This window comes from Xenorhabdus japonica, assembly GCF_900115195.1.
GTDB classification, from domain to species: domain Bacteria; phylum Pseudomonadota; class Gammaproteobacteria; order Enterobacterales; family Enterobacteriaceae; genus Xenorhabdus; species Xenorhabdus japonica.
In genome coordinates, this window is the sequence record NZ_FOVO01000008.1 from 57,672 (window position 1) to 104,751 (window position 47,080).

Genomic DNA, 47,080 nt, shown 5'->3' on the forward strand with positions numbered 1-47,080 from the left:
ATCGACTTTTTCTTTTAGGCGTTGTTGCCTTTTTTGATACTGGCTGTTATCTCTGGTCATTATTTGGCAGGCCCCGCTTTGCGCCCGGGTTGGGCATCAAAACTGATACCGGAATCATTTCGGCTGTCATCTCCCATTACATAAAGATAGACAGGCATAATATCCGCTGGTGTTTTTAACTTGGCAGAGTTTTCATCAGGAAAGGCATTCGCCCGCATATTGGTGCGTGTTCCGCCGGGGTTGATACAGTTAATGCGCAGAGATGTGTTTTGATATTCTTGCGCCAAAACTTGCATTAAGCCTTCTGTGGCAAACTTGGATATAGCATAGGCTCCCCAGCTACTTCTGCCTTCACGGCCGACACTGGAGCTGGTAAATACCAAAGAACTGCTGGTGGATTTCAATAAAAGAGGTATTAACGCCTGAGTCAGCATAAAAGTGGCGTTGACATTCACTTGCATCACTTCATGCCAAAGTTGGACAGGCTGTTCTACGATAGGGGCAACAACGCCAAGAAGCCCCGCGTTATGCAAAACACCATCCAAATGTGAATAACGCTGTGCTAGGTTGTTGGCGAAAGTTTGACATTCTTCTGCGGTCACAGTCAGCAGATCCATTGTATAAATATCAGCAGGAAAACCGCCAGCGTTTTCAATTTGTTGCTTCACTGCTTCCAGTTTCGAAGTCGTACGTCCCAACAAAATAACCTGTGCGCCGTGACGGGCATAAGTCAGTGCGGCCTCACGCCCAATTCCATCGCCAGCACCGGTGACTAAAATAATTTTTTGTTGCAGCAGATCGTTATTGGCTTGGTAATTAAACATCGGACAATCTTCCTGTATTGCTTGTGAATCTATGACTTGCCATTTCAGAATGGCACATGCGGGTTATCATAAGAACAAAACTTAAGGTTCCCGTCAAATTTGTGCTTATGGCTATAGCAGTATTAAACAAACTATTAGAGTAAGACTTTCGATTTTTAGTTAGAATGAAACATATTGTTCATCATAAGTTAATGAAAGGTGGAGCTGTGGAATATTTGTCTCTATACGGATTGTTCTTAGCTAAAGTACTTACGGTGGTTTTAGCAATTGCCGTTCTGGCGGTAGTTTGTATCGGCTTAAGTATGCGTAAAACAATGCACAAAGGGGAATTGAAACTGACTAATCTTAGTGAGTTATACAAGGAAAGGCAGCGTCAAATGCAGCGGGCTCGAATGAGCGATGCAGAACAGAAAATCTGGCAAAAGGCATTAAAAAAGCAGCAAAAGAGTGATGCCAAACAGAAAAAAATGGAAGCCAAAACCGGCCATAAAGGTTTACAGAAGCCGAATCTTTATGTTTTGGATTTTAAAGGCAGTATGGATGCTCACGAGGTGAATTCCCTCCGCGAAGAGATCAGTGCAATACTGGCAGTAGCAGACAAAAATGATGAAGTATTAATGCGTCTGGAAAGCCCTGGTGGTGTGGTTCATGGATATGGGCTGGCAGCATCTCAACTGGCTCGTTTGCGACAGAAAGGGGTACGTCTGACGGTTGCCGTGGATAAAGTTGCTGCAAGTGGTGGTTATATGATGGCTTGTGTCGCTGATCATATCATTGCCGCACCATTTTCGATCATTGGCTCCATTGGCGTTGTGGCGCAATTGCCAAATATTCATAGATTGTTGAAGAAAAATGATATTGATGTGGAATTACATACTGCTGGTGAGTACAAACGTACTTTGACTGTTCTGGGTGAAAATACTGAACAGGGCCGTAAGAAATTCCAGGAGGATCTGAATGAAACACATGAGTTATTCAAATCATTTATTCATCAACATCGTCCATCTTTGGATGTGGAAAAAGTAGCAACTGGTGAGTATTGGTATGGTACACAGGCAAAAGAGAATGGATTGATTGATGACATGGGTGTTAGCGATGATTTCCTGATTGAAAAGATCAAACACTATGAAGTTATTGGCGTCAATTATTCTCGCCGCAAACGTGTCATAGAGCGTTTTATGGGTAGTGCGATGGAAAATGTTGATAAATTGTTTATGCGTTGGTGGCAAAGGGGAGAAAAGCCTTTTTATTAAAATCCTTGTGTTAAAACCATGTGCTAAACCGATTCAAAAAAGTTTCTGAAATCAGTTATTGAAATAATCGCATTATTATGCGGGTAAAATGCGGGTCAATAGAGGAAATCTTGTTATATCCTTTATTGCCCGCATATTTATTGATAATTTATCAATTAGTCAGGATGGCGTTGTTAGTTTTTTAATCTACTAAATGATACTTTTCGGATAATATATGTGCTAAATGTTTAAATATATTAAACACAGCGGTACTTTTTGCGGTAGGCAATCCATTTTCATCCAGAAAATACTCGCCTCGAAATACTAATATTCCACCTTTTTGTTCCACACTCTCTGCGCACATTCCCTGTATAAAATCGTCGTGTGTCTTGATGATTTCATTTGCTTTTTTCAGTAACTGTTCTCGCTTAATTGGAATGGTTTTAGTTTGCATTTATTGTGCTCCTTCAAGAAATAAGTTGTTGCGCATCGTTTTTTATCAGGTAGAGTGTGGGCTTTTCGTCATGCAGATGGAAGATTTTGTTTACAACTGTTAAATCATACAATTGCATGGCCTGTGTTGATATATAAAATACCCTAAATATTTCAAAGGGTTTTGCGCTTAAGCAAAAGTACAAGATAAAAATTAGTTGATATCTTGCAAATCTATCGCAATATAAAAAGAGGTTTTATTTTATATATCGCAACATAACGCCGTGATTTTCGCCATCTGAAAAGAAGATAATTAGGTAAAGGTAACTATGGCTAAAGCTCTTGTTATAGTGGAGTCCCCGGCAAAAGCCAAAACAATCAATAAATATCTGGGGAATGACTACGTTGTGAAATCCAGTGTAGGTCATATCCGTGATCTGCCGACGAGTGGAACAGTGAGTCAAAAGAGTTCAAGCTCATCTACCGATAAGAATAAAAAGAAAGTAAAAAAAGATGAGAAAACGGCGCTGGTAAATCGTATGGGCGTCGATCCCTATCATGGTTGGGAAGCGAACTACCAAATTTTGCCAGGTAAAGAAAAAGTTGTTTCAGAGCTGCAAACGCTGGCTGAAAAAGCTGATCGCATCTATCTTGCAACGGACCTTGACCGAGAGGGTGAAGCTATTGCATGGCATCTACGAGAAGTGATTGGCGGGGACGATTCCCGTTTCAGCCGAGTGGTCTTCAATGAAATTACCAAAAACGCAATCACACAGGCTTTTGATAAACCCGGTGAATTGAATATTGATCGCGTTAATGCTCAGCAAGCACGCCGTTTTATGGATCGCGTTGTGGGTTATATGGTTTCTCCACTACTGTGGAAAAAAGTTGCCAGAGGGTTGTCTGCTGGGCGAGTTCAATCTGTTGCGGTTCGCCTTGTTGTTGAGCGGGAACGTGAAATCAAGGCATTTGTGCCGGAAGAGTATTGGCAGCTGTATGCGGATTTAATGGCTAAGGGAGATACTCCTCTCCATATGGAAGTCACCCATGAGAAGGGAAAGCCGTTTAAACCTGTAAATGCTCAACAAACGCAGTCAGCAGTATCTTTGCTTGAGAAAGCAAAATACAAAGTGATTGATCGTGAAGATCGTCCGACATACAGTAAACCGAGTGCACCGTTCATCACCTCAACATTGCAACAAGCTGCAAGTACACGGCTTGGGTTTGGGGTTAAGAAAACTATGATGATGGCACAACGCTTATATGAGGCAGGGCATATCACTTATATGCGTACTGACTCGACTAACTTGAGTCAGGATGCTTTGGAAATGGTTCGTAGTTATATCAGCAACCATTTCGGTGACAAGTATTTGCCGAAAAGTGCCAATGTTTACAGCAGTAAGGAAAATTCTCAGGAAGCTCATGAAGCGATTCGACCCTCTAATGTCGATGTCATGGCTGAAGAACTGAAAGATATGGAAGCTGATGCGCAAAAATTGTATCAACTTATCTGGCGTCAGTTCATCGCTTGTCAGATGATGCCTGCGAAATATGATTCCACGACACTGACCGTTCAAGCTGGCGATTTTGAGCTGCGCGCCAAAGGCCGTACCCTGCGTTTTGATGGTTGGACGAAAGTGATACCAATTTTGCGCAAAGGGGATGAAGATAATACTTTGCCAGTAATTGAAGTGGGGACAGAACTTGATTTGCAAGAACTGATACCAAGTCAGCACTTTACAAAACCACCTGCGCGTTTCAGTGAAGCATCCTTGGTCAGGGAGTTGGAAAAACGCGGGATTGGTCGCCCATCGACTTATGCATCAATTATCTCAACTATTCAGGATCGTGGTTATGTTCGAGTCGAAAACCGTCGATTCTATGCGGAGAAAATGGGTGAAATCGTCAATGATCGTTTGGGAGAAAATTTCAACGAATTGATGAGTTATGATTTTACGGCAAGAATGGAAGACCAGCTTGATCATGTAGCTAATAATGAGGCGGATTGGAAAGGTGTTCTTGACGAATTTTTCTCCAATTTCAGTGAGCAGCTTGATATAGCCAATAAAGATCCTGATGAAGGAGGAATGCGCCCGAATCCGATGGTTATTACATCAATTGAGTGTCCGACCTGTAGCCGCCCAATGGGGATCCGTACTGCGACAACAGGCGTATTTCTTGGCTGCTCTGGTTACGCGTTATCACCTAAAGAGAGATGTAAGCAGACTATTAATCTTATTCCAGAAAATGAAATTCTGAATATTCTGGAGGGGGATGATGCTGAAACCAATGCATTGCGTGCCCGCTGTCGCTGTAAAAAATGTGGTACAGCGATGGACAGTTATTTGATTGATAACCAGCGGAAATTGCATGTATGCGGTAATAATCCTGCGTGTGATGGTTATGAAGTTGAAGAAGGTGAATTTCGCATCAAGGGCTACGATGGCCCAATAGTTGAGTGTGATAAGTGTGGTTCAGAAATGCACCTAAAAATGGGGCGTTTTGGTAAATACATGGGCTGTACAAACGAAGAATGCAAAAATACCCGTAAGATTTTGCGCAGTGGGGAAGTCGCCCCACCGAAAGAGGATCCTGTTCCGTTACCTGAACTGGCATGTGAAAAATCAGATGCTTACTTTGTCTTGCGTGATGGTGCAGCTGGAGTATTTTTAGCGGCCAACACTTTCCCTAAATCTCGTGAAACGCGCGCTCCATCGGTTGAAGAGCTTGTTCAGTTCAAAGATCGCCTACCGGAGAAATTGCGTTATTTAGCGGAAGCACCTGTTGCTGATCCAGAGGGAAATAAAACAATTGTCCGTTTTAGCCGTAAAACTAAACAGCAATACGTTTCTTCTGAGAAAAATGGTAAAGCTACCGGATGGGCAGCATTTTTTGTTGAAGGAGCTTGGGTTATGAAAGAGAAATAATTGATCTGATGATTAGTTTATGTGTTATATCCTCATTTATTGAGTATATCTCATAGAGATATATTTAGAGGGATATTTCTTTTTTTGGAGAAATGTAACTTTTTTTTTTCTAAAAAGCCAGTCCAATGGACTGGCTTTTTTGTATTTCAGCAAAATTTAAACATAATGTATCTGCAACAAACGTTTGATAATAGTTATTCAATCTAATTATTTGTTATATAAATATACAGCAGGTGTTATAGTGGTTATATATTGACAAATATATATACTCTATGGTTATAAGTGAATAACCATTAGCAATATAGATATTGATTAAACTACAAGACATTCATATATTTCATTATTAGGGACAGTGCTGATATGAAACTACAGCAATTGCGTTATATTGTAGAGGTGGTTAATCACAATCTGAATGTATCTTCTACCGCAGAAGGATTGTATACATCTCAACCAGGGATCAGCAAACAAGTCAGGATGCTCGAAGATGAATTGGGGATTCAGATATTTGCCCGCAGTGGTAAGCATCTGACTCACGTGACACCGGCTGGTGAAGAAATTGTCCGTATTTCACGTGAGGTTCTATCAAAAATTGATTCAATTCGCTCTGTTGCCAGTGAACATACCTACCCCGATCGTGGTTCGTTATATATTGCGACTACTCATACACAGGCAAGATATGCTTTGCCTCCTATTATTAAGGGTTTTATTGAGCGTTACCCTAATGTATCACTACATATGCACCAAGGCTCTCCAACTCAGATTGCGGAAGAGGTATGTAAAGGAAACAGTGACTTTGCGATAGCAACAGAAGCACTTCATCTTTATAGCGATCTGATTATGTTGCCTTGTTATCATTGGAACCGTTCTATCGTGGTAACGAAAGAACATCCTCTTGCCAATAAACAGAGTGTGACAATTGAAGAATTGGCAGAATATCCGATAGTAACCTACACATTTGGTTTTACTGGGCGCTCTGAATTGGATGTTGCTTTTGAGCGGGCTGGTTTGAAACCTAAGATCGTATTTACAGCAACAGATGCTGATGTGATTAAGACTTATGTACGATTAGGGTTGGGAGTTGGTGTGATTGCCAGTATGGCTGTAGAATCAACTCAGGACAGTGATCTGGTACGTATTGATATGAGTGGGAAATTTAGTTATAGCACTACTAAGATCGGTTTTCGACGCAGCAGTTTTCTACGTAGTTATATGTACGATTTTATTTGGCGCTTTGCCCCTCATTTGACGCGTGATGTTGTAGATAAAGCTATTGCATTGCGTTCCAATGAAGAAATCGAAGAAATGTTCAAGGATATTGAGCTACCGATAGTATAGATAGTATAGATAGTATAGATAGTATAGATAGTATAAAGAATAGTTTAGAGGATTAAACCACCTCCTGACATATTAGAGGTGGTTGATCTTTATCTTCTTTCCACATTTCCCTTCTTTGATTATAAAAGTCCTTACAGGGCTTATGTTAATTCTTAATAGTTGCTTATTTGTGCCATTGTTTTTAACCCTATTGTTTTTTTAACCCTATTGCTTCTAACCTCATTGGATTAATTTCCTGTGCCGATATTGCGCATTTTCATATAGTTAGCTAATTCTTTATCGTTATCTCTTTCACTTTCTTTTAGTGCAGTGAAAACACCGTTTTGATCACCAAGGCTTTTGTGTTGTCCTAGTTTTTCTTTAGCTTGTATTTCATCAATGATGATCTTAAATCCGACGATGGCTTGTCTTTGCTTACTGAGAAACTCTTTTGGCATCAATGTAGTATTCTCAATTAAGTTAGCTTCATACTTGTTAACCAATGCTTCTAAGGCTAGTTTAGTTTCGTCATCACCTAAAATTTTTGTGACACCGTAACAATGAACAGCTGTATAGTTCCAAGTCGGTACAGCATTTTCAGATTCATACCAAATGGGGGATATATAGGTATGTGGCCCAGTAAAGACAACTAGAACCCTTTGTTCTTCCAATTCTTTCCAATGTGGATTGGCTTTGGCAACATGGCCATATAAGACTCCGTGATCTCCTTCATTAGGATTAAATACAAACGGAATGTGCGTGCCAGTCAAAGAAGAGGAAACCAGCAATCCAAAGCTATAAGTGGAAATAAATTCAGTGATATTGTTTTTTTCCGTCATTTTCATTTTACGTGGTATGTACATAGACTTATAGCTCCATATAAATTGAAATTAAGTTAGGATTGCTGATTTTGATTTAATCAAAGTATCTTAAAGGTTATGAAACCACAATTATTTTATGACTCTTTTTGGATCTCAGTCTTAAACTCACCACTGAAAAAACTATCAGAATCTTCAATAGAGGATTTTTGGTTTTTAAGGATAAAATTATCGAAGGCTGTTTTGACATCACGATCTTCTAATGCTTGATAATTAAATAAGGAAATACAAGAGGAGTAAGTAAATTCAACATTAATATTTTCATTAGAAGCGCAGTTTGACGTCACTTCTGAGTTGGTTCTGTCAAAATCTATTTTATACAGTTTTATTTTAGGGACATACATGACTCGATCTTCAACTCCAATTGCCTCAATGGTACTGGCTAATGTGAGGGTGGAATAATGATCTCCATTTAGTTTTAAACCTAGCCTGATGGCATCACCTTGTTTTTGCAGAAAATTGGAGAAACTGTTAAGGCTAGGGGAGCCTGCATTTAAAATAATATCCATGATGAGTTCGAGTAAATTTGTTGCAATTGAAACTCCTTTCATTTCATGTTGATAAGTTTGACTTTCAATATTCATGATGCTCATAAATGGCAATTTTGCCATGATATCTCCCCAAAATTGAATGTCAGTCTTATACTTTTTGCCATGAACATTGGTGTATTTAGTGATGTAGTCGGCGGCTATTGAAGAAAGAGAGATCTGTATTTTCTTGATTTCATTCATTTTCTGTATAATACTGGCTTTGTCAACAATGTTTGAAGTAATAATAAATTGAACAAGGCTATCTGTATCTCTCAACTGATAATCAGATAAGGAAAATTTATCTTTAATATTAGTGGAAAAGAATTTATCTGCTTGTTGTATATGGCTTAAATAATGCTGGTAATCTTTATTTTTGTCTGTATCCATGATTTATCTCCAATATTTAATAAACTAATTGATCACTCTGAATATACCTTTATTTTTTCAAATTTTAATTTGAAATTTATTCACCGGAAATGCGTAGAAACTTTAAAGCCAATTCAATCAAACTGTTGTGATGTGAATAAAACATATCTACTTTGTAGTTGTCATCATTAAAATTTATCAATAAATGAGGATTTACAGCTATTTAGCAAAATGTGTAGTTGCAGAATAACAAATACTTGCTTATATGTTATGTTTAACGGTGTAGCTGATCATAAATAATAAGAAAGGAGGAGTTATGTCGTTTAAATTGAAAACGGACTGTGCTTCAACGCTCTCGATTGATAGTAAATCGAGTGGCAACAAATCCGCTGACAATACAACCTATCACTATTACAGTTTACCTCTGTTATCTGAACAATTGGGTGATATATCCCGCCTGCCAAAATCTCTGAAAGTTCTGCTTGAAAATCTTCTACGCAATATTGATGGTGAGTCTGTTGTGGAAGAAGATTTGAAAGCGTTGGTGGAGTGGCAAAAAAATGGTCATGCAGACCGAGAAATTGCTTATCGTCCTGCTCGTGTACTCATGCAGGATTTTACTGGTGTACCTGCCGTAGTGGATCTTGCTGCGATGCGGGAAGCAGTACTGAGGCTCGGTGGAAATGCAGAACAAGTTAATCCGTTATCTCCTGTTGATTTGGTTATTGATCACTCGGTGATGGTTGATAAATTTGGTACTGAGCAGGCATTTTCAGAAAATGTTCAGATAGAGATGGCACGCAATCATGAACGTTACCTGTTTTTGCGTTGGGGACAGAAGGCTTTTAATCGCTTCCGCGTTGTCCCCCCCGGAACAGGGATTTGTCATCAGGTTAACCTTGAGTATCTGGGGAAAGCCGTTTGGTATGAAAATCAGGATGGTAAGGGTTTTGCTTATCCTGACACGTTGGTCGGAACGGATTCACATACGACTATGATCAATGGATTGGGGGTTTTGGGATGGGGTGTAGGAGGCATTGAAGCCGAGGCAGCCATGCTGGGACAACCGGTTTCTATGCTGATCCCGGATGTTGTTGGTTTTAAACTGACCGGAAAATTGCAAGAAGGGATTACGGCAACTGACCTTGTACTGACTGTGACACAGATGCTGCGCAAGCACGGTGTTGTAGGTAAATTTGTTGAATTTTATGGTGATGGATTAGCTGATTTGCCATTGGCAGATAGGGCAACTATTGCCAATATGTCCCCTGAATATGGCGCAACCTGCGGTTTTTTCCCTGTTGATGACATCACATTAGGCTATATGCGTTTAACGGGACGCCATGAAGAAGAGATTGTCTTGGTTGAAGCTTATTGCAAGACTCAGGGTTTATGGCGTAACGCGGAAGATGAGCCTATCTTTACTAGCACTCTTGAATTAGATATGTCAACGGTTGAAGCGAGTCTGGCTGGGCCGAAACGCCCTCAAGACAGGGTTGCATTAGGAAATGTACCACAGGCTTTTCAATCTGCCATGGAATTGGATATCCATAAAACCCAAGAACCGTCATCAGCAATACCAACTACAACAGCGATTACTTTAGATAGCCAAACTTTTTCACTGCAAGATGGTGCTGTGGTTATTGCGGCAATTACTTCCTGTACAAATACTTCTAACCCTAGTGTATTGATGACAGCAGGCTTACTTGCCAAAAAAGCAGTTGAGAAGGGTTTGCAGCGTCAACCATGGGTTAAAACTTCACTGGCTCCTGGTTCGAAAGTAGTGACAGATTATCTGGCTCTGGCAGGCTTCATGCCATATTTGGAAAAACTTGGTTTTAATTTAGTGGGATATGGCTGTACTACCTGTATTGGTAACTCTGGGCCATTACCTGATCCTATTGAAGCAGCGATTAAGCAATCTGATTTGACCGTTGGGGCAGTGCTTTCCGGTAACCGTAATTTTGAAGGACGTATTCATCCATTGGTGAAAACAAACTGGTTGGCATCACCGCCGTTGGTAGTGGCTTATGCTCTTTCTGGCAGTATGAAAAAGGATCTAACGTGGGAGCCTATCGGAAAAAATCAACAAGGTCATGATGTTTATTTAAAAGATATTTGGCCCAACAATGCAGAAGTTGCAGAAGCGGTTGGAAAAGTCAGAACTGAAATGTTCCATAAAGAATACAATGCCGTATTTGATGGCGACGAAAGTTGGCAATCTCTGAGCGTCGAAAGTTCAGCGACTTACTCTTGGCAGCCGGACTCTACCTATATACGACATCCTCCTTTCTTTAGTGAGATGACGGCTGAGCCTAAGCCGGTTACAGATATTCATCAGGCTCACATTTTGGCGATTTTGGGGGATTCAGTCACGACGGATCATATTTCTCCAGCTGGAAATATCAATACTGACAGTCCCGCCGGACGTTACTTGCAAGAATATGGTGTTGCACCAAAAGATTTTAACTCTTATGGCTCAAGGCGTGGCAATCATGAAGTTATGATGCGAGGAACGTTTGCCAACATTCGTATTCGCAATGAAATGGTATCAGGAATTGAAGGAGGATATACCCGCCATATTCCTTCACAGTCCCAACTTGCTATTTATGATGCCGCCATGCGTTATCAAGAGGAAAAAATACCATTGGCCGTTATTGCGGGTAAAGAATATGGTTCAGGATCAAGTCGCGACTGGGCGGCGAAAGGAACAAGATTGCTAGGAGTTAGGGTTGTGATTGCGGAATCTTTTGAGCGCATTCATCGTTCTAACTTGATTGGTATGGGTGTCTTGCCATTGGAATTTCCTCAAGGCATTAGCCGTAAGACATTAAATCTGACAGGAGAGGAGAGAATCGATATTACTGGATTAGCTAATATTCAGCCTGGACAAGCAATTATGGTGAAAATTATCTATGCCAATGGACAGGAGGTTATGATTGATGCCCGTTGCCGCATTGATACGGCAACAGAACTGTCTTACTTTTATAATGATGGCATTTTGCATTATGTTATTCGTAATATGTTGAAATGACAAAAAATTGAAATAAGTGTCAATCAGAAAAATTGTACTTAGAAAAATTGTCTCAGAAATAAAAACTGCGCCCACACCGACGCAGTTTTTTGCAAATCTTGTAGAAAATAATTAGAGAACTTTTAGCTTGATTTGAACAGTAAGTGGCCCATTCGGTTGGCTTTGGTATCTAAGTAGTGAGCATTTTGGGGATTACGCCCTACAATTAACGGAACACGTTCAATGATATTAATACCCGCTTCTATCATGATTTCAACTTTTTTAGGGTTGTTAGTAAGAAGACGAATTTCACTAATATTCAATAAATTATACATGTCTGCGCAAAGGGTGAAATCTCTCTCATCGGCAGCGAAACCTAATTGATGATTGGCTTCAACAGTGTCAATACCTTGATCCTGTAAAGCATAGGCACGGATTTTATTTAGCAGACCAATATTACGGCCTTCCTGACGGTGATATAACAAAACTCCGCGGCCTTCCTGACTAATTTGCGAAAGAGCAGCTTCTAATTGAAAACCACAGTCGCATCTTAGACTGAATAAAGCATCTCCAGTGAGACATTCTGAGTGGATCCGCGATAATATAGGCTTATCGCCAGTAATATCGCCAAAAACAAGAGCAACATGATCGCGACCTGTATTGATTTCCTCAAACCCAATCATTAAAAACTCGCCCCATGGCGTAGGTAATTTCGCTTCAGCTATTCTTTTTAGCTGCATTTTTGTATTCATATGTTGATTTGATCCATTATAAATATTGCGATACTCAGAACAAAAAAATCTCTCTGATTACAACCCATGCATGCCGATACATTGTAACAGAAAGTATTAATACGTATGCATATTATGCACTGAGTCCTTTTAATGATAACTAAACAGTAGGTAGATTTTTGAAGGTGTATGATGTGGTATTGTTTTGGAAAAACAGTAGAATTGAATACAAACAAGCAGGATAATATCACAAAAAGAAGGAAATCATTGTTTGTTACAATAAATTGCTTCCTTTGCGTAGACCAGAAATGCTAATTTAGCACGCCACTATGTCTGTTATTTGGCATAATTAATCAGTAACAATAGATAACAGGAAAAAATGTGAAATATTTTCTAATTTTATTACTGGCACTGGTTGTTTTTGTTGTCTCAGTGACGCTGGGAGCAAATAATAATCAAATAGTGACGTTTAATTATTTGATTGCTAAAGGGGATTACCCTATATCCACATTACTGGCGGCGTTGTTTGCTGTTGGTTTTATTCTCGGTTGGAGTATTTGTGGGATTTTTTACCTGCGCGCCTGTGTTTCTTTGCGACATGCAAAACGCAAAATCAAGCGACTGGAAACTCAAATGGAGCAGCCATCTGAATCATCCACAAAAGTCATGTCTACCGTAGCATTAAACAAGGAATAATTCTCCATGTTAGAGCTGTTATTTCTGTTGCTTCCCATTGCTGCCGCTTATGGCTGGTATATGGGGCGCAGAAGTGCTCAACAAGATAAACAACAATCGGCTGACCGCCTTTCACGTGAATATGTTGATGGTGTTAACTTTTTGCTCTCCAATCAGCAGGATAAGGCGGTAGATTTATTTCTTGATATGCTAAAAGAGGATAGTTCTACATTTGAGGCTCACCTAACACTGGGAAATCTATTCCGCTCCCGTGGTGAAGTTGAAAGAGCTATCCGGATTCACCAGTCCCTGATGGAAAGTGCTTCTCTGACATTTGAACAACGTTTGCTTGCGATCCAGCAGCTTGGACGGGACTATATGGCTGCCGGAGTCTATGATCGAGCTGAAAACATGTTTATTCAGCTAGTTGGCGAAACTGATTTCCGTGAAAACGCCTTCAACTCCTTATTAACCATCTATCAATCCACCAGTGATTGGAATAAAGCCATTGATATCGCTGAGAAACTAGTAAAATTGGGCAAACAGCATTTTCGGGAAGATATCGCCCATTTCTATTGTGAACTGGCTCTGCAATGTATGGGAAGTGACGATTTTACTGATGCGATCAGCTACTTGAGTAAAGCAGCCCAAGCAGACAAAAATTGCGCTCGTGTTTCTATTATGCTTGGCCGTATTTATATGACTCAGGGGGAATACTCTAAAGCAACTGATGCTTTGAAACGTATTCTTGAGCAAGATAAACAAGTGGTCAGTGAATCTTTGCCGATGCTGCAAGAATGTTATCAACATCTATCCCAGCCGGGTGAGTGGCAAGCTTTTATACAGCGTTGTGTAGAAGAAAAATGTGGTGCAATCGCTGAACTGCATATGGCAGATATTCTTGAGAAGAAAGAAGGGCGTGATGTTGCTCAGAATTACATTAACCGTCAGTTGGAACGCCATCCAACAATGAGACTATTTTATCGTTTGATGGATTACCATCTGACGGAGGCAGAAGAAGGGCGAGCTAAAGAAAGCTTGATTCTTTTGCGCAATATGGTAGGTGAACAAATCCGCACGAAACCTGATTATCGATGCCATAAATGTGGCTTCACTTCCCGCTCGTTATATTGGCATTGTCCATCATGTCGTTCATGGGACTCTATTAAACCGATTCGGGGATTGGATGGTCAGTGACACTGTCACCATCACAATACCAACCGCTATGTTCGACACCATGTGTTAGCAATGCATTTTTATAAATAATTCAATTGATTGGTAAATCAAAGGGCCTAGAAATGACTTCCCACACAGCTCAAATTTTAGTTAAACAGATTAACTCGTCTGTTATTGTTGCATTGGATTATGACAATCAGGATGCAGCGCTGGCATTTGTCGACAAAATTGATCCGAAATCCTGTCGTCTGAAAGTAGGCAAAGAAATGTTTACATTGTATGGCCCACAATTTGTTCAGGCACTGCATCAGCGTGGCTTTGATGTGTTTTTGGATCTCAAATTTCACGATATTCCTAATACAACGGCAAGAGCAGTCGCGGCGGCGGCAGAACTAGGCGTGTGGATGGTTAATGTTCACGCCAGTGGTGGCGCAAGAATGATGACAGCGTCTAAAGAAGCGTTGTTGCCTTACGGTAAGGATGCGCCTTTGTTGATTGCTGTTACAGTGCTGACCAGTATGGAACAATCTGATCTATTGGGTATAGGTATTGATATGACTCCAGCGCAGCATGCTGAACGTTTGGCATTATTGACAAAACAGTGTGGTCTGGATGGTGTAGTCTGCTCAGCCCATGAAGCACAACAATTGAAAATGGTATGTGGGCAGGAGTTCCAACTTGTTACTCCGGGTATTCGTCCAGAGGGTGCAGAAGCGGGAGATCAGCGTCGGATTATGACGCCTCCTCAGGCGATTCAGGCTGGGGTGGATTATATGGTGATCGGGCGTCCAATTACCCGAGCAGAAAATCCAGCGTTAGCACTACAGCAGATTAATCAATCTATTGGGGTTATTTATGGATAATAACTCCCGCTTAGTTTATTCAACGAATGGCGGCCGCATCCAAGAGGAAAAAGCTAAACCCGCTCACCCAAAAGGTGATGGCATTGTACGTATTCATCGCCAAACAAGTGGTCGTAAGGGCAAAGGTGTTTGTATTATCACAGGCATTGATGCTGATGACCAAACACTCACCAAATTGGCTGCCGAACTGAAGAAAAAATGTGGCTGCGGTGGTTCTGTCAAAGAGGGTGAGATCGAGATTCAAGGCGATAAACGTGACTTGTTGAAGCAATTGCTGGAAGCAAAAGGCATAAAGGTAAAACTGGCTGGAGGCTAAGTCCAGTTTGTTATCTACAAGCTATGCAGCCAATAAACTGCATAGTTTGTTAATTGAACTAATTAATACGTATCACGATACGTGCAGCTGCTGCTAATACATCGGGACGAGCATGGGCTTCTTTGTTATCTGGCTGAGTAAAGTAAGTAACCAAAATCAAAGGTTCACGCTTGGGAACTGGCCAAATGACCGCGATATCATTGGTTGTACCATAATCGCAGCGATCGGTTTTATCTCCTATAATCCAATCTTCGGGTATTCCCGCACGAATGCTGGTGCCACCCGTTGTATTTCCTTTTATCCATTCAGCTAATTGTTCACGTTGTGTTTTAGCCAGGGCATTGCCCAACATTAAATTATATAAGCTTTTTGCCATAGCTTGTGGCGTGGAAGTATCACGCTCATCACCTGGGATAGCGGTGTTTAATTCGGGTTCATAGCGATCAAGGCGAAAAGAATTGTCACCGATAGTACGGCAAAGCGTGTCATTTCATTTAGACCATTCAATTGGTTAAGAAGAAAATTCATAGCCGCATTATCACTATATTGTAATGTTGCTTCGCTCAATTCTTTCACTGTCATACCATTTTTGAGATGCTTTTCTATAATAGGGCTGTACTCAACAAGATCTGATTGTTGATAGTGAACTCGTTGGTTTAATAAGTGAGCATCTGTTTCGCTTTTTTTAGAATAGCGGATACCGCCATCAACTTGCCAGGTTATTAATTCGATGCCAACTGAACCTGATATTATCAGGTATTATACTGAATGGATTATCTTACTGTTATTACAGTAATATTTTTACAGAAGTATTATTACAAAACTGCCGCCATTTATGGCGGCAGAGATGTTTTATAGATATTGCTAGTAACTGGTAAAATTAACTGTATTAACTTATATAGGACGCGCCACAATATTGCGGGTTTCCATTCTGACCTCTTCAATACGGACATTGATGATGTCATTCAATTGGTGAACAGTTTCACCCTTAATCAACACGGAACCTGTTTCTTGACTGCATTGAAGTTCATCACGAACAGCGTGCAAGAACGGTCCGGGAACAAAAGCGATAGCCCCGTTATCTACTAGTCGAACTCGCAGGCCACCACGGGTAATGTCGATAATTTCTGCCGGAAATGTTTTATCTGTGCCAGCATGAGGTTGCAGGAAACGGGCATAGAGCCAGTCACCGACATCACGTTCTGCCATGCGGTTAGCTCGGCGACGGTCAGTCAGTTGCAGGCAAAGATCTTCGGTTGGTTTTTCTGCCTCAATTTGCTGAATAGTGGCTTTCAACAGGCGGTGGTTGATAATATCGCTGTACTTACGGATAGGGGATGTCCAAGTAGCGTAAGCATCAAATCCTAACCCAAAGTGCGGACCCGGTTCTGGTTTGATTTCGGCAAAAGTTTGGAAACGGCGGATGCGGCTATCCAAGAATTGCGTTGGTTTTCTATCCAGTTCACGACGCAATTCACAGAAACCTTCCAGTTTCAGCAATGTTTCGGCATTAACCTCAATGCCATGCTCTTTAAGAACTTCAACGGCTTGTTCAATCTGGGTAGGTTCGAAGCCAGTGTGGACGTTATAAATACCAAAGCCTAACTTATCACGCAGAATTTTAGCAGCACATAAATTTGCTGCGATCATGGCCTCTTCAACAATTCGGTTGGCTGAGCGGCGTTGTTCAATAACGATATCAACAACATTGCCACCTTCATCAAGAATAAAGCGATAATCTGGACGTTCTTTGAAAACCAGTGCGTTTTTCAAGCGCCAACTATTGCGGCGTTCACACATCTCTTTCAGGAGGGTGATTTGGGTAGTCACGGCGTTTGACTCTGGCTTCCAACCTTCTTGGCCTTCTAACCAATCTGAGACTTCGTCATAAACCAGCTTAAATTTAGACTCGACCCATGCAGCGAAGAATTGAATATCATCGTCCAACTGGCCATCTTCCAGAATAGAAACCTGACAAACCAGAGCAGGGCGACGCACATTAGGACGGAGAGAACATAGGTTGTCAGACAGCTCACGAGGGAGCATTGGAATATTGAAACCCGGCAGATAATTAGTGAAACAGCGCTGATAGGCAATTTTGTCCAGTTCGCTATCCGCTTTGATATAAGCTGTGGGGTCTGCAATAGCAATCGAAAGTTTCAGGCTGCCATCATCATTTTTGGTGATATGTAGGGCATCATCCATATCTTCGGTTGTTGCACTATCAATAGTGACAAAATCAAGAGTAGTCAGATCGATGCGTTCGACAGAACTGTCATCCAGCTGGCAATCTGTCATTGCTGGAGCTTCATGTTCCAGACTATGGCGAGTTAATGTGACCCACCATGGTGCGTAATGATCATCACCTTGCGTAATATAGCCAGTAATTTCAGCATGAAAACCGCGATCTCCTTTCAGGGGATGTCGGCGCATTTCAGCTACGGCCCAATCGCCATTTTCAAACGTATGATTAACTTGGTCTGTAGGGCGGCAAGGGATAGCGTCTTTTAATAATGGATGGTCAGGAATAATCCATAGTCGATTGTCATTTTCTTTCTTCAGGATTTTTCCTACAAAACGAGTCAGGAATGGTTCAATCAGAGATTCTGGCTCGGCAATTTCTTTATCTTTGTCTGTGTGGATAGCAGCGGTAATCCGATCACCGTGCATTACTTTCTTCATGTTGGGAGGCGGAATGAAATAACTTTTTTGACCATCGACTTCTAAAAATCCAAAACCTTTCTCAGTTCCTTTGACTAAGCCTTCAACGCGCAGAGTTTTAGAGTGAAGTTGCTGTTTTAGCTGCGCAAGCAGCGGATTATTTTGAAACATAATATCTGGGGAGTATGGGGTTATTATGGATAATTTTAGATAGTAGTATTACGCGAATCGAAGGTATGGGGCAAGCAACATCTTAACAAAACAGGAAAATTTGTGGAGTAAGCCTAAAATTGCATGCAATATATACATAAAATGAGGTGTTTTTATGGGTAAATGATCACTGAATCAGGAGAGCTATTGGATTAATACATATATTAATGTTATTGGGTTATGCGCCTCAAAGTTACCACGATGAATGAATTTTCTTTTAGGAGTTTTATACTGTTCTGCTTAGAAACCATCATTTCATATGATTATGGTACAGTTATGATTTTTATTGTCTGAATTGTAAATTCGTTGAATTTGGCTTTAATTCATTTTTCTTATTGATGTAATCTAACTTAAATAAACTTATTTAAATAATTAATAGTGTAAATGTCACTAATGGTGAGTCTTTGTTTTTTTATGAGTGTCATGATATTACATTTTTATTTATTTGTGTTAAATACTGTAACGCTTGCGTTAATTAAAATTGTTCTTTCTAGTAGGGTCGTTATGTAATAGTGCAATTAACAATAAACATCATTAAATTATATTGTTTTATTTTTCATGGTGTTATTGTTATTTCATTATGAGTTTAAACTCCTTTTAATTAAAACTTATGAAGATAATTGAAAGGTGTGATTTGTTATAAATATTTTTTTGAAATTAAACTTTAAGGATAAATATTCTAACTGAAAATTAATATTACATTTGGTATCGTTTTTTAAATGGAGCTGATATGGATTCTTTTCAATTTTATTACCACTGGGAATTGGATTATCTACGGCAACTTGAAAAACTGGTTGGTGAGGAAAAGCCCCATTTAGCAGAGCACTTTAATGATTATGATCCTGATATTGAAAGACTGAATCAAGGCTTTGCTGCTTTAATTGCACGTGTGCATCAGAAAGTGGATGATGCATTTCCAGAAATTACCCTGCCTCTGCTGCAACGATTAACTACTCAATCTATCAAAGGAATACCTGCCACAAGTGTCGTTCAGTTTGATGGAAGAGAAGGGTTTGACTTTTCTTGCACACTGCCGAGAGGCTCCGAAGTTTCATCAGGGACAGGAGTGACGTTTGCGACGAGCAGAGATTGTCATATTGAACCGCTGATATTGCTGGCGCGGGATATCACTTATCAGGCAGAAACCACCCAGATAACCCTCACGTTCCAATATATTGGCAAGGATGATCACTGGCCTATCCGTCCCATCAGTTTATTTCTCAGCCCCAATGAAGCGGTGGCTGATACATTGATGCTTGCCCTGTGTCGTTTTTTACGGCGTGCAGAATTGCACCACAACGGGTTAATTTATCCGGTCGAACCTTTCTGGTTTGAACCGCTGTCTGGTACTTCCCGGCTGATTTTATCACCGCCGATTTCAGCAGCAGGAAACTGGGCCCCGCAAATGCTGATGGAATCCCTCTACTTACCTCATGTTCATCATTTTTTAACGTTGGTTTTGCCTACGGTGATGTCTAGCCGATTATCCATGACGGAAAGCCAGCAGTTCAGCATAATGCTGAAACTTCATGACGTCTTACCATTGTCTGAGGCGCAATTGGCGGATGCTTTTCGGCTCCATTGTGTGCCCGTCATGAACCTTGAGCGTCAGTCGCAGGTGACACAGTCCTTTGCGCCAGATACCGCCCGCTATCCTCTGTCTTTGCCACCCGGACAGGGACTCCTGCATATGACTGACCTCCGGTTAAAAGATGAACCCGGTAAAGAGCGCGGCAAGCGATCTCAGTTTTATCCGATGAGTCAATTCACTCATTTTTTCCGTCATGCTGATGAAGAAGTCTGGTTCTATGCTCTGGACATTACCCGTGGTGCGCTGGGGGATCTGGAATATGCATTCATGTTTTATGACAATCATGCCCGACCGATGAAACAGCCGCCAGAGCAGGAATTTACCTGCCATTTTGTGGTGTTTGATACTGGCCTACCCACATTGGCGGTGGGTGATATTTGTCATGCGAGTGAGAATATTCCTGATGGGCTACAAGTCAAAAACCTCACTCCCACGGCTCTTAGCTATCCACCTGTCACCGACTCTTCACGATACTGGGGGTTGCTGTCACACCATGCCGCAAACGGTTTCTGGCTGAACTCGGTATCTGCTCTTAAGCAATTACTGTGGGATTACGATTTTTATGCTGACCTTGACCGGCATACCCATCGCGATATTCAGCGACTAACCGCAGGCATTTTAGCGATTCAGTCCACGCCCGGTGACTGGCTGATCCGTGGCGTTCCTTATCGCTGTGTGCATGTCGAACTGACACTGGATGAATCAGCTTATACCTGTAAGGGAGAACTGTTCCGGTTTGCCAATGCCTTGTACCAGTTTTTGCCGTTCTGTCTTACTGAAGATATGCGTATGCGAATGACCGTCATCGGGAATACTTCCGATATCCGGTGGCTTTTATCGCCTTGTCCGCTTCAAGGATATCGCCCAATTATGTGAGGAGCTGCAAAATGGATGGATTAGTGTTTACTTGCCAGATAGGTGCGCTACCGGCCACGACTTTTCAGGTGGTGAATTTCAGTTTACAGGAAGGGCTGTCACAGCTTTATCACTTGTCTTTGACCGTGGTCAGCCCGCTTAACAGTGTGGTACTCAATGATCAGTTGGGCACCTATGCTTCTCTGACCGTCACCCGTAATGGCAAGGTGGAGCGTACGGTCAAAGGGATCGTAGCGGGTGCTTTGCAGGGTAATACAGATGAGCGGCAGACCTACTACACGTTTACTGTCCGGCCGGAAATGTGGCGGATGACGCTTCATCAAGACAGTCGTCTTTTCCAGCGTGAATCCGTGCCGGACATCCTTAAAAAACTACTGAAAGAGCATCGCGTCAAGTCGGACAGCAAGTTTTATGATGACAGTGATCACCACCCCGTTCGGGAATACACCACCAAGAAACGCGAATCTGCCTATGACTTTTGGTGCCGGTTGGCGGCAGAAGAGGGGATTGCTTTCTGGTTTGAGGAAGAACAATTGTTTTTCAGTGACTCCCATTTGGGAATGACGGCGGATCTTAACCTGACTTACAACACTCAGCCCAATACCGATGATAAAGATACTACTGCTTGGCAGTGGCAATACGGGGAATACCTCTGTCCGGATGAATATATCCATAAGGATTACAACTATCTTCGGCCTTCCCAGCCCTTGCAGACTCAGGCAAAGCTACCCCAAGGCGGACGTCATTCAATATTTGAAAGTTATGGGCGTTTTCCGGGGAGTAAAGAAGGTAATCCATTGGGTGAAGTGCGCCTTAACCAACTGAACAGCGAAAGTAAGCAGGGCTCAACTCAAACCAATTGTATTCAGTTGCGCCCCGGCAAAATTTTTATCCTGAAATCCCATCCCATTGCATCTATGAATGACCGCTGGCAGGTGGTGACCGTGAATCACTATGGTTCCCAGCCACAGGCGGCAGGGATTGCGGGTGAAGGCACTACGTTGACCAATAACGTCACTTTTATTCCGGGGAAAGACGACTGGCGGCCGCCGTACCGTTACAAACCGCTGGCCGACGGGGATGAACTGGCAACAGTAGTGGGGCCGCCGGGGGAAGAGATTTTTGTCAACGAGCACGGTGCCATTAAGGTGCATTTTCACTGGAACCGCCATGATACGCCGGGGGATGGCTCTTCCTGCTGGGTGCGTGTGGCACAGGGCTGGAACGGCAATGGCTTCGGTTTTATGGCGATACCGCGTATTGGTCAGGAAGTCATTATCTCTTACCTGAACGGTGACATTGATCGTCCTATTGTGACGGGGTGTAACTACAATGGCCTGAACCGTCCGCCGCTCGATTTACCCGCACAGAAAACCCGCACCACCTTCAAGACGCGTACCCATAAAGGTGAGGGATTCAATGAACTGCGGTTTGAGGATGCGAAAGGCAGTGAAGAAGTGTTTATTCATGCCCAGAAGGATATGAATACCAAAGTGTTAAATAACCGTACCACGCAGGTGCAGGGTAATCATACTGAAACGATTGACGGTAATCAGGCCGTTATTGTGAAAAAAAATAAACAGGAAGTTGTGCAACAGACCAGTACCGAAGTGGTCGGGATGGCCAAGACCCTGAAAGTGGGACAGGCTTATACCATTACCGTAGGTGCCAATATGACGACCTCCGTCTCCATGAGCCAAAACGAAACGGTCGGTATGCAAAAAAGTATTTCTGTGGGGCAAAAACTGACTATCTCGGCCGGTAAGGTGATCGAATTGAAATGCGGTAACAGCACATTGCGTATGGATAGTTCAGGCAAAATCATCATCAAAGGGAAAACGTTCCTGTTTGATGCCAGCGGCCCTGTGCAAATCCACGGCAAAGACATTGATTTGAACTAAGGAGATAGGACGGTGGAATTCAAAAATCTCACCCCTTTTTCGGTGATGAACTACCGAATGCTGGATACCGAAGATCAGGAATACGATGTTATTGCCATGAAAGTGGGTTATCAGCTGTTGTCCGCAGGGAAGGGTGAATATCTGGCTGAACTGCTGTCGGTGATGGATTTGTGTGTGCAGGATCAATATCGCGGAGGGCTGAACATCTCGCAGGTATTGCAGGAAAGTGATCTGGCACCGTTTAAACCTAAGTGTGACGTGATCGTCAATGGTACGGCTTATGCGCCGGAAGGCAAGCCTTGTCCCTCTTTTCCTATTCGCCTGTCAGTAACGGATGCCAATGGCGACATTTTACTGGATAAGACACTGAATATTACAGGTGAACGGGAATTCTTCCGCCCCGATAACGGACAATGGCAGCTTTCTGATCCTAAACTATTTAACCGTTTACCGCTTGATTATCGTTATGCCTTTGGCGGGGGATGTCGGATTGAAGCCGAGGATGATAAAGCGGCGAAAGAATTAACAGAGGAAGATAAGCTCTCTCCTGAGCAGCGCAGTCAACACCCCGATGGCGAAAAGGCTCCCATAGCTCATGCAGTTTATGAATACAATCCCATTGGTACAGGGTTTGTTTTGCCGTGGTATGCGAAGGCGAAAGATTTGCCTCGTTATCTGGCACCGCGCATTATCCATCCGAATGCACCGATAACCGCACACCATTTTGCTGATATGCTGGCAGGCCGTTTCTCAGCCACCGAGCCAGCCTGTCAACCGCAGGGTATGGGCGTTATTGGGCGGGCGTGGTTACCACGGCGAACACTGGCCGGAACGTATGATCAAACGTGGCTGGACGAGCGCCATCCGTACCTGCCACAGGATTTTGACTTCGGTTACTGGAACGGCGCGCCGCAAGACCAGCAGATTGACTGGCCCTCGACCGATATCACGCTGCAACTGACCAATCTGACACCGGATAGCTCCTTGCAAACCCAACTGCCGGGGCATCGTCCCTTTATTTTGTTTCGCATGGAAGATGGCACTCTTTTCCCAATTTTAATGAACCTTGACACCTTGGTGATTGATACCGATGCCATGACATTAGAGCTGACGTTTCGTCTGCATTTCAGCATTGACTTCCCTATCCGAGTGGCGGAAGCCCGGTTTGAAATAAATCCCAAAGCCCCCTTAATCACATTTTCACCTGAACAGGAGCAGGATCATGGCGGATAACTATATTGCCCGGAAAGATACCCAATGGCTGATTATCAGTCTGGTTCCCGATGTCTGCAAAACCCCGATGGGCCCGGCCACTCCTCCGATTCCTTATCCTGTTATCGCCAAACTGGGGGATTCTTCTGCGCCAGTCTCATCGGTTCGGGCAAATGGGCAGCCGGTAGTGGTATTCGGGCAAAGTTTTGTCCCGCAGACCTTGGGGGATGAGGCGGGAACGGCTACAGGCGTGAAAAGTGGAACGGTAGGGGGAAAATGCCGCCCAAAAGAGCATACGCAAACGGTACGAGCGGGTGGCAAATTGACATTGCGCCATATGGATAAATTCTGGATGAATGGGGCATAAGGGAGGATATATGGCAAAAGGCGAAAAAGATGATACTCCGACCGGTACGGGAAATACGTTGGGGACTATTGTTGGTCAGCCAAAGGGGGTAAAAAAGAATCCGAGGGAAGCGAATCCTCCTGTTAAGCCGGAAAAACCCCAAGAATTACAAGCCGAAAATCATATAAGGAGTAAAAGAGATCTTTGGGGTTTTTTTCAGGCAACGTCTGGTTATAAAATTGGTAAAGATTTTTTTACTAATGTAGCTCCTCAATTGCTTGAAGGGAAAAGTCCTATTGATATTCTTAGGGATAGATTTCCCCAATATATGCAATGGAGTAAGGAACAATTTCCTGAAATTATTAAATGGGGGCAGGAACAAGGACATAACCTTGCTGAGGCAGTAAAGCACCCTGGAGAAGCAATAAAAGGATTTGGAAAGGAATTTTTTAATACTGTAGTCGATCTCTCGCAAATTATAGAGAAAATTCCTGAAATGGAAATGAAAGCACTAGGGAAGGGGCTCTCATTTGTTGGATTAGAAGGAGCAGGTTCAGCAATTTTTAAAATGGGTCAGTGGTATGGTGATACAACCCAAGGTTTTTTAAAGTCTTTACATATGGAATTAAGTAACCCTGCTCAGAAAGGCGGAGCTTTGATAGGTGAGGTTACCTCTTTTTTTATTGGCCCGGGTGAAGTAAAGACAGTAATTAAAGCAGGTGCTGAGTCAGTAACTTTTCTCTCAAAAGCAGTAAAAGGAGAAGGCGTAATAACTAAAGTTCTCTCAGTAGAAAAAGGATTAGCTGAAACCAAAGCTGCTAGAGCAGGAGAACTAGCAAAAACAGAGCAGTCAGGTATCAAAGCTGAAGGAAATAGTAAGAAAAGTGAATCGACTTCCAAAAAAAACAAAGAAAGTGAAAAAGAAAAAGATCCAGCCAACCAAGATGATAATCAAAAACGTTCATCTGGATGTACAGGCGGCAGTTGTGGAAAAGGCGAGCCTGTCGATATTACTTCCGGTGATTATCTGCAAACATTTTCAGTTATTGCCATCCCCGGCCTATTGCCGATTACCTTAACCCGAACTTATCGTTCTACCGCCTGCCTGAACGGGTTATTAGGGCGGAAATGGGCCGATGACTGGTCACGTCAATTAGTGGTAAACGGCGAAACAGTCCATTTTACCGATGCTGATGGACAGATTTATGATTTTTCTACACCGGAAAATCAAGTTTTGGTACGTAATCTCCATCTTCCCCATTGTTTACTGAAAGGAGAGCTTGATGGTAAATTGTGTCTGATTAATAAACAGAATCAGCAAACTTTCCACTTTAACCATCTTGACGGCAATCGGCGTCGGCTATCTACTATCACGGATCGCCATCAGAATCATATTCAGTTTATCTATAACGACCAGCACCAGTTGGTTGAAATTGCCCGTAATGACGGTTTCCGATTAACACTTCACTACCAGAATCATCAACTGCGAGCGGTGGATTACCACTTTCAACAGATCCAGCAGCGTCTGGTCACCTGCCATTATGACCAGCACGGTTATCTGGTAGAATGTGATGCCTTTCAGCAAAACCATCTGTGGCATGAATACACCGCGCAAGGTTATATGACCCGCTGGCATGATACGGATAAAACAGATTTTTATATTCATTACGATGAGCGCGGGCGAGTCATTTCTACCCATTCTTCCGTGGGTTATTGGGACGATCGTTTTATCTATGACGATGAGGCCCGTGTTACCACTTATCTTGATGCAGAAGGGGGAAAGACCCTTTCCTATTACAACCAGAATAATCAGGTAATCCGCGAGATTGATCCGTTAGGGCGTGAAACACGGACTCAGTGGCGTTACAACCAGAAGGTTTGGGAAATTGATCCACTGGGAGGCTACACCACTTTTGGCTATAACAATGACGGTGCGTTAACCGAAATTATTCTGCCAACCAGTGAAGCTTTTTATTATGACTATAATGAACATGGTCAACTTATCGAAGCGATTTTACCCACGGGGGATATCTGGCGTTTCCATCATGATCAGCAAGGCAATCTAACCGCTGTCACCAATCCACAAGGACATAAAGAAGAATATCAGTACGGCATTCACGGAGAATTACGGCAGCATCTATTGCCGGATGGTCGGCAATGGCACTATGCCTATGACGAACATCAGCGGCTTGCCGCGGTTATGACGCCAGACGGTCAAACGACTGGTTTGGAACTGGACGAACTGGGGCGTCTGCGCCGTACTACGGATGCACTTAAACAAGAAACCCGTTACCGCTATAGCACGGTTCATGCCAGCATTGATAATGGCAGCCTGACAGAAGTTGAATTGCCGGATGGTGTTACCCAGCATATAGAATATGACAGTGAGCGGCGTATTATCGCTGTGACCGATGGGGAAGGCCGCACTACCCGCTATAGTTATGGTGCTTTTGACCTGCTGACTCATATTACCCGCCCGGATGGTACGACATTACACTTTGGTTATGACCGCCTTACCCGTTTTTGCTCTGTCACTGCCTCTACAGGGGAAACTTATCGCTATGAGCGGGATGCCGCTGGTCAGATTATCCGTGAAATAGACTTTACCGGCCGCACCATTGATTATCAGTATGATGCGCTGGGGCGTCGCATTCAGGCCCGCTATCCGGATAATCACGTCTTGCGTTGGCATTACTCGTCCTCAGGTTTATTGACCCGACAGGAAAGTGGGCATCAGCAGGAAGACAAGTACGAACTGAAATCCACAACCACTTACGAATATAACCCCTGTCGCCAGTTTATCAGGGCAACCAATGACGATGCCGTAGTGGAATACGAATATGATGCAGTTGGTTTACCCATTTGCGAGCGCATTAATGGACGTGAAATTACCCGTGAGTGGAACAGCCTGACCGGACAATTAACGATAGAAACCTTCGGTGAACATACCTTGCGCTTTGGTTATAACGTGATGGGGGTTGTTAACCATTTTCAGTTTAACCAACATACGCCGCTGACTTTGAGCCATGATGCCTTGGGGCGGGAAGTTGTTCGGGAAAGTGCAGAAGGTTTTATTCTTGCCAGTCGATATACCTCGACAGGGTTGCTGGCGCACCAATCCGCCGGGCGAGCCACAGCACTGTTTCGTGAAACTTTGGCACAAAATGATCCCCATTTCCCACCACAGGCCACCGCGGTTAACCGTAGCTGGCAATATGACCGTGCGTACAGCGTCAGAAGGATTGATGATGATATTTGGGGACAGACTCGTTACCGCTATAACCAGAATGACCAGATTATTAATGCTACATTTAATGGCCGATTACCCTATGAAGAACAGTTTCGTTATGATGCCAATGGTAATCTGAGTCAACATGTGCTGGTGGATGCACAAGGAGCAATTAAGCAATTTGAACAGCATCAGCAGGCAGGACGGGTCGTTAAGCGTGGTAATGTCACTTACCGTTACGATGATAACGGTCGGCAGATAGAAAAAACCGAGCATCGTGATGGTTTCCGGCCACAGGTATGGCGTTATCGTTGGGATACGCAAAATCAATTAACTCACTGTGAAACACCGGATGGTTCACGTTGGCACTATCGCTATGATCCCTTTGGACGGCGTATCCGCAAACTGAAAGTACATGATGGCAAACTGGCAGCGGCTAACTTGCAACGTTGGTTGGATGGAAAACCGGATTTAATGGCAAAACCCGATACCATTATGGGATATGACTACCTCTGGAGTGGGGATCAATTGGTTGAAGAAACTCCACTCTATGCGGATGGTACACCTGCCTATGATCGCAGTATTTGCTGGTTATATAAACCGGGAGCATTAACCCCTTCCGCCCGATATGAAAAAGGCAAGCTACATTATATTGTCAGTGACCATCAGGGAACACCGCGGGAAATACTGAGTGAATCCGGTAAGCTGGTCTGGGCAAGCCGGCTGACAACATGGGGTAAAGCTGAACGAATACCGCTATTAGCGGCGAATGATGAGGATTACCATGTTAGCTGTAATTTGCGATTCGCCGGGCAGTATGAAGATGAAGAGAGTGGGTTATATTATAATCGGTTTCGGTACTATTTGTCGGATGTGGGGCAGTATTTGACCTTCGATCCGCTGGGGCTGGTTGGAGGATTTAATCCCTATGGGTATGTGCATAATCCCGTAAATTGGATTGATCCTCTGGGATTGATGGATTGTCCGACGTTTGTCACGACCCCAGAAAAGAAACACCCTAATCCAGTTAAGCTTGCAGATATGAAACAACGATGGAAGGATTTTTTAGGACCAGAACAACCGTATACGCATAAACATCCTAGAACAGGAGAGATAGATCTAACTCGAATAGTATCTGCTGATGGTCAAAGAAGTATTCGTTACGGTAAGCACGAGATAGAAAGTAAATTAAATAAGCATCATTACCATGAAGAAACATGGACATTGAATTCTGCTAAAAACGAAATGACTTATGATAACACTCAAGTCAGGGTGCCGATTAATGCGCAGCGGGGGGAGGAAATTCCAGGGCCAACATTGATTAATAGCGTTATGAGTGATAGTATGAACAGCTAGCCTATTTTTTGCTCACTCAAATTTAAGTTCTGGCTCTGGGACACTAATATTAAAATGATCAGTGTAACTATTACTAAATTTAACAATCCTTATGTGATATTTACCTCTCCATTAGGTAATGGAATAGCACGTTGGGTCGGTTCTGAACCAAATATAGGTGATATCTATCATGTAGAATTAGATATAGATGATTATTTTGAATGGGGAGTAAATATAAATTTTGTGAGTGAAACCGCGTCTAATATAATGCTTGAAAGTAATAATTTAGTATTCACCGCAAAAGTAATCAGTTATGAAACTGATGGCATTTTAGTTGTCTCACTTAGTGGGAATATTATTTTTTTAGAAGTAGGATTAGTATCTAACATAGATAATTATGTGTCTTTTTTTACTTTAAAAAATAATGTATCCCTATATCCAGTTGAACTTTGATAAATAAATCTTTATAGGGACGTTATCGTTATTGACTATTTTCCACACAGTTTAGAGTCTTTTGTTCAATCTGTCTCCATTATGATTGATCGGAGACAGACTGTTGGAAGAGATAGAGTGGGTAAAGATTAAATTTATGAAATTATCATCACTCAGTCTTATCCCTAAACTCACAAAGGTCTTCAATAATACAAGATCCACAGCGAGGTTTACAGGCAATACAAGTATAGCGGCCATGCAAAATCAGCCAATGGTGGCAATCCACCTTGAATTCATCGGGCACCACTTTCAATAAATTCTTTTCCACCTCATCGACATTTTTGCCGGGCGCAAATTGCGTCCGATTGCTGACGCGAAAAATATGGGTATCAACGGCAATGGTCGGCCAGCCAAAAGCGGTATTCAGCACAACATTAGCCGTTTTTCGCCCCACCCCTGGCAGCGCTTCCAGCGCTGCACGATCTTCCGGCACTTCACCCTGATGCTTTTCCAGCAAAATCCGGCAGGTTTTAATCACGTTTTCCGCTTTGGTGTTATATAACCCGATGGTTTTTATATACTTTTTTAAACCATCAACCCCCAAATTAAGGATTGCCTGTGGTGTATTGGCAACAGGGTATAACTTTGCCATTGCCTTATTGACGCTGACGTCTGTCGCTTGTGCAGACAGTAAAACAGAGATCAGCAATTCAAAAGGGGAATTGAAAACCAACTCGGTAGTCGGGTGTGGATTGTGATCCCGTAAGCGGGTGAGTATCTCAACCCGTTTTTGTTGATTCATATCTGATTGCACCTTCAGCTTCTTGTGATATGGCTTCCAAAGCCTTTTTCTACGCTATATTGGCGTTCTTTATTTTCTGAACGATTTTTCAGGCGTTCATCAATGAGATATTTTCCGGCCAGCATTAAGCCTAATCCAATAAATGCACCGGGTGGCAGGATGGCAAGCAGAAAAGGGGAATCCATATGGAGAATTTCAATCCGCAGTGATTTCGCCCAACTGCCCAGCAGCAAATCCGCGCCATCAAACAATGTGCCGTTACCCAGAATTTCACGTATCGCTCCCAATACGAACAGGGCAAAGGTTGCACCGAACCCCATCGCAAGGCCATCAATCATTGAATGATAGATTGAGTTCTTAGATGCGTAGGCTTCCGCACGACCAATAACAATACAGTTAGTAACGATTAGCGGAATAAAAATCCCCAATGATTCATATAACTCAAAGGCAAAGGCATTGATGAGCATCTGAACGGCACTAACAACGGACGCAATGATCATCACATAAATGGGAATACGGATTTCATGAGGCACCCAACGACGCAAAGCGGATACTGCCATGTTAGTACTGAGCAAAACGAGTGTGGTAGCCAATCCTAGTCCTAAGGCATTGGTCGCCGTGGAGGATACAGCCAATAAAGGGCAAAGCCCTAAAAGCTGCACCAATGCGGAGTTGTTTTTCCATAGCCCCTGAATAAATAGATTTTTGGTTTCGCTCATGGTTATTTTTCTCCACAAGTTGGCAGTGAAGACAGTTGTGCTGGTACTGTTTCCAGATAAAGGGTTGTCCGTTTAACGGCATTGACAACGGCACGAGGTGTAATAGTAGCACCGGTAAATTGGTCAAACTCTCCGCCGTCTTTCTTAACTGCCCAGTTTTCATCGTTCTTTGACATCACTTTCTTACCAGAAAAAGCATAGATCCAATCGGAAATTCGGGTTTCAATTTTGTCTCCCAAACCTGGGGTTTCATGATGCTCAGTCACACGAACACCTAACACTTTGCCGGAAAAATCAGCGCCAACAAGTAATTGAATTGCGCCTGAATAGCCGTCAGGTGCTGTGCTTTCCAATGCAGCAGCAACCGGAACATCGTTTTTACGGGCAAGATAAAGACGATGGGGTTGATGATTACCTAATGCATTGTCTGTCACCAGATAGCACTCATTTTGCATATCATTATTATAAAAGTTAGGTGAAACAACTTGATCCAGCAATACCTTATGTTGCAAAGCCGCTTGTTCAGCAATGCGGTCTTTTGTCAACGAATAAACAATTGCTGTTAATCCTGTCGTACAAGCGGCGAAAATTGCGAGAGTAATACCGTGACGACGCATAGTTTCTAACATGGTAATCTCCTTTTCTATTTATGGCCGTAAGCACGAGGCTGAGTGTAATGGTCAATAAGCGGTACACATATGTTTGCCAGTAATACCGCAAAGGCAACAGCGTCTGGGTAACCACCATAGACACGGATTACCCATATAAGCCCACCAATGATGGCTCCGTAAATCAGGCGACCTTTTGGTGTTGTTGATGCACTAACCGGATCGGTGGCAATAAAAAAGGCACCTAACATGGTTGCGCCGGAAAGGAGTTGCAATAATGGTGGTGAATAGCGAGTAGGATCAATAAACCAACTAATCAATGCACAAGCGCCCAGTGACAAAATAAATGCCGTTGGGATTTGCCAGTTAATGACTTTTCGGTTGAGCATAATCAGGCCACCGGCCAAATAAGCAATGTTAACCCACTGCCAGCCAATGCCTGCCAGAACGCCTTGTAGAATAGGTTGTTGCAATACCTCATTAATATCATGAGTGAGTCTGCCAGTTTTAAAACTATCCAGTGGTGTTGCCTGACTCAATCCATCAATGCCTTGTTGCAGTTGTAATAAAGTAGAACCATCTGGCGTATGTCCTGTGAAAATGACCATCAGACTATCCCACGGCGTTAAAGTGAATGCCTGTAAAGAATCCGGTGGCATCCAACAGGTCATTTGTACAGGAAATGAGATCAACAGAACAACGTAGCCAACCATGGCAGGGTTAAATGGATTTTGTCCAAGCCCCCCATATAAGTGCTTAGCAATAATGATGGCAAAAAATGTTCCGAGCACGATTAACCACCATGGTGCTAATGGTGGCAGGCTAATTCCTAAAAGTAATCCTGTAACTAAAGCAGAATTATCTTTGAGATAGGGAAGTACTAATTGCTTTTTTAACGCAATAGCAGCGGATTCAGCTAATAATGCGATAATGACAGCCAACGCGATCTGGAACAAAGTTCCATAGCCAAAAAAATAGGTCTGTGTAGCAATACCAGGTATGGCAGCTAAAACCACCCAAAACATAATTTGGCTGGTACTTTTTTGATTGTGTGTAAAAGGCGAACTCGCGACTTTTAACGGGTTATTGTCAGTCTTTACTGGCCTAAATTTCATCGATAAATTTCACTATTCTGTTGTAATTTTTTGTTATTCTTGAGCTTGAGCCGCTTTTTTAGCTTTGGCACGAGCAATAGCCGCTGCGACAGCGGCTTTACGTGGGTCGACTTCTTCCGGTGTTTCGGAAACTGTTTGTGGTGACATTGTCACTTCTTCGCTGCTTTGGGCTGCCTTTTTCGCTTTTGCTCTGGCTATTGCAGCGGCGAGGGCGGCTTTACGCGGATCACTGTCTTCACCCACCGATGTTGATGTATTTGCATCCAAGCTTGTAGAGGCTTGTTTTTCTGCCTGACGGGCACGCAACTGTTCTTTTCTGGCCTTACGCGCTGCAATCGCGTCTTCATTATCAGGTAGTTGTCCAGCTTGTATGGTGAAAGCTTTACCAACTGTAGCCTGTTTTTCTTTTACGCGAGCAAGGGCGGCTTGAATAGCATTCTGATCTTTACTATCGACTTGAACCATAGACTTTTTATGGCGTTCTTCACGAGCCAGTTTTTCTCGTTCCATACGTGCTTGTTTAGCCTCAAACCGAATTTTAGCTTCGGCTGAGCGGCGTGTTTCGGTATCGATAGCGCGTATTTCGGCTTTTTCCTGCCGATAATATTGAACTAGGGGAATATTGCTTGGGCACACATAAGCACAGGCACCACACTCAATACAGTCGAATAAATTGTGACTTTTGGCTTTTTCATGTTCTTGTCCACGACTGAACCAATAAAGTTGTTGAGGTAATAATCCAGCCGGACAGGCTTCAACGCATAAGCCACAGCGAATACATGCCTCTTCAATCTCTTTTGGTTCCATCTCTTGTATTGAAGGCGCCAGAATACAGTTACTGATTTTTACGATGGGAACATTCAAGTCAGGTAGAGTAAAACCCATTAATGGCCCACCCATAATGACCATCTGTTCTGATCCTGATTTAAATCCGGCTTGTTGTAACAGGAATTGAATCGGTGTACCAAGACGGGCCCAGAAATTACCGGGAGAAATTACAGATTCTCCTGTTAGTGTGACGACACGTTCGATTAATGGCTCTCCATCAATAATGGCCCGCTTTATAGCGACTACTGTACCCACATTTTGCATAAGAACGCCGATATCAGAAGAGCGTCCACCAGAAGGAACTTCTTTTCCGGTTAGAATCTTGGTAAGTTGTTTGGCGCCACCAGAAGGATATTTTGTCGGAATAACTCGTACAACGATGGACTTATCACCATTGAGTGCTGTGTTTAGAGCATTAATTGCGTCGGGTTTGTTATCTTCAATACCGATCAACACCTGCTTTGGATTGAGCAGATGCATCAAAATACGGATACCTTCAATAACTTCTTCTGCATGTTCCTGCATTAAACGGTCATCAGCGGTGATATAGGGTTCACACTCAGCTGCATTAATGATCAGAGTCTTGAGATTGTGTCGGCCACCTTTCAGTTTTGTTTCAGTAGGGAAGCCAGCACCACCTAAGCCAGCAATACCTGCTTGCTGAATACGTTTTAATATCTCACCAGCATCCAGCGTTGTGTAATCAGCGACTTGATTACGTTCTATCCATTGATCCTTACCATCAGGGCGTAACCGGACACATAGTTCTTTCAGTCCAGAAGGGTGTGCTGTGACGCAAGGTTCGATTGCGATAATTGTTCCTGATGTGGAAGCATGAACAGGCAGCGTTTTGCCTATTCCAAGCGTCAACGCCTGACCTTTCAGTACCTGATCACCCATTTTAACCAGTAATTCGCCTTCAGGTCCCAAATGTTGCTGTAAAGGAATAATTAATTCATCCGGCAATGGGGCATGGCGTAACGGGGTGCTGCTGGATTGCAATTTCATTTCCGGTGGATGGATGCCACCATCAAAATCCCAGATTCTATTCTTGTTAAGTAAGTTGAGCAGATTAAACATTGGTTTTAACCTCAACAGGCTTAGCAGGAGAGAACAAAGTCGGATCTGGTGTTACGGGAATGTTTTTTACTGGAATGGTGTTTAAATCCCATTTCCAATTTGAGGTAGTGGTAGCAACTGGAATCATCGTAATGCAATCGGTTGGGCAAGGCGCGACACACAGGTCGCAACCTGTGCAGAGATCTTCAACAACGGTGTGCATGGCACGGTTTGCACCAATAATGGCATCCACAGGACACGCTTGAATGCATTTTGTGCAGCCTATGCAATTTTCTTCATCAATGAAAGCAACTTTTCTGGCAGGGTTCTGCACGCTATCGTCGCCATCCAGTGGCTGAGGATCAACACCCAGCAACTCAGATATTTTGATCATAACTTGCTCTCCGCCGGGAGCGCATTTGTTGATCATTTCGCCATTGTTGGCTACTGCTTCCGCATAGGGGCGACAACCGGGATAACTACATTGCCCACATTGACTCTGAGGTAATAAGCTATCGATTTTTTCAACAATCGGATCTTCTTCTACTTTAAAACGACGAGCTGCAAAACCCAGAATTAAACCAAAGGTTAACCCAAGTACACCTAACACACCTATAGCAATCCATAATGACATCATTAGAATTTCACCAAACCACTAAAGCCCATAAATGCGAGGGACATTAACCCCGCAGTAATAAGCCCTATCGATGAACCACGAAAAGGGGCGGGAATATTAGCAACCGCCAGACGTTCGCGAATGGCGGCAAACAGCACCATGACAAGGGAAAAACCCGCCGCAGCGCTGAAGCCATATACGGCAGATTGTAAAAAGCCGTGGGATTGATTGACGTTCAGCAATGCGACACCAAGTACAGCGCAGTTGGTTGTAATCAGTGGCAAGAAAATTCCTAAGAGGCGATACAACGTCGGGCTGGTCTTGCGGACGACCAATTCAGTAAATTGAACGACGACCGCAATGACGAGGATAAAGCTCAGGGTTCGCAAATAAACCAAATCAAGCGGAACAAGAATAAAAGTGTTTATCAACCATGAACTGATAGACGCTAAGGTGAGGACAAAAGTCGTTGCCAGTCCCATACCGATAGCGGTTTCGAGTTTTTTGGACACGCCCATAAAAGGGCATAGGCCCAAAAATTTTACTAAAACAAAGTTATTGACCAAAACTGTGCCAATAAATAACAAAAGGTATTCAGTCATTGCTGTACCTGAAAATAAGATATTAGGAAAGTGGAACACTGCTTATATAGTCTGAATAGAAATCCCCCACTTGAGTGCGGGGCAAGTGGGGGCAATGATAACAATCAAATGTGGGGTATGTTATCGATCTTGTGTGAAAGTCATTTTTACTCGATGTGAGCGTTTAATATAAGGAACGAAAACAGTAGCAGCCAGCAATGGCCATAATAGAGAGCGTATTGCCATTCCATCGGAAATAGGGGAAAAGGCGAAGGTTTTTATAGCAATCAGAACAGAAACCATCAGCCAAATAATAAAAATACGTGGGAATCGTTTCGAGCGAATAAAAAGTAACTTCAATACCCATACAGTAAAACACCACATCATTGCAGTGGTTAATACGGAGGTATACCACAACGCGGTAAAGTTACCACTGATTTGATGAATTGCTTCATTTTTATGAATAAACATCATCGTATATAACAGCAACATAAAACTAGCTGCGATTAATGTCATTATTAGGTATGCAGCAGGCGCTAATAACCAGCCGTTGATGCGATAATAATCATTGGATTGATACATAAAAAGTCTTCACTCCATCATGAGTGTCTTTGACATAGGAAAAATATTATAGGAAAAAGATAGTAGCACAGGAATCAGGATTATTTGCTAACGTGTGATAGGTGGTGATATTTTCTGACGCCTCGTCACTAGGTTATGGTATTACGAACCATGATATTACGATCATTTTTTAGGGGTGGTTATGAGTGATTTTTTAAAAGTTGGTTTGGTTGGTTATGGCTATGCAAGTAAAACCTTTCATGCTCCATTGATTGCAGGGACATCCAATGTTGAATTGGTTGCAATTTCCAGCAGTGATGCAGATAAGGTCAAAAAAGATTGGCCAACGGTATCAGTCGTTTCTTCGCCGGAGGCACTTTTCAATGATCCCAATATTGACCTTATTGTGATCCCAACACCAAATGATACTCACTATCCATTGGCGCAAAAGGCGCTTGCTGCGGGGAAGCATGTTATCGTTGATAAGCCTTTTACCATTACTGTAGAACAAGCTCAATCACTGAAAAAACAAGCGGAAGAAGCGAATTTATTGTTGTCTGTGTTCCATAATCGTCGTTGGGATTCTGGTTTTTTGACAGTGCAATCAATTATTAAAGAAAATAAATTGGGAACACTGAAATATTATGAATCCCACTTTGACCGTTATCGTCCCTCTGTTCGTCAGCGTTGGCGCGAAGCTGCCGGAGCAGGTAGTGGTATTTGGTATGATTTAGGGCCTCATTTATTGGATCAGGCGGTTCAACTCTTTGGCAAGCCACAAGCCATCACAACAGATTTAGGCATGATACGTCCGAGTGCAGAGACTGCGGATTATTTTCATGCGCAACTCATTTATCCTGATTTGAAAGTTGTACTACATGCAACCATGCTTGCTGCGGCAGAGTCACCTGTTTATACATTGCATGGTATGGCTGGTAGTTATACCAAGTATGGTTTCGATCCTCAGGAAGAACGTTTGAAAGCAGGAGAAAGGCCACCACGGGCAGATTGGGGATATGATGCACGAAATGGTTATGTGACATTGTCACAAGGTGAAGATTTAGTTACGCAAGTTATCCCAACTATGCCGGGTAATTATGGGGCTTATTATGCTGCTGTTCGTGATGCGATTTTGTTTGGAAAACCTAACCCAGTGACTGCCAGCGAAGCTATTTTGATCATGAAGCTTATTGAGGCAGGTGAAAAATCAGCAAAAGAACAACGCACAATTTTAATTGATTAATTACACGCTGGCAGGCAGGGCAAGGGAGCTATGATGAATATGTTGCAAAAATTAAGAATCGATCCTTTTTTGGTGACACTGATTACGGTAGTCATCATTGCATCTTTCTTTCCTTGTGAAGGTGAAGCTAAAAAATGGTTTCAGTACTTAACAACGGCTGCTATTGCATTGTTATTCTTTATGCATGGAGCGAAGTTATCTCGTAATGCCATTTTGGCAGGGATAGGACACTGGCGGTTGCATTTGGTGATTTTCACCAGCACTTTTATCTTGTTTCCCATACTGGGCATGGGATTAAGTTTTATTGTGCCAGAATGGATGTCACCAACGGTTTATATGGGATTTCTTTATCTTTGTGCCTTACCTGCCACAGTGCAATCAGCTATCGCGTTTACCTCCGTTGCTGGTGGGAATGTTGCAGCCGCAATATGTAGTGCTTCCGCTTCAAGCTTATTGGGCGTGTTTCTGTCTCCATTATTGGTTGGCTTTTTGATCCAAACTCACGAAGGTGGCGCTGATACCGATACGTGGAAAGCGATAAAAGATATTATCTTGCAGCTGATGGTACCTTTTATTGCTGGGCACTTATCACGTCCTTTGATTGCCGGTTGGGTGGAAAAACATAAAAAACTGGTCAACATGACGGATCGTTCTTCTATATTGCTGGTGGTTTATGTTGCATTTAGTGAGGCGGTGGTGGAGGGCATTTGGCATAAAATAGATGCTTATTCACTTTTTATAATTGGTATTGTCTGCTGTGTTTTGTTGGCTGTGGTATTAATAATTAATGTATATAGCTCGCGTTTACTGGGGTTTAGCAAAGAAGACGAAATCACTATAGTGTTTTGTGGCTCGAAGAAGAGCTTGGCGAATGGTGTACCGATGGCTAATGTACTGTTTCCTGCATCAGTGGTCGGTGTAATGTTGTTACCATTGATGATCTTTCACCAAATCCAACTAATGGTCTGTGCTGTGTTTGCTCAGCGTTATGCTCTGCGCCTAAGGACAAAAAAGGCAGAGTAGTTTTCTGCCCTTAGAAATAAATAACACTTCTTAGCGGTTGGCGACTTTGTCTTTCAGGGCCTGTTTTTCTGCTTCACTGAGGAATGCAGTTGCCAATCCATTAATCTGTGCCTGTCTGATCAGGGCTGGAGACAGTCCTGCCGCTGGCGCCGCAATATTATACTCATGACGAATCTCAATGCCTTCTACTGTCGGGTCATCTGTATTGATTGATGCCAAAATCCCGTGTTCAAGGAATTGCTTCAGTGGATGAGTTAGCAGGGAACTGACGGTGCTGGTTTGCAGGTTTGATGTCAGGCAGGATTCAATACCGATACCGTGTTCAGCCAGATAATCCATCAGGGCAGGATCGGTGATTGCTTTCACGCCATGCCCGATACGCGTCGCGCCTAATTCACGAATAGCATGCCAAATGCTTTCCGCACCTGCGGCTTCACCTGCGTGTACACTAATATTCCAGCCTGCATTACGTGCTTGGTTAAAATGTTGCTCAAAGAGATGGCCTGGGAATCCCAATTCATCACCCGCCAGATCTAATGCGGTGATGTGTTGCTTATGAGCAAGAAGCCCGGCTAACTCTTGGGAACAAGCTTTTTCACCAAATGTTCTGCTCAGGATACCGATTAAACGGATCTGAATATCATATTGCTGACTTGCTGATTGGATACCATCAATGATTGCTTCTACAACTCCTTCAATGGGAAGTTGGTGTTTCATGGCCATGTAATAAGGGGAAAAACGCAGTTCAGCATAATCAATACCTGCATTGACAGCATCTTCAACATTTTCGATGGCAACCCTGCGGCAAGCGTTTAAGTCGGCCAGAACAGTAACACCCCAGTCCAATTTTTGCAGAAAGCTAACAAGGTTAGGCTCATTTTCAATAATTTGGACATGGGGGCGTAATGCTTCCAGTTCATAGGCCGGGAGTGGGATATTATGTTGACGAGCGAGGTACAAAATGGTTTCAGGGCGAATATTACCGTCAAGATGGCGGTGTAAGTCGGTCAGTGGAAGCTGTATGTCAATCATTTTCTTATCCTTCTTGTTTATCAAATTTTATATATACAAAAAAGCCAGTCAACACGTTGACTGGCTGGAAAGTTGGGGAACTAGAAACCTCGGGTTCTGGTTATTTATTATGGTGACAGTTATTCAACTGTATTTATTCAACCACCGGAAGTTCAGCCTTATCATCATGCTGACTCTCTATACCATCCGTATCATCATAGGACCCGGAAAGGCCATTATCAAGCAGGAATTGATGTAAGCTGGATTCTTTGTCGTTTAATTTAACTTTGTCATTGGCATAGTGGAAGTTAAGGCCAATAACTCCATTTTTAACAGTGAGGAATTTACTTCCAAGAACGGCAACTGTTAGAACTTGTCGTTCAGCTTCAATTTCCGCAGTAGCTTTATCCTTACCGTTTAACTCATCTGCTTGTGCGATAGACTCTATCAACATGGCCTTAGGCACGTTAATGTTCAATGATAAATCTTTAACCAGAGTACGAATTATTTCTTCCGAACCTATGAGGGATAACGTACTTACATCTTTCGGAAAGTTTTGTAAGGTAATTTTGAAATCTACGGAGCTTTCACCTTTACTGTTTTTCCAACTTAAAGGTGAAATACTGAATTGTGGATTTTTGTTCATGAGTAGATGTAAGTCGTTGAGAATAGCATCATCAGACAAGACTCCATTCGTAGCCAAGGCCTTTTGTGCTGCTTCATTATAGGCTTGAGTAAATTTGTGTACAGATTGGCCATCTAACTTTTCCATACCCAGATTGAACGTACCGGAACCGAACTCTATATCCTTAATTTTTACACCATCAATACTAGAGGCAATTTTGATATTCAGATTCTCTTTATCCTCGCTCGAATTAGTAGTGACTTTTATTCCTTTGAGAGAAATATTGTGTTCATTAGTTCCATTCACGCTGAATTCGCCAATGCTATAGCTGTGATCACCAACGTAAATATCGAAATTACCTTTTTTGCTATCCCCTTTAAAGTCAATTCCTTTAAGTGAAATAGTTTCTTTTTTTGCAGGTTCACTGAAAGATAATCCATCACTTTTCGCAGAGAATGAAAATACACTCAAGTCGCTATTAGTATTGACGTTGATTTTTGCACCTGCGAATGACAGAACGCGATGAGCACCTTTATCGCTTTTTGTATGTTTAATAGGGACAAAATCAATATTGGCAGAGATGGCACCGCTATAACTAATGTTAACATCTGATTTGAGTAGTTGTTTTCCATCCGTGAGGTTAAATAATTCTTTTAGCGTATCACTTTGCTCAAGCTCTGAATGGATAGAAGCCATTTTCGGTACCAGATTGAATGTTTTCAGATTGGCAATAGGGAATGGCCCGTGATCAATAGTCGATTTGAAAATGACTTCTTCATTTGGCTTGATTCCAGCCTCTTCTATACCGCCTTTGGTGGTTAGGATCAAACGGACATCAGAACTGAAAATGCCTCGTTTAAAATCTTTTGCTTGCCATTCGAATCCGTTTTCAGGTGCTGAATTTTTCAGTTCAGTGTTTGCCTTTTCTATGAAGCGATTTAAGCGACTTTCAAGTTGCTTACCTGTATACCATGACATTCCGCTCCATACCGCACCCAGAGCAACAATAACGCTTACTGCAACTAACGATTTTTTCATATGAAAATTCCATCCTTTTAACGCATATAACATGGTCGGTGTATGCGTTTTGTATTTATGTCAAAAATGGTTGTTAAGTGTATAGTCTAGCTAAAATGGTTTTAATCAGTTTTCACTGAGAATGTGATTAATAATTTAATGGAAACGATTATAAGTCCATGAATCTAATTAGATACCTTAGCTATTTTCCCATTACCATAAACAGTTACAGATTTCTCTATAGCAGATAAGAAAATTGATTCACCTGAGAATAATCTTAATTGCTGATTATCGGTGCTGATAACAGCCCATCCTTCAACACAGAATAGAACTGAAGCTGAATCATTTTCTAATGAGATTAGCTGTTCTGCAACAGAATAAACAGAAAAACAAAAATCATTGACAGGAACAGGGTAATTCAAGGCATCTTTTTCCTGTTTTGGCTCGGTTAGTAAAGTATTGGTAGATTTTGGAATAAAATCCAGATTAGCCATTAATTCGGGAACGTCAATATGTTTGCTGGTTAAACCAGCACGTAGAACATTATCAGAATTGGCCATGACTTCCAAGACCACGCCGTCAAGATAAGCGTGAGGAGTACGGGCATATAAAAACATCGCTTGACCCGGTTTGAGTTCAACCACATTGAGCAGGAGTGGAGCAAACAATCCATTGTCATCTGGATAGAACGAGGTCATTTTTTTGATAGTATCCCACGGCTCACCTTGATGACTGTTCAATGCTGACTTTAAGACGGCAATTGCTAAGTATTTCTGATCGCCTTGCATATTCAATAACTGTGAAAATAGAAGCGACAAGCTTTGCTCTGTTGGATGTTGGAGAAATGTTTGTATATCTGGATGTGCAGTAGAAACATGACCCAATAATTTCGCAATCTCAGATAAAGGCCTAAAAGCATTCATAGCCTTGAACGGTGTCAATGCATATACCAATTCAGGTTTGTGATTATCATCTTTGTAGTTGCGCTGTGATGAATCTAAAGGGATTGCCTGTGCATTTTCTCTGGCAAAGCCCATTTCTGCGGATTTTTTGTCAGGATGAACTTGAATAGATAGTGGTTGAGCGGCACACAGCACTTTGAACAAGAAAGGCAAACGCTGGAATTGTCGGGCTACTTTTTCACCAAGATATTTCTCTGGTTCTTTATCAATTAAGGTGTTCAAAGCAATAGTCTCGCCTGTTTGAGGATTAATGACCAGTGAACTACATTTCGGATGTGCTCCCATCCATAATTCTGCCATTGGTTGACTGTCAGGATTCTCGATACCATAGATATCCGTCAGGGCGGTTTTACTCCCCCAGTCATAATGTTGGATGTTGTTGATCATTTTCAGCATGGCGGAATTTCCTATAATAAAAAAGTAACTTGTTTTATAGACAACAATACAATAAACACGATTAGGTCGCATTATCGTTATTAAATTTATGGCATGATAGGAAAATGCCGACTAATTTATCTGCAAAGTTTGTTCTGGCGTATTCAATTATTCTGTGTGCTAAGGAGATAGTAATGGCAGCCACTCGCATTGAAAAAGACTCAATGGGACCTATTGAAGTACCTGCTGACCAATTATGGGGAGCGCAAACTCAGCGCTCACTGGAGCATTTCCGGATTTCTCAGGAAAAAATGCCTGTTGCATTGATTCAGGCTCTGGCATTGACTAAACAAGCAGCGGCCAGCGTTAATACGGATCTGGGCCTTCTGCCTAAAGAACGTAGTGATGCAATCATCGCTGCGGCGAAAGAGGTGCTGGAAGGCAAACATCCAACAGAATTCCCTCTTGCTATCTGGCAGACTGGTTCGGGAACTCAAAGCAACATGAATATGAATGAAGTGTTGGCGAACCGTGGTAGTGAGATCCTTGGTGGTGAAAGGGGTAATGAACGTCTGATTCATCCTAATGATGATGTTAATAAGAGCCAAAGCTCTAATGACGTTTTCCCTACTGCTATGCATGTTGCGGCAGTGATTGCAGTGCGTGAACATTTGTTACCAGAGTTAAACGTACTACAAAAAACTCTGGCAGATAAAGCGGAAGCATTTAAAGATATTGTAAAAATTGGCCGTACTCACTTACAAGATGCAACCCCACTGACTTTAGGACAGGAAATTTCCGGCTGGGCAGCGATGTTGACACATAACTTGAAACATATTGAAGATAGCATTCCTCATATGTGTGAACTGGCTCTGGGTGGTACAGCAGTAGGAACTGGCCTGAATACTCATCCTGAATATGCAGTTCGTGTTGCGCAGAAAATTGCTGAATTATCCGGTCAGCCTTTTGTAACCTCACCAAATAAATTTGAAGCATTGGCAACTTGTGATGCGTTGGTTCATTCTCATGGAGCATTGAAAGGTTTGGCTGCGTCATTGATGAAGATTGCTAACGATATTCGTTGGTTGGCTTCTGGTCCTCGTTGTGGAATTGGTGAAATTTCTATTCCTGAAAATGAGCCAGGTAGCTCCATTATGCCGGGCAAAGTAAACCCAACTCAGTGCGAAGCGATGACCATGTTATGCGCTCAGGTTATGGGTAACGATGTGGCGATCAATATTGGTGGTGCATCTGGTAACTTTGAATTAAACGTATTCCGTCCGATGGTTATTCATAATTTCTTGCAATCTATTCGCTTGCTGGCGGATGGTATGCGTAGTTTTAATGAGCATTGTGCTATTGGTATTGAACCTAACCATGATCGTATCACCCAGTTACTGAACGAATCACTGATGCTGGTAACTGCGTTGAATACTCATATTGGTTACGATAAAGCTGCAGAGATTGCCAAAAAAGCGCATAAAGAAGGCTTGACACTGAAACAGTCAGCACTTCAGTTAGGATATTTAACTGAGGTTGAATTTGATGCTTGGGTTCGTCCAGAAGATATGGTTGGTAGCATGAAGTAATGCTTGTTATGAGCAAATAATTTATCTGCATTCATTACTAAATGTAAAAAACCGGAGAAATGTTCTCCGGTTTTTTACATCTTAAATTTCTCTGTAGAGATGTAGGCGAGGAATAACCAACTCAAGTGGCTTCACTTTGGGTTTATGTCTATGTTTAATAGCAGTGGCATTGTAGTTAGGCAGCGTACCGAGTTTTGGTTTGATTTCTTTATCTTCCGTATAAAAAGCAATCACTGGAACTGGACAAGCATATTGAACTTGTTTTTGTATTTCTGAATACCATACACGAGTAATAGGTTGTACTTTGACTGGCCGTTTGATTTTCAATATGACATCATCGGGTAATTTTTTGATATCTGTCATTTCTAATGCCACCAATGCTGCCCATTGTTCACTGGAGTAGGGGGGAACCGCTCTTCCTGTATTATGGCTTTTCTCCAGTCTTTCCAGAACTTGTTGCTTGGTAAGCTTATTAATGATGTTTTTATTGGCCCAGCCAAAATTAATGGAGTCAGGGTTTAATAGGTGAGTGATGGTTCGATAAGCATTCAGAGTAATGAGGCCCCGCAAATGCTCATGAACAAATTCAAATCGTTGTTCTTTGCTGACGTCTGATTCTTTGGTAACGATATTTTCCAGCTCTATTTTTAACTGATTTACTTCGTCAATTACTCTCATTGCTTCTTTATATTGCTGGTGGTTGACAGCAAAGCACAATGCTCCGGGAAGGCGGCTTGCAGCTTTGCTGCTGATATTAGGGTTGTTATGATGTATAAATAATTTCTGGTAGAAGCGTAAACCTACATTGAGTGCATCACCCCCCTGTAATGGATTGACCATAATTTCAGTTACTTGTTCATGTTCTTTGCCTTTCTCTATTTTAGGTAATTCAAATATTCGGGCATCAATGAGGGGATAGTTCGTTAACAATCCAGCCAACTCGGACAATTTTTCTTCTTGTTTTTTAAAGCAGGTTGTTAGTGATTCTATTGAAAGATATTTATTCATGAATATATTCTCTGCTGTTATCAGTTGTTCACATTACCCATTTAGTTACAACATACTTAGAAGTATAAATACAATCTATAAAAACCTCAACAACAAAATCAAACAAACACTAAACAACACATAGAAAGTAGAAAACAATTATTGCAGAAAAAATTAAAATCATGGTAAAAAAATTACCTTATTTTAGTAGGTTAATTATAAAACAATTTACTTTACTAAAAGTGAAAATATTTATGTTAATCTCTCAATCTCCATTACTTGATTATTAGGGTAAGCAATTCAACAGGATTATTAAATATGAACAATTTAATCAAACCCCTAGATTCCTTCAAAAAGGTTATTAATGTATTATTACCACACTCTGAACCGATCACGATTGATTTATTAACACAAGGAAAATCAATTAGAATAGATAATGAATTCCTTAAGATTTTCTTATTAGATCAAGGGTACGTCAATATACGTAGAATAGATGATGAGTTAATCATTGCGACATTTTTTTCACCTTATGTTATTGGTTTGTCTTTTTATCCTGGCGCGGGAATTTATTATTCCATTGAATTAGGGGAAAATTGTAAAATTCATCAGATTCCTCGAAGTAGTGCGTTAAGTGCCATAAGGACGCACGATCTTTATAAAGAGTGGTTGAGAATTTTTTCCTACAAAATGTCTTTCTTATATGCAAGAGATATTAGTGTTTTTCGTCATAATAATCGAGAGGTTGTATATAATTTATTATCCCGTTTAATGAATTCGCCAGTGGAATTCAGGAAGAATATCACAGCAATCAAATACATAGAGCAAAGATGTACTATTTCACGCAGTTGTATACAACGGGTGTTACTTTCTTTAAAAAAAGAAGGATGTGTTGAACTTGTTAATGGATATTTAGAAAAAGTCTTATCATTGCCGGTACAATCTTATTATTAAAGATGATAATTGAAAACAGAAGACTATGTCGGCAATTGTAATCATTTTGATAATTTGTTGAGTTTGAAGCCTAAATAGAGAGCAACAATAGTTAATAATGAAATAAATGCGGCAACACCATTCCAAGCAAAATGGAGCCAGAATATTCCACCTAATGTCCCTGCAATACTGGAACCAGAGTAATAACAAAATAAATAAAGTGATGAAGCTTGAGCTTTTGCTCGTTTGGCTTTTTGACCAATCCATCCACTAGCAACTGAATGAGCAGAAAAAAAGCCTGTTGTTAATATCATCATTCCCAGAATCACTGCCCAGATAGGAGAAAATAGGGTGATTACGCAACCAACCAACATTATACTAATAGCCGCTAACAATACTTTTCCCCGTCCATGTTTACTTGTTAATGTTCCCGCTTTGGTGGCGCTATAAGTTCCTGTTAGGTAAACGATAGATAGCAATCCAACGATAGTCTGACTTAAATGATAAGGCGCTTCTAATAATCGATAACCAATGTAGTTAAACATGGTAATAAAGCTCCCCATAATCAAAAACGCTTCAGCAAATAGAAGGGAAAGACCTTGATCACGAAAATGTATCTTCAAATTTATAAGCAGCGTTTTAGGCTTTAATGAGCTTGACTTAAAATGCTTAGATTCTGGTAACAGTTTCCAAAATGCAATAGCAGAGACTAAAGCAAAAGCGCCTAATAAAATGACTGCAAACCTCCATGAATAGTGGTCTGTGACTACAGCAGTAATCAAACGTCCACTCATTCCTCCTATTGAATTACCACTGATATAAAGTCCTATGGATAAGGCAACATAGCTGGGATGAATTTCTTCACTTAAATAAGTCATTGCAACAGCAGCAACTCCGCTGATCGATAAACCTACTAATGCGCGGATAAACAAAATTCCGTGCCAACTCGATACTATGGCACTTAAGAGAGTAAAAATGGCGGCGGCAACTAGTGATATTGCCATAACATTTTTACGGCCAAGTGCATCAGATAGAGGGCCTGTGATTAATAGACCCAGAGATAACATCCCAGTAGGAAGTGATAGAGCCAAACTACTATTGGCCGGTGAAATATTAAATTCTTCTGACAGAATAGGCAAAATGGGTTGGATAAAATAGAGCAATGCAAAAGTTGCCAGCCCAACGGAAAAGAATGAGAGCGTGACACGTAAGTAGTAAGTATGCACTATCTTTACGTTGAATGTAATGCTGTTGGCTTATTACCCTAGGGCAAACGGGTCTAAATTGAACAGTTAGTTCAGTGATGTGCCTTCAGTACATAAAGGTAGGAACATTGATGATCGTTTGTGATTTACAATC

Annotated in this window: 37 protein-coding genes and 2 pseudogenes (1 of these 39 running past the window's edge); 18 read left to right on the top strand and 21 right to left on the bottom strand. The window is 42.0% G+C overall.

All coding sequences use genetic code 11. The annotated features are described in order from the left end of the window. Together cobO and BM135_RS05200 are read right to left on the bottom strand one after the other, a co-directional pair. Window positions 1–60, bottom strand: the 5' portion of a protein-coding gene (cobO, locus tag BM135_RS05195) for a cob(I)yrinic acid a,c-diamide adenosyltransferase (RefSeq protein ID WP_092518515.1). It extends 537 nt beyond the left edge of the window; 60 of the gene's 597 nt are visible here — the first part of the coding sequence; its start codon is at window positions 58–60; its stop codon lies beyond the left edge, outside the window. Further along, window positions 60–824 carry a YciK family oxidoreductase gene (locus tag BM135_RS05200; protein WP_092518517.1) on the bottom strand — a complete coding sequence of 255 codons (765 nt, stop codon included), beginning with the start codon at window positions 822–824 and terminating at the stop codon, window positions 60–62. The genes cobO and BM135_RS05200 overlap by 1 nt, the downstream gene beginning before the upstream one ends. Before the next feature lie 206 nt (window positions 825–1,030). On the opposite strand from BM135_RS05200, the gene sohB reads away from it, so the two are divergent. Continuing rightward, entirely contained in the window at window positions 1,031–2,077 is a 1,047-nt protein-coding gene (sohB, locus tag BM135_RS05205) for a protease SohB (RefSeq protein ID WP_092518600.1), read from the top strand. Between the two features lie 181 nt (window positions 2,078–2,258). On the opposite strand, the gene BM135_RS05210 is transcribed toward sohB, so the two are convergent. Beyond that, a complete protein-coding gene (locus tag BM135_RS05210) occupies window positions 2,259–2,510 on the bottom strand; it encodes a YciN family protein (RefSeq protein ID WP_092518519.1) in 252 nt (83 codons plus the stop codon). A gap of 307 nt (window positions 2,511–2,817) precedes the next feature. Here BM135_RS05210 and topA point away from each other — a divergent pair, with 307 nt between their 5' ends. Together topA and cysB are read left to right on the top strand one after the other, a co-directional pair. Further along, window positions 2,818–5,415, top strand: a complete 2,598-nt coding sequence (gene topA / locus BM135_RS05215) for a type I DNA topoisomerase (RefSeq protein ID WP_092518521.1) — start codon at window positions 2,818–2,820, stop codon at window positions 5,413–5,415. Window positions 5,416–5,775: 360 nt separating this feature from the next. After that, entirely contained in the window at window positions 5,776–6,750 is a 975-nt protein-coding gene (cysB, locus tag BM135_RS05220) for an HTH-type transcriptional regulator CysB (RefSeq protein ID WP_092518523.1), read from the top strand. A gap of 227 nt (window positions 6,751–6,977) precedes the next feature. Here the strand turns inward: cysB and BM135_RS05225 are convergent, their stop codons facing one another. Then, window positions 6,978–7,592, bottom strand: coding sequence for an FMN-binding negative transcriptional regulator (locus tag BM135_RS05225; RefSeq protein ID WP_092518525.1), 615 nt, complete (start codon window positions 7,590–7,592; stop codon window positions 6,978–6,980). A gap of 92 nt (window positions 7,593–7,684) precedes the next feature. Next, the gene (locus tag BM135_RS05230) at window positions 7,685–8,524 is read right to left on the bottom strand and encodes a hypothetical protein (protein ID WP_092518527.1); all 840 of its coding nucleotides are present in this window, start codon (window positions 8,522–8,524) and stop codon (window positions 7,685–7,687) included. Between the two features lie 295 nt (window positions 8,525–8,819). Here BM135_RS05230 and acnA point away from each other — a divergent pair, with 295 nt between their 5' ends. Continuing rightward, window positions 8,820–11,537, top strand: coding sequence for an aconitate hydratase AcnA (gene acnA, locus BM135_RS05235; protein ID WP_092518529.1), 2,718 nt, complete (start codon window positions 8,820–8,822; stop codon window positions 11,535–11,537). 122 nt (window positions 11,538–11,659) lie between these two features. On the opposite strand, the gene ribA is transcribed toward acnA, so the two are convergent. Next, a complete protein-coding gene (gene ribA, locus BM135_RS05240; protein ID WP_092518531.1) occupies window positions 11,660–12,256 on the bottom strand; it encodes a GTP cyclohydrolase II in 597 nt (198 codons plus the stop codon). Between the two features lie 372 nt (window positions 12,257–12,628). Here ribA and BM135_RS05245 point away from each other — a divergent pair, with 372 nt between their 5' ends. The 4 genes from BM135_RS05245 (at window position 12,629) to yciH (ending at window position 15,277) form a co-directional block, all read left to right on the top strand. Beyond that, entirely contained in the window at window positions 12,629–12,943 is a 315-nt protein-coding gene (locus BM135_RS05245; RefSeq protein ID WP_092518533.1) for a LapA family protein, read from the top strand. Window positions 12,944–12,949: 6 nt separating this feature from the next. Beyond that, window positions 12,950–14,119: a lipopolysaccharide assembly protein LapB gene (gene lapB, locus BM135_RS05250; RefSeq protein ID WP_092518535.1), complete on the top strand. Its 1,170-nt coding sequence runs from the start codon at window positions 12,950–12,952 to the stop codon at window positions 14,117–14,119. 101 nt (window positions 14,120–14,220) lie between these two features. After that, window positions 14,221–14,961 carry an orotidine-5'-phosphate decarboxylase gene (gene pyrF, locus BM135_RS05255; RefSeq protein ID WP_092518537.1) on the top strand — a complete coding sequence of 247 codons (741 nt, stop codon included), beginning with the start codon at window positions 14,221–14,223 and terminating at the stop codon, window positions 14,959–14,961. Next, a complete protein-coding gene (yciH, locus tag BM135_RS05260) occupies window positions 14,954–15,277 on the top strand; it encodes a stress response translation initiation inhibitor YciH (protein ID WP_092518548.1) in 324 nt (107 codons plus the stop codon). Before pyrF ends, yciH begins: the two co-directional genes overlap by 8 nt. Before the next feature lie 58 nt (window positions 15,278–15,335). Here the strand turns inward: yciH and bla are convergent. Together bla and BM135_RS05270 are read right to left on the bottom strand one after the other, a co-directional pair. Continuing rightward, window positions 15,336–15,990 (bottom strand): annotated as a pseudogene (bla, locus tag BM135_RS05265) (class A beta-lactamase); the annotation flags it as partial. Between the two features lie 181 nt (window positions 15,991–16,171). Beyond that, window positions 16,172–18,109 (bottom strand): exoribonuclease II, encoded by a 1,938-nt coding sequence (locus tag BM135_RS05270; protein WP_092518550.1) that lies wholly within the window; start codon window positions 18,107–18,109, stop codon window positions 16,172–16,174. Between the two features lie 769 nt (window positions 18,110–18,878). On the opposite strand from BM135_RS05270, the gene BM135_RS05275 reads away from it, so the two are divergent. The 6 genes from BM135_RS05275 to BM135_RS05300 are packed head-to-tail and all read left to right on the top strand — an operon-like array spanning window position 18,879 to window position 29,091. Further along, on the top strand, window positions 18,879–20,615 hold the full coding sequence (locus tag BM135_RS05275; RefSeq protein ID WP_092518552.1) for a type VI secretion system baseplate subunit TssF: 1,737 nt from the start codon (window positions 18,879–18,881) through the stop codon (window positions 20,613–20,615). An 11-nt stretch (window positions 20,616–20,626) separates the two neighbouring features. Next, a complete protein-coding gene (gene tssI, locus BM135_RS05280; protein ID WP_092518554.1) occupies window positions 20,627–22,516 on the top strand; it encodes a type VI secretion system tip protein TssI/VgrG in 1,890 nt (629 codons plus the stop codon). A gap of 12 nt (window positions 22,517–22,528) precedes the next feature. Beyond that, window positions 22,529–23,749, top strand: coding sequence for a DUF2169 family type VI secretion system accessory protein (locus tag BM135_RS05285; RefSeq protein WP_092518556.1), 1,221 nt, complete (start codon window positions 22,529–22,531; stop codon window positions 23,747–23,749). Continuing rightward, on the top strand, window positions 23,739–24,095 hold the full coding sequence (locus BM135_RS05290; RefSeq protein WP_092518558.1) for a DUF4150 domain-containing protein: 357 nt from the start codon (window positions 23,739–23,741) through the stop codon (window positions 24,093–24,095). Before BM135_RS05285 ends, BM135_RS05290 begins: the two co-directional genes overlap by 11 nt. A gap of 10 nt (window positions 24,096–24,105) precedes the next feature. Further along, window positions 24,106–28,659: an RHS repeat-associated core domain-containing protein gene (locus BM135_RS05295; RefSeq protein WP_245737297.1), complete on the top strand. Its 4,554-nt coding sequence runs from the start codon at window positions 24,106–24,108 to the stop codon at window positions 28,657–28,659. A 54-nt stretch (window positions 28,660–28,713) separates the two neighbouring features. After that, window positions 28,714–29,091: a hypothetical protein gene (locus tag BM135_RS05300; RefSeq protein WP_092518560.1), complete on the top strand. Its 378-nt coding sequence runs from the start codon at window positions 28,714–28,716 to the stop codon at window positions 29,089–29,091. A gap of 148 nt (window positions 29,092–29,239) precedes the next feature. Here the strand turns inward: BM135_RS05300 and nth are convergent, their stop codons facing one another. From nth to BM135_RS05340, 8 genes are all read right to left on the bottom strand, one after another. Continuing rightward, window positions 29,240–29,872: an endonuclease III gene (nth, locus tag BM135_RS05305; protein WP_092518604.1), complete on the bottom strand. Its 633-nt coding sequence runs from the start codon at window positions 29,870–29,872 to the stop codon at window positions 29,240–29,242. 14 nt (window positions 29,873–29,886) lie between these two features. Further along, entirely contained in the window at window positions 29,887–30,591 is a 705-nt protein-coding gene (locus BM135_RS05310) for an electron transport complex subunit E (RefSeq protein WP_092518562.1), read from the bottom strand. A gap of 2 nt (window positions 30,592–30,593) precedes the next feature. Then, on the bottom strand, window positions 30,594–31,220 hold the full coding sequence (gene rsxG / locus BM135_RS05315; protein ID WP_092518564.1) for an electron transport complex subunit RsxG: 627 nt from the start codon (window positions 31,218–31,220) through the stop codon (window positions 30,594–30,596). 14 nt (window positions 31,221–31,234) lie between these two features. Beyond that, entirely contained in the window at window positions 31,235–32,314 is a 1,080-nt protein-coding gene (gene rsxD, locus BM135_RS05320; RefSeq protein WP_092518566.1) for an electron transport complex subunit RsxD, read from the bottom strand. 33 nt (window positions 32,315–32,347) lie between these two features. Continuing rightward, window positions 32,348–34,222: an electron transport complex subunit RsxC gene (rsxC, locus tag BM135_RS05325; protein WP_092518568.1), complete on the bottom strand. Its 1,875-nt coding sequence runs from the start codon at window positions 34,220–34,222 to the stop codon at window positions 32,348–32,350. Beyond that, the gene (gene rsxB, locus BM135_RS05330; RefSeq protein ID WP_092518570.1) at window positions 34,215–34,838 is read right to left on the bottom strand and encodes an electron transport complex subunit RsxB; all 624 of its coding nucleotides are present in this window, start codon (window positions 34,836–34,838) and stop codon (window positions 34,215–34,217) included. The genes rsxC and rsxB overlap by 8 nt, the downstream gene beginning before the upstream one ends. Next, entirely contained in the window at window positions 34,838–35,419 is a 582-nt protein-coding gene (rsxA, locus tag BM135_RS05335) for an electron transport complex subunit RsxA (RefSeq protein ID WP_092518572.1), read from the bottom strand. Before rsxA ends, rsxB begins: the two co-directional genes overlap by 1 nt. Before the next feature lie 120 nt (window positions 35,420–35,539). Beyond that, window positions 35,540–35,980, bottom strand: coding sequence for a DUF2569 domain-containing protein (locus tag BM135_RS05340; protein ID WP_092518574.1), 441 nt, complete (start codon window positions 35,978–35,980; stop codon window positions 35,540–35,542). Between the two features lie 181 nt (window positions 35,981–36,161). On the opposite strand from BM135_RS05340, the gene BM135_RS05345 reads away from it, so the two are divergent. Both BM135_RS05345 and BM135_RS05350 read left to right on the top strand, forming a co-directional pair. After that, on the top strand, window positions 36,162–37,202 hold the full coding sequence (locus tag BM135_RS05345) for an oxidoreductase (protein ID WP_092518576.1): 1,041 nt from the start codon (window positions 36,162–36,164) through the stop codon (window positions 37,200–37,202). Window positions 37,203–37,235: 33 nt separating this feature from the next. Continuing rightward, window positions 37,236–38,225: a bile acid:sodium symporter family protein gene (locus BM135_RS05350; RefSeq protein ID WP_092518578.1), complete on the top strand. Its 990-nt coding sequence runs from the start codon at window positions 37,236–37,238 to the stop codon at window positions 38,223–38,225. A 30-nt stretch (window positions 38,226–38,255) separates the two neighbouring features. Here the strand turns inward: BM135_RS05350 and add are convergent, their stop codons facing one another. From add to manA, 3 genes are all read right to left on the bottom strand, one after another. Beyond that, window positions 38,256–39,257 carry an adenosine deaminase gene (gene add / locus BM135_RS05355; protein ID WP_092518580.1) on the bottom strand — a complete coding sequence of 334 codons (1,002 nt, stop codon included), beginning with the start codon at window positions 39,255–39,257 and terminating at the stop codon, window positions 38,256–38,258. A 133-nt stretch (window positions 39,258–39,390) separates the two neighbouring features. Next, a complete protein-coding gene (locus tag BM135_RS05360) occupies window positions 39,391–40,899 on the bottom strand; it encodes a YdgA family protein (RefSeq protein WP_092518582.1) in 1,509 nt (502 codons plus the stop codon). Between the two features lie 164 nt (window positions 40,900–41,063). Continuing rightward, complete coding sequence (gene manA / locus BM135_RS05365; protein ID WP_092518584.1) at window positions 41,064–42,236, bottom strand: mannose-6-phosphate isomerase; 1,173 nt, start codon at window positions 42,234–42,236, stop codon at window positions 41,064–41,066. 173 nt (window positions 42,237–42,409) lie between these two features. Here manA and fumC point away from each other — a divergent pair, with 173 nt between their 5' ends. After that, on the top strand, window positions 42,410–43,804 hold the full coding sequence (gene fumC, locus BM135_RS05370; RefSeq protein WP_092518586.1) for a class II fumarate hydratase: 1,395 nt from the start codon (window positions 42,410–42,412) through the stop codon (window positions 43,802–43,804). Between the two features lie 81 nt (window positions 43,805–43,885). On the opposite strand, the gene tus is transcribed toward fumC, so the two are convergent. Next, window positions 43,886–44,812, bottom strand: coding sequence for a DNA replication terminus site-binding protein (tus, locus tag BM135_RS05375; protein WP_092518588.1), 927 nt, complete (start codon window positions 44,810–44,812; stop codon window positions 43,886–43,888). Between the two features lie 297 nt (window positions 44,813–45,109). On the opposite strand from tus, the gene BM135_RS05380 reads away from it, so the two are divergent. Continuing rightward, entirely contained in the window at window positions 45,110–45,742 is a 633-nt protein-coding gene (locus BM135_RS05380; protein ID WP_092518590.1) for a helix-turn-helix domain-containing protein, read from the top strand. 41 nt (window positions 45,743–45,783) lie between these two features. Here the strand turns inward: BM135_RS05380 and BM135_RS05385 are convergent. After that, a pseudogene (locus BM135_RS05385) lies at window positions 45,784–46,935 on the bottom strand (MFS transporter); the annotation flags it as partial. Between the last annotated feature and the right edge of the window lie 145 nt (window positions 46,936–47,080).

Bases quoted from the DNA above. Each gene is read 5' to 3' on its own strand.
- BM135_RS05200 (WP_092518517.1), bottom strand. From the start codon at position 824: ATGTTTAATTACCAAGCCAATAACGATCTGCTGCAACAAAAAATTATT.
- BM135_RS05210 (WP_092518519.1), bottom strand. From the start codon at position 2,510: ATGCAAACTAAAACCATTCCAATTAAGCGAGAACAGTTACTGAAAAAA.
- topA (WP_092518521.1), top strand. From the start codon at position 2,818: ATGGCTAAAGCTCTTGTTATAGTGGAGTCCCCGGCAAAAGCCAAAACA.
- cysB (WP_092518523.1), top strand. From the start codon at position 5,776: ATGAAACTACAGCAATTGCGTTATATTGTAGAGGTGGTTAATCACAAT.
- BM135_RS05225 (WP_092518525.1), bottom strand. From the start codon at position 7,592: ATGTACATACCACGTAAAATGAAAATGACGGAAAAAAACAATATCACT.
- BM135_RS05230 (WP_092518527.1), bottom strand. From the start codon at position 8,524: ATGGATACAGACAAAAATAAAGATTACCAGCATTATTTAAGCCATATA.
- acnA (WP_092518529.1), top strand. From the start codon at position 8,820: ATGTCGTTTAAATTGAAAACGGACTGTGCTTCAACGCTCTCGATTGAT.
- ribA (WP_092518531.1), bottom strand. From the start codon at position 12,256: ATGCAGCTAAAAAGAATAGCTGAAGCGAAATTACCTACGCCATGGGGC.
- lapB (WP_092518535.1), top strand. From the start codon at position 12,950: ATGTTAGAGCTGTTATTTCTGTTGCTTCCCATTGCTGCCGCTTATGGC.
- pyrF (WP_092518537.1), top strand. From the start codon at position 14,221: ATGACTTCCCACACAGCTCAAATTTTAGTTAAACAGATTAACTCGTCT.
- yciH (WP_092518548.1), top strand. From the start codon at position 14,954: ATGGATAATAACTCCCGCTTAGTTTATTCAACGAATGGCGGCCGCATC.
- BM135_RS05270 (WP_092518550.1), bottom strand. From the start codon at position 18,109: ATGTTTCAAAATAATCCGCTGCTTGCGCAGCTAAAACAGCAACTTCAC.
- BM135_RS05275 (WP_092518552.1), top strand. From the start codon at position 18,879: ATGGATTCTTTTCAATTTTATTACCACTGGGAATTGGATTATCTACGG.
- tssI (WP_092518554.1), top strand. From the start codon at position 20,627: ATGGATGGATTAGTGTTTACTTGCCAGATAGGTGCGCTACCGGCCACG.
- BM135_RS05290 (WP_092518558.1), top strand. From the start codon at position 23,739: ATGGCGGATAACTATATTGCCCGGAAAGATACCCAATGGCTGATTATC.
- BM135_RS05295 (WP_245737297.1), top strand. From the start codon at position 24,106: ATGGCAAAAGGCGAAAAAGATGATACTCCGACCGGTACGGGAAATACG.
- BM135_RS05300 (WP_092518560.1), top strand. From the start codon at position 28,714: ATGATCAGTGTAACTATTACTAAATTTAACAATCCTTATGTGATATTT.
- nth (WP_092518604.1), bottom strand. From the start codon at position 29,872: ATGAATCAACAAAAACGGGTTGAGATACTCACCCGCTTACGGGATCAC.
- BM135_RS05310 (WP_092518562.1), bottom strand. From the start codon at position 30,591: ATGAGCGAAACCAAAAATCTATTTATTCAGGGGCTATGGAAAAACAAC.
- rsxG (WP_092518564.1), bottom strand. From the start codon at position 31,220: ATGTTAGAAACTATGCGTCGTCACGGTATTACTCTCGCAATTTTCGCC.
- rsxD (WP_092518566.1), bottom strand. From the start codon at position 32,314: ATGAAATTTAGGCCAGTAAAGACTGACAATAACCCGTTAAAAGTCGCG.
- rsxC (WP_092518568.1), bottom strand. From the start codon at position 34,222: ATGTTTAATCTGCTCAACTTACTTAACAAGAATAGAATCTGGGATTTT.
- rsxB (WP_092518570.1), bottom strand. From the start codon at position 34,838: ATGATGTCATTATGGATTGCTATAGGTGTGTTAGGTGTACTTGGGTTA.
- rsxA (WP_092518572.1), bottom strand. From the start codon at position 35,419: ATGACTGAATACCTTTTGTTATTTATTGGCACAGTTTTGGTCAATAAC.
- BM135_RS05340 (WP_092518574.1), bottom strand. From the start codon at position 35,980: ATGTATCAATCCAATGATTATTATCGCATCAACGGCTGGTTATTAGCG.
- BM135_RS05345 (WP_092518576.1), top strand. From the start codon at position 36,162: ATGAGTGATTTTTTAAAAGTTGGTTTGGTTGGTTATGGCTATGCAAGT.
- BM135_RS05350 (WP_092518578.1), top strand. From the start codon at position 37,236: ATGAATATGTTGCAAAAATTAAGAATCGATCCTTTTTTGGTGACACTG.
- add (WP_092518580.1), bottom strand. From the start codon at position 39,257: ATGATTGACATACAGCTTCCACTGACCGACTTACACCGCCATCTTGAC.
- BM135_RS05360 (WP_092518582.1), bottom strand. From the start codon at position 40,899: ATGAAAAAATCGTTAGTTGCAGTAAGCGTTATTGTTGCTCTGGGTGCG.
- manA (WP_092518584.1), bottom strand. From the start codon at position 42,236: ATGCTGAAAATGATCAACAACATCCAACATTATGACTGGGGGAGTAAA.
- fumC (WP_092518586.1), top strand. From the start codon at position 42,410: ATGGCAGCCACTCGCATTGAAAAAGACTCAATGGGACCTATTGAAGTA.
- tus (WP_092518588.1), bottom strand. From the start codon at position 44,812: ATGAATAAATATCTTTCAATAGAATCACTAACAACCTGCTTTAAAAAA.
- BM135_RS05380 (WP_092518590.1), top strand. From the start codon at position 45,110: ATGAACAATTTAATCAAACCCCTAGATTCCTTCAAAAAGGTTATTAAT.